This is a genomic window from Thalassotalea castellviae (assembly GCF_031846185.1).
Classification (GTDB): Bacteria; Pseudomonadota; Gammaproteobacteria; order Enterobacterales; family Alteromonadaceae; genus Thalassotalea_H; species Thalassotalea_H castellviae.
Map to the genome: position 1 here is coordinate 345,384 of NZ_JAVRIF010000003.1, position 57,671 is coordinate 403,054.

Consider the following 57,671-nt stretch of genomic DNA (forward strand, 5'->3'; position numbering starts at 1 on the left):
AATTTCAATGCTAGTGGTTGATGAAGCACATTGTATTTCTGAATGGGGTCATAATTTTCGTCCTGATTATTTAAAGTTACCATCCTATCAGCAAGCCTTAAATATTCCGTTAGTGTTATTACTGACAGCGACAGCGACGAAGAAAGTAAAATTTGATATGGCGAATAAATTTGCCATATCGGCAGTTCACATAGTGCAAACAGGCTTTTACCGTAAAAATTTAACCTTATCGGTTATTCCTGTGCTTGAACATGAAAAAAATCAACAATTAATAACCGACATCCAGCAACAAATAGGATGCGGTATTGTGTATGTGACTTTACAGCAAACGGCTGAGCAAGTGGCTGACTTTTTAGTGAAAAATGGTTTGAATGCACAGGCATATCATGCCGGTTTTGATAGTGAAATGCGTGCAGAAATCCAAGATAAATTTATGTCAGGCCACGTGGAAATTATTGTTGCTACTATCGCTTTTGGAATGGGGATTGATAAATCAGATATTCGCTTTGTTATTCATTATGATTTACCAAAATCTATTGAAAACTATAGTCAGGAAATAGGACGAGCAGGGCGAGATGGTTTGCCATCAAATTGTATTACATTAGCAAACTTAGATGGTTTAAATACGGTTGAAAACTTTGTTTATGGTGATACCCCCGAATTAAGTGGTATTGAGCATGTGCTGAGCAATATCAAAGACGAAAAACAAGCTGGTCGCTGGGAATTACAGGGGTTAAGTTTGTCGAATGCCAGTAACATTCGTCAATTACCGATGAAAACACTGTTAGTGCAACTTGAACTTCATCAAGTCATTAAGCCACTGTATGCTTATTTTGCTGATTTTAAATATAAATTTATTACCACTCAAGATGAAATATTAAATGCCTTTGAAGGAGAACGTAAGGCGTTTCTTCAGGCGGTTTTTCAGTATACTCAGTTCAAAAAAGTATGGGGTGAACCTGATTTTGAGCAATTATTTCAACATTATCAATGTGAACGAAGTCGAGTGGTTGCTGCGCTAGAATATCTGCAAGAATTAGGACATATCGTATTAGAAACGAAAAAAATCACTGAAGTTTTTAGCGTTAACGACACCGCTTTATCGACACCATTGTTAGCTAAAAAATTACATGATTACTTTCTCGAAAAAGAGCAAAGTGAAATAAAAAGAATTGCCGCATTGGTTCGTTTTTTTGAATTAGAACAATGCTTGACTCATCATCTATCGTTATACTTTGATGAACAAAGCTCGCCTTCCCATTGTGGTCATTGTTCTGTATGTAGTGGTCAGGTAGCAAAATTGACATATTCTTCCGTAGTAAACATGCCCAGTGATGAAATACTTAAAAAATATTTAGCAGAAGTAACTGAATTATTAAAAGCTAAAAGTCAAAATGACATCTCTGTTGAAACCTTAACTCGATTTTTAACCGGCTTGATGGTGCCGTTATTCTCGCGGACTAAAGTGAAACAGCTTTCCGGATTTGCTTGTTGCCAGCATATACGCTTTCAAGAAGTGAAAAAGAAAATTCAGGCACTTAATATCGCGTAATTGACATTGAAAAAAGATTAAATAGTTAAGCAATATTTAGCTTTCGGCTATTATATTAGATTGAATAAAACAATTTCGACCTTGTTCTTTTGCTAAATATAGTGCTTTATCAGCATTTTTCACCATGGTTGTTTTATCACTTGTTTTTGAAACTTGTTCGAGATGAAAGCCAATAGAACATGTAACGTATTTCCCCGCCTTTCCTTTACCGTGTTTAACTTTTGCATTTTGCCATTGTTCAATGATGGCTTGAGCAAATTCGACACACATGTTTTGGGTAACGTTAGAGATGATGACGATAAACTCTTCGCCGCCATATCTTGCCACGATATCTGCTTCTCGTTTAAATAATAAGGTTAAATTTTTAGCTTGAAGTTTTATTATTTTGTCGCCTTTCACATGACCATATCCATCGTTATAGTCCTTAAAATGGTCAAGGTCGATTAGAAAGACGCAAATAGATTGCTCTGTTCTTTTGTTTAAACACAGTTGTTCAGAAAATCGAGCTTCATAAGTACGTCGATTATAAATTTCAGTTAAGGGATCTGTTTGACTTAATTTTTCGAGGACAATATTCGCTTTTGAAAGTTTTTTAACGCAATTTCAACTTGTTTTACCCCCATTAAGCCGACGATTAATCCCACCAGGACAAAACCAAAATTAACACTATTTTGCGCACCATAAATTGGATAAGCAGTGATTAACAAGGCAAAACCTACAATGACAATGGCCGAAAAAGCAATGCCATATTTAAATGTTAATCTGAAGACAAATAAAGTAAATAAGCTATACATCACAGTTCCTTCATATGGGAACGCAAATTGCTCTATTTGCCAACAAGATAAAATAACCCAGTAGTTAACATAGACAAGGCTTAACATAATGAAGAAGAGGATTTTTTGGTAATGTTTTAAAAATAAGGGATGAAAGCTGAACAACAAAAATAAGCCACATAAAGGTAGCTGCATCAATACTCTCGATTGAATATAAAGGCTTGATAAGCTTTCAGGCAATAATTCAAGATCGGCGATCATAAAAGCAGCCAGTAAAGCTGCGCCAATAATAATAAGCAAGCGTACTTGTTTTAGCGAAAGGTTTGTTTGTTCTATTATTTGATTATATGAGCTTTTCACATGGCCATTTTATGAAAATATTTAACGTTATTAAAGACGAATATTCTTTAAATTTCAATTAAATACTGTGAAATTTTAAGTTTAAATGAATGATTCGCGATTTATTTTTTATATTTTTGTAATAAATTTGCACAATAACAGACTACATGATTAAGAAAGTCATTTGCTAAAGGTGAACATTATGGAAATTATTCAATTAATAGTATCAACCAGTGTTATTGTTGCAGGAATACTACTCGTTGGTTTTCTCAATAAACGTTATGAGTTAGGGCTTGAGGATAATACATCTGGAGGCTGGGCATTTTCAAATTGTGCAAGTTATCCAAAACGTTTGGCAGAAAAAGATCAAATTATTAAGAATTTATCTGAAAGAGTAGCCGTTTTAGAAAAGTTAGTCACAGATCCACAAGAGCAATTAAAGCAAGAGATTGATAGCTTATAAAGTGATGCAATCCCAATATATGTCTTTATAACCCCTGTTTTGTTGCCAAAAAAGCTGAAACACTTTTTTGGCAACATAGAGTTTTTAATGGCTATGACCACATCCGCCCTCGCCATGAACATGGCCATGAGCTAACTCTTCTTCAGTAGCGTCACGTACTTCTAATATTTCCACGTCAAATTTTAAATCAATACCAGCTAACGGGTGATTACCATCGACAGTGATTTCATCTTCTTGTACGTCAACTACAATAACCGTTTGCTCGCCTTCATCCGTAGTTGCTCGAAGTTGAGTACCAACCTCTAAATCTTCAATTTCTGCAAACATTGCTTTAGGAACCGTTTGAACATAATCATCAAAACGCTGACCATATGCTTGCTCGGCGCTGACTTCTACTTCAAATTTGTCACCTGCAACATGATCAACTAAAGCGTTTTCTAGGCCAGGAATTAAATAACCTGTGCCTTGGATAATTGATAACGGGCTATGATCGTATGAACTGTCGATTAATGTGTCTTCGCTATCAGAAACGGCATAATGTAAAACGACAACTTTCTTATCTGTTATTTGCATGGGTTCTCCTAAAGGTAATTATTCTTCATTAAGCGTATAAGGCAGATCAATGATGGAAAGCGAAGACGCAGGATGATCTTTTATACGTAATTGTGTGGATGACGTTATGTCGTTATTTAACACTGCTTGAATATAACATTGGCCATTATCGGCTTGGTAAATACTGGTTATATCCCCGGATTTACGCCAGTTTTCGCCTAACTGTTTTTCGATAACTTGGGTTTTTATTTCTCCCGTATTTTCACCTGAAAGGCTAAATAGGGCTTTTTTATTCTTGCCTAAATACTGCATACGAGCGACAGTTTCCTGTCCTAAATAACAGCCTTTAGTAAAGCTAATTCCTTGTATCGCTTGCATATTTAACATTTGTGGCACGTACTCATTGTCGCTTTGTAATGTTAACGATGGGATCCCTTCAAGGATCTCGAGTAATGTCCATACCTGACTTGAAAATACAGGAAATTCAAAACTGGTCATTAAGGTGTTGATATTTTCTGTTTCATCAATCATTAAGTAACGGGTCACTTTGCCAGCTATATAAACTAATGTGGTTGTATCTTGTTGAATGACCGGCGTTAAGTTATCAGGAATTTGAGTAAACTTCGTTTTTAATTTTTCTGTTGCTTGCTCGCCGACTACTGCGATAAAACTTAGTTGATCAGCGGGCAATATTTCAACTTTGGCAAAAACGCCAAATTTTTTCAATTCAGCCAATGATCCTTCAAGGGTTGATTTAGGTTGAAATAAAAGATGTTGTTGCTGACGATTAAATAAACGAAAACAAGAAAAAACTTTTCCTTTCGCATTACAGTGCGCACCATTTAGCAAACTTTTTTGCTCAAGTTCATTTACATCACAAGTGACTTGTCCTTGTAAATATTTACTTTGCTCTTCACCCATTAATGAAATTGCAGAGTAATCGTCCAATGAAATCAAGTAATTATTGGGTAAATTCTCTAATGAGGGCTTTGTTGTGTCTATTGTGATTGTCATAGCAGCTTAAAAAATATCAAAACATGACATAGTAATAGGGGCGAGAGTGTAAAAATGCAAGCGTTAGACTAAACTATAATTTACACTTTTCTTGTTATCAAATGATGGCGTTCAAGCCGTTGAGTTTGTTACAATAGCAGCAATATTGAGAACCAAGGGTGTACTATGTTAACTGTAGGGTCGGTAGAAAAAGACAAATCAAGATTAAAATGGGCGTGCCGCCGTGGCATGTTAGAGCTTGATGTGCTGTTTATGCCGTTTGTCGATGAAGCTTGGGAACATTTATCAGATGAAAACAAAGCAATCTTTGAGCGTTTATTAGTTTGCCAAGATCCTGAACTTTTCGCTTGGTTTATGGGACATGAGGAATGTAAGGATGCAGAACTCAACTCAATGGTGCAATTTATACTCGGGAGAGTCAAAGTATAATATCCGGTTAGTTAAATCGTCTAATCAACAGGCAATTCAGTACTGCATTGAGGCGATAACTTTATTGTTTGTTTGCTACATTATTCATCAGCTTTATATGCTGGCTATTATTGCATCTCCCCTTAAATCAACGGTGAATATTGCGTTAATTTTATTTATCGTGATTATTGTCATGAAAGGTTATCATCGCTTACCAAAGCATCAAATTAAGTATTTGGTATTGCACAATGATGGTTTAATAGATTGTGATCGCCATAGTCAATTATCGTTACACATGAATAGTCGTATCGGTTGGTTTGGTTGTTGGCTCATTTTAATTGATAGTCGTTCGAAACAGCTTGTTAATCCAATTAAACTTTTTATTTTTAAAGATAGTCTTTCCCCGCGAGATTATTGTCGGTTATCACGAGTTGTTTTATCGAATCATCGTAAAAAATCTACTTCACCTTCATCTCATTAAAACAAAAGGGTGCTTTCTAACCTTAGGTGTGTAAATTATAGATCTTCAGAAGAAAGAATTGTCATATTAATTTCATCACTTAGTTCAGGATAATCTAAAGTATAATGCAAACCTCTGCTTTCTTTACGCTGCATCGCACAATGAATAATTAATTCAGCAACTTGTACTAAATTTCTCAATTCTAATAAATTATTGCTCACTCGGAAGTTTTGATAGTAGTCTTCTATTTCTTGTTGTAGTAATTCAACCCGATGTAATGCGCGTTCTAATCGTTTAGTGGTTCTAACAATACCAACGTAATCCCACATAAACAGTCTCAGCTCATGCCAATTATGTTGAATAACGACTTCTTCATCAGAGTCAGTTACGCGGCTTTCATCCCAATCAGGCAATTCAATGTATTTTTCTGTGTTAGGTAAATGTTTTTCGATATCTTCAGCCGCTGCTTTTGCAAACACTAAACATTCCAATAATGAATTACTGGCCATTCTATTTGCGCCGTGCAACCCAGTATAAGAGACCTCTCCGATAGCATATAAGTTTTCAACATCAGTTTTGCCTTGCTTATTTATCATGACGCCACCACAGGTATAATGCGCTGCAGGTACAATCGGCATTGGCTGCTTAGTCATATCAATGCCTAAAGAAAGGGTTTTTTCATAGATAGTTGGGAAATGTTGCATGATAAATTCAGGTGATTTATGGCTGATATCTAAATACATGCAGTCAGCACCGAGGCGCTTCATTTCGTAATCAATGGCACGGGCAACTATATCGCGAGGCGCGAGCTCTGCGCGTTCATCAAAACTAGGCATAAAACGACTACCATCTGGTCGTCTTAAAATCGCACCTTCACCGCGAAGCGCTTCGGTTAATAGAAATGTACCGGCTTCAGGATGAAATAAACACGTTGGATGAAATTGATTAAACTCCATATTAGCAACACGGCAACCTGCACGCCAAGCCATAGCGATACCGTCACCGCTGGCAACATCAGGGTTTGAAGTATATTGATAAACTTTACTTGCTCCGCCGGTCGCTAAAATGGTTTTTTTAGCAAAGATACGTTCAACTTTTTCACTATTGCGGTTCCAAACATATGCGCCAATACAATGTTTGTTTTTGTCCTCTGAATTTTGACAAACTAAGTCAATGGCGTTGTATCGTTCAAAAACTCTTATTCTGTTATGGTTATTCACGCGATCAACGAGAGTCGTTTGTACCGCTTGCCCGGTAGCGTCTGCGGCATGAAGAATACGGCGATGGCTATGACCACCTTCACGGGTTAGGTGATATTTTACTTTGCCGTTATCATTATCGTTATCTTCTTGATCAAAATTAACCCCTTGTTCGATTAACCATTCTAAACAACTACGAGCATTTTCAGCGGTATACTGTACAATGTCTTCATTACAAAGACCTGCACCAGCAATTAATGTGTCGGAAACATGGGATTCAATACTATCATTTTCATCAAAAACAGCGGCAATTCCTCCTTGTGCATAAAAAGTAGAGCCATCGTTGACTCGGCCTTTACTTAAAATGACAACATCTGCATTTTTTGCTAAATGAAGAGCAAGAGATAAACCCGCTGCGCCACTGCCAATAATTAGCACGTCACAATTGTGTTGTTGATTCATAAATGATTGATTTTCATGTATCCTATTAGATAAATAAATTTTAACGTTTATTCGGCGCAGAGAACAGAAAAAACGGACTATATCGATTAATTTAAGTTTTTTTTTAATTTATTTAGAACTTTTTCACACAAGTCTAGTCCTACTTGATGTGTTTGCTATGAGCCAAATTGAAAAGTTAACGAGTTTTAGGAGTATTGGCTCGGATGAGCGAACAAAATGTCGACCAAGTTTTGGTTGAGCGGGTGCAACGTGGTGATAAAAATGCGTTTAACCTGCTAGTTACAAAGTACCAACATAAGGTGGCAAATTTAGTTTCACGCTATGTTAAAAATCATAGTGATGTTCCAGATATAGTACAAGAAGCATTTATTAAAGCGTATCGCGCTTTACCTAATTTTAGAGGGGATAGTGCTTTTTATACATGGTTATATCGTATTGCGGTTAACTGCGCTAAAAACCATATGGTTGCCAGTGGCAGAAAACCGCCAGGATCAGATGTTGAAATTGAAGATGCAGAGATTTATGATGCTGGTGATGCGCTAAGAGAAAATGCATCACCTGAAAAGTTATTATTAACCAAAGAAATTAAGAGTGTAATTTTTAATACTATTGAGCAGTTACCAGAAGATTTACGTACGGCAATAAATCTTCGAGAGCTTGAAGGATTAAGTTACGAAGAAATAGCTACGATTATGGAATGTCCTGTTGGCACAGTACGTTCACGAATTTTTAGAGCACGTGATGCTGTAGATAAAAAAATCAGGCCATTAATTCAACGCTAATTTTATCGGTTTTTTTAAGGTGTATATATGAGTGAAAGTAAGTTTGAGACAGTTTCATCATTAGTTGATAATTATCAAACCAATGATGATGTTTTTGACGAATTAGTTAAAGACAACCATATGTCCGAAACTTGGCAACGTTACCATATGATTGGTGATGCGATGCGAGACGAATTACCTCATTCGTTAAATACTGATTTATCTACAAGTATTGCTAATGCAATTGCTGAAGAGCCTACCGTTCTTGCGCCAATCGCGAAACCAAGCTTTACAGAATCTGTAAAAGCTAAAGTAGTACAATTTTCTAAACCATTTGGACAAGTTGCTATTGCCGCATCTGCCGCCGGATTAATGGTGATAGGTGTCCAACAAAATGTTGCAGAGACTGATCCTTTAGTTCCTAATCCAATTGTTCAAACTGTTCCTTTTGGTGGCATAGCTGAGCCAGTTAGCTTAAATTATCAACAAAATGATAGAGCTTCCAAGCAACAAGCCATGGTTGAACAACAACGACGTTTTCAGGCTCTATTACAAGATCATAAACAACAACTTAAATTTACAGCATTAGCGGAAAAAGCAGAAAATGCTGAAAAAGAGGTTACCAATCCGGTTAAATGAAGTTATTAATTTGTTTTTTAATGCTGGGGAGCTTAAGTTCTTCAGCATGGTCTGCTGAGACCGAATCTCCTGAAACAGCTGATGTATGGCTAGCTCGTCTTTCTCAATCTTTACAAACCTTAAATTTTAGTACATCTTTTGTGGTGGTTAAAAATAACCATGCGGAACCTTATCATTGGTTTCATGGTGTAACCGATAAAAATGTTGAATTAGAAATATTATCTTTACTTAATGGCCCTCGCCGAGATGTGCTTAGAAAAGATAACACGATTAGTTATATAGAGCCCGAATTACCGCCTTATTCCGTACTTTCCGCCAACCTTACGGGTCCAATTCCTAATATTTTAAGTGGTGATATTCATACGTTATCAACTACTTATAATTTTATACCTGTGGGTAAAAGTCGTATTTTAGGGCGTAGTGCTCAAATTATTCGCATCGTCCCTAAAGAAGCTAATAAGTACGGACATTGGTTATGGTTGGATGAAAAAACAGGGTTGTTATTAAAATTAGCAATTGTGACAGGAAAAGGACAACCACTTGAACAAGTGCAGTTTACTCATTTAGATATTACAGAACAACCTGCTGAGAGTTTGAAACAGCTACAAGACACTGAATTGCCAAACGTTGTTGATATTCCACATGGTTACCAGCAACAAAAATTATCATGGAAAGTAAATTGGCTTCCTGCTGGCTTTGAAAAAATTAATGCTAATCGTCATCGAATTGCTTCGACAAAACAACCAGTAGAATTTATTTTATTTGGTGACGGTTTGGTTGATATTTCAGTTTATGTGACTCAAAGCCAAGAAAAACAGCGTTCTGTAGATTATGTTATGGATGGAGCAACAGTTGCACTGAGTCAAGTAGTAAATGGTATAGAAGTGAGTGTTGTTGGCAAAATACCTTCCTTAACAGCGAAAAAAATAGCAGATTCGGTAACGTTATTAGTTAGGCCTCAACCATGATTAAAGAAGAGGCTCGGGTGACTGCAATAACACAAGATAGCGTGACGGTCGAAAGTATCGTCAAGTCTACCTGTAGTGGTTGTCAGCAATTAGAGTCCTGCGGAAGTGGCCAAATAGCGAAAGCGTTTCCTCAGAAAAAGACGACTTACACCGTCAGATCTGAATTATCGGTAAAAGTCGGGGATCGAGTTATAATTGGTTTGTCAGAAAAACTATTGTTATCAGCAGCTTGGCAAGTATATATCTGGCCTTTAATCGGCCTGTTTATAGGTAGCTTTTTAGGCCAATCTTTACTTGACGCTAACTTGATATCGCATGAATTGTGGGCCTTGCCAATGGCTATTTTGGGTGGCTATTTGGGGTATTTTCTCGCTAAAAGACAACAATTTATTATGCGTGATAAACCCGAGTGGCATCCTACCTTAATAGATGTTTTACCAACAAATAAAAAGGATTGATAGCTTAGTTTCAAAGCTTTTATCAAATCTTAATCATTAAATTAACCTAACTTTCCTCGATTATCGTTATTAATATTCAACAAAAGATAGCCCCAAGAGGCTAAATTAGCTAAAATCTCGCCACTATTGATTTTATAAAACGTTTAACTGAATTTTCATCTATGAAACATATCCGAAATTTTTCTATTATTGCCCATATTGACCATGGTAAGTCGACACTATCTGATCGTTTGATCCAGCATTGTGGCGGGTTACAAGACCGAGAAATGGCAGCACAAGTTCTTGATTCTATGGATATTGAACGTGAACGTGGTATTACCATTAAAGCACAAAGTGTCACGTTAGATTACCTAGCAAAAGATGGTGAAACATATCAGTTAAACTTTATCGACACGCCAGGTCATGTTGATTTCTCTTATGAAGTATCTCGCTCGCTCGCTTCATGTGAGGGAGCATTGCTTGTTGTTGATGCTGGCCAAGGTGTTGAAGCACAAACAGTTGCCAACTGTTATACCGCGATTGAAATGGATCTAGAAGTATTGCCGATTTTAAATAAAATTGACTTACCGCAAGCAGATCCTGACCGAGTTAGTGAAGAAATCGAAGATATTATCGGTATTGACGCGACAGGCGCAGTACAATGTTCGGCTAAAACAGGCATTGGTATTGAAGATGTTTTAGAAACGATTGTTGAAAATATCCCTCCGCCAGAAGGCGACCCTTCGGCTAATCTCCAAGCGTTGATTATTGATTCTTGGTTTGATAATTACCAAGGCGTAGTTTCATTGGTTCGAGTGATGAACGGTGAAGTTAAAAAAGGCGATAAAATGGTGGTGATGTCAACAGGACAAACCCATATTATTGATAAAGTAGGTATTTTCACGCCAAAACAAACAGATACTGGAGTATTAAAAACCGGTGAAGTTGGTTTTATCATTGCAGGTATCAAAGAAATACATGGTGCACCTGTTGGTGATACTATTACCATTGCCAAAAAAGAAGCTGCTGAGCAATTACCTGGCTTTAAAAAAGTACAACCACAAGTCTATGCGGGTATTTTCCCTATTAGCTCAGATGACTATGAAAATTTTAGAGACGCGTTAAATAAATTAAGTCTAAATGATGCATCGTTAGTGTTCGAACCTGAAAACTCATCGGCACTTGGTTTTGGTTTCCGCATTGGTTTCCTGGGTATGCTGCACATGGAAATTATTCAAGAGCGTTTAGCAAGAGAATATGATCTTGATTTAATTACCACTGCACCAACGGTAAATTATGAGATTGCTTGTACTGATGGTGAAATTTTATCCATTGATAATCCTGGTGATTTACCACCGATTAATAATATCGATGAGATCCGCGAGCCAATTGTCCAAGCTAATATTTTAGTACCACAAGAACATTTAGGTAATGTAATTACCTTATGTATCGAAAAACGTGGTGTCCAAAAAGATATTATTTATCATGGCAATCAAGTGGCTGTCACGTACGAGTTACCGATGGCAGAAGTAGTGATGGACTTTTTTGATAAGTTAAAGTCAACCAGTAGAGGTTATGCTTCTCTTGATTATCACTTTGTTCGTTTTGAAGCTGCGGATATGGTACGTGTTGATGTGATGATCAACGGAGATCGCGTTGATGCATTAGCAATGATCACCCACAGAACGAACTCAGTGTCTCGTGGCCGTATGTTAGTTGAAAAATTAAAAGAACTTATTCATCGCCAAATGTTTGATATTGCAATTCAAGCTGCTATTGGCAATAACGTTATCGCACGAACCACGGTAAAACAACTTCGTAAAAATGTAACCGCTAAATGTTACGGTGGTGATATTTCTCGTAAGAAGAAATTATTACAGAAACAAAAAGAAGGTAAAAAACGTATGAAACAAGTAGGTAATGTTGAAGTACCTCAAGAAGCGTTTTTAGCCGTACTTAAATTAGAGAATTAATAGGGAAAGCATGGCTGTTTATTTTTCAATATTTTTAGTAGTTCTTACTTCGGTTTGTGGCGTTATTTGGTTATATGACAGATACGTTTTATTACCACAACGTAAGTTAAAATTAGCAACTGCACAAGCGCAGTGTGAGGGTGAACTTAGTGAAGACGTTAAAGAGAAAATCTTAGCGATTCCTGTTTTTATTGATACTCCGGTACAAATTTTTCCGGTTATTGCGTTTGTCTTAATTTTGCGTTCTTTTTTATATGAACCTTTTCAGATCCCATCAGGCTCAATGATGCCAACGTTACTTGACGGGGATTTCATTTTAGTCAATAAGTTTAATTATGGCTTACGTGATCCGGTAGCGCGTAATAAATTTGTTGAGGTAGGATTACCTGAGCGCGGCGATGTTGTGGTGTTTAAATATCCGATAGATACGAAAGTTGATTATATTAAGCGGGTGATAGGTTTGCCTGGCGATCGAATCATTTATCGCAATAAATCGTTATATATCAAATCTGCCTGCACTGAAGCCAAAACAGAATGTAATGAATTCAAACAAGTAGAAACGACCTTTGTGAGTAACGGTGATTACAGTGATGGCAATGTAGAGTTGACTCGCTATACCTCAGCTATGCCTAATAAAACGCATGATATTTTAGTCAATAATCAAATATTGCCACGTACAGCACATTATTATAAACAGTCAGGTTCACAACGGGATGAATTTGTTGTGCCAGAAGGGCATTATTTTGTGATGGGTGATAACCGCGACAATAGTTTAGATGGCCGATTCTGGGGATTTGTTCCTGAAGAAAACTTAGTCGGTGAAGCAGTTTTTATCTGGATGAGTTTTGATTTCGAACGTGACGATTCGAGTTTCTTACCCCGTTGGGTTCCTACAGGAGTCCGCTTTGAACGCTTAGGTAGTATTCATTAATGATAAATAGTAATGCCCTTGCGATTAATCAATTATCTAAAAAACTTGGCTATCGTTTTCAAGAGCCAACTTTATTGATCCAAGCTTTAACCCATCGAAGTGCTAAAGGGGATCATAATGAAAGGCTTGAATTTTTAGGTGATTCTATTTTGGGCTTTGTTATTGCTGAAACACTTTATGATAAGTTTCCACAAGAAAACGAAGGCGATTTAACTCGAATGCGTTCTAGCCTTGTTAAAGGAGTCACGTTGGCAGAAGTGGCGCGTGGTTTTAATTTAGGCGACTATTTAATTTTAGGGCCTGGTGAACTCAAAAGTGGTGGTCATAGAAGAGACTCTATTCTTGAAGATGCGGTAGAAGCTATTATTGGTGCAATATATATCGATTCAGATATGGCGACGTGTAAGTCGCTTATTTTGTCATGGTTTGAACAACGCCTGAATGCTATTAAACCAGGTCAAGCTCAAAAAGATCCCAAAACCCGTTTACAAGAATATTTGCAAGGACGAAAAATAGCTTTGCCTATATATGAAGTGATTGATACTACGGGGCAATCCCATAACCAAGAATTTACCGTGCGTTGTACTACTTCAGAAATCGATAATGAAGTGATTACCAAAGGCACAAGTCGCCGTAAAGCGGAGCAATCAGCCGCAGAAAAAGTCCTAGAAATTATTTTAGCGAATAATGCCAAAGGTAAACGAACGAGTAAAAAATCATGACACAAAGTACTCATTGCGGACTCATTGCTATTGTAGGTCGCCCTAATGTTGGTAAATCGACTTTATTAAATAGCATGCTAGGTCAAAAAATTAGTATTACTTCGCGCAAACCACAAACAACACGTCATCGTATTTTAGGTATATTAACCGAAGATAATCATCAAGCCGTACTAGTCGATACCCCAGGCTTACATATCGATGAGAAAAAAGCGATTAACCGTTTGATGAATCGTGCGGCAAGTAGTTCTATTGCGGAAGTAGAGCAAATTCTATTTTTAGTGGAAGGCACCCATTGGACTGCGGATGACGAACTTGTTTTAAATAAAGTAAAAAATAGTGGCGCACCGTGCGTTTTAATCATCAATAAAATTGATAATGTGCAAGATAAAGAAGCATTGTTACCGCATTTACAAAAGCTAGGTGAAAAACATAATTTTACTGATATTGTGCCTATCTCGGCGAGTAAAGGGGATAATGTCGATAAAATTCGTGAAATTTGTTTTAAAGCTTTACCTGAAAGTGACTTTTGGTTTTCTGAAGATCACATCACAGATCGCTCAAGTCGATTTATGGCATCTGAAATAATCCGTGAAAAATTAATGCGCTTTACTGGTGATGAATTACCGTATTCAACGACAGTAGAAATAGAGCAATTTAAAGTAGATGAAAAAGGTATTCTACATATTAATGCCTTGATTTTAGTGGAACGTAATAGCCAAAAACGTATGGTCATTGGCAATAAAGGTGAGCGCCTGAAAACCATTGGCCAAGAAGCGCGTAGAGATATGGAGGAAATGTTTGAACAGCAAGTGTTCCTCGAATCTTGGGTGAAAGTAAAATCGGGTTGGGCAGATGATGAAAGAGCTTTACGCAGCTTAGGGTATGGCGATGATTATTCAGGCTAGATTTGAGTTGTTAATGTAAGCAATGAAAGAGCTTGAGCAACATGCCTTTTTATTACATTCACGACCACTTCGTGATAATCAGGTTATCGCTGAATTTCTCACAGAGTTAAACGGAAAAGTATCTGCAATTGTCTATGTGGGTACTTCCCTAAAATCTAACAAAAAAGCATTATTACAACCATTTACTCCTTTAATTATTGTCCTTAAAGGTAAAGGCAATTTAAAAACGCTTAATCGTATAGAAGTTAGTAGTAAGTCATTTTTATTGACCAGTGATCACTTATACAGTGGCTTTTATTTAAACGAATTACAAGTACGTTTACTCGGGGAACATGTCCCTTATGAAAACTTATACGGACTGTATAAACATTGTTTAGTCCAGTTGGCGGAAAAAAAATCGATAGAGCCGATATTAAGGCGGTTTGAGAATTCCTTATTAGAAGAGCTAGGTTTAACTATTGATTTTTCTGTGCTCAATGAGCAAGATGAACAATTTTATTACTTACCAGAGCAAGGTTTTATCCCTGTCGTTGAAAACTTAACTCAACCACGTTATTGCAAAGCGCATTTAGTCGCGATAAATAACCAAGACTTTAGTGATCTGGAAGTAAGAAAAACCCATAAAGTATTAATGCGACAAATTATTAATCATTTACTTGGTGGTAAACCGTTAAATAGTCGCCAATTATTTAAAAAAAGATAGAGAACATTCATGAGTGATATTTTATTAGGTGTAAATGTAGATCATATAGCAACGTTACGACAAGCCAGAGGCACCACTTACCCTGATCCAGTCCATGCTGCGTCTGTAGCAGAGCATGCTGGTGCAGACGGCATCACAATTCATTTACGCGAAGATCGACGTCATATTCAAGACAGAGATGTTTACGTCATGAAAGAAACCTTACAAACACGGATGAATTTAGAGATGGCTGTTACGGATGAAATGCTTGCCATTGCTTGTGAAGTTAAGCCTGTTTTTTGTTGTTTGGTTCCTGAAAAACGTCAAGAACTCACTACAGAAGGGGGCTTAGATGTTGCAGGTCAACAAGCTAAAATTAATCAAGCCGTTCATCAACTTGAACAAGCCGGTGTACAAACCAGTTTATTTATTGATGCCGATATAAAACAAATAGATGCTGCTGTTGCAAGTAAAGCACCTTATATTGAAATTCATACCGGTCATTACGCAGATGCTGTTACTGAAACTGAACAACAACAAGCGTTAACGAGACTTATTGAAGGGATTGAATATGCCCATCAGCAAGGTTTGAAAGTAAACGCTGGTCATGGACTAACCTATTTCAATGTTAAACCAATCGCGGCCATTCCTGAAATTATTGAACTTAATATTGGTCATGCGATTATCGCTCGTGCTGCCATTGACGGTTTAGATAAAGCTGTCAGAGATATGAAACAGTTAATGTTAGAAGCTAGAAGAGCATAACTGTATGTCTGTTGTTGGTATTGGTAACGATATCGTACAAATTAAGCGCCTTGCTGCTATGAATGAGCAGGCGTTAGAGCGTTTGGCATTAAGAATATTAACGCCAAACGAATATCGTTATTACAAAACCTTAAAGTTTCACATTTCTTATTTAGCCAAACGATGGGCAGGAAAAGAAGCCGCAGCGAAAGCCTTAGGTACTGGAATTGCGGAAGGTGTATCGTTTCAGCATTTCGAAATTGCATCACTGGCTAGTGGCCAACCGCAATTGATTTTAACTGAAGTTGCATTGAATAAAGCAAAATCACTTCAAGCAAATTCTTGGCATATTTCTTTATCTGATGAAAAAGACTATGCGACGGCTTTTGTTGTTTTATCAAAGTAAATTTCTTGATTTATCAAACACTCATCAACCAGTAACTATTTTAACCTGCTAAAACCTAAAATTTAAACTATACTGAAATAAATTGTGTATAAAATTTATACGGGTAATGTGTTATGCAGTCACAAAAACTTCCTACCGTTGATCGAAGAAGTGAGGCTCCTGAGCAATCTGTTTGGTGGTCAAAGCTATCTTTAGCACAAAAATTTTCAGCCAGTAGTCTAGGTAAATTTGGTTATGAATTAGCCTTTGTTAGAAATGAGAATGGTAAAAGTATTGCCGTTTTATTATGCAATGGAGGGGTGGCTGTTATTAGTGAAGATGGTGACATTAATACTTCTCCAGATATTAAAATTCGATAATATAGTCATTGTAAATATTACTAGCTTTGACATTTTTTGATTTTTATTTAGTCAAGCTTAATCAGAGTCGTGAATACACCATTTTGGTTTTATGAATAATTTTTTTCTAATAATTTATCTATTTCAGCAAATGCTTCATCCGCTAAACTCGACACTCGTTCAATATGTTCAAACAGTTCAAAAAATTCAGGTTCTAAATCATCAATGCCACTACCGCTTTTCAGTTGGGTTTCTATTTGATGTACTATTTTCCCAAGATCAGGTACACCAGTGTAACAGCATGCTCCATTAAGCTTATGTATAAACTCTTTTAATCGGTCAATATCTTGAGCCGTTAAAGCTTCTGATATGGTTAATTTTGTTTCCGGTAAGCTCTCTACTAAACCTTCAAGCATATCTCTTGCTAATTGTGGTTTTCTACCGGCTTTATTCATGGCATCTGGCCAGTTAATAACGGTTGAATGCTCAAATATTTGTACAATAGGATTTTGATTATCTTTAAGTTTGGCTGGTTTTAATGGTTTTTGTGATACCTCAAGTTCGTCAGCAAAGTTATTTTGAATATGGCTGACATTTGTAGTGTGACGGCCTAACAGGCGAATATCACAGTATTCATAAATAATATGGCGTAACATGCTTTCATCAATAGGTTTAGTCATGTAAGAGTTAAAGCCCTCTTTAAGCAGTTTGTCTTTTTCATCGCTTAGGGCATGAGCAGTCACGGCTATAATGGGAGTTCGATCATTGAAGGTTTGAGACTTTATATGTTTCAACGCGGAAATCCCATCCATGATTGGCATTTGAATATCCATAAAAATGATCGCGAAATTCTCATTCATACATAACTCTAGAGCTTCTTGACCATCTTTTGCGGTAACTACTTCACGTACTTGTTCTCGTAATAAAGCATTAATAAGTTTTAAGTTTGCTTCATTATCATCAACGGCAAGTACTTTAATATCTATTTTATTTTCTAACACTTCAGTCAGTGAGTGAGCAAAATCAAAATGTTGAGGCGTTAGTGCTTTACAAAGTCTTTCCGGGGTTAATGGTTTACTTAAACAGCTACTTGACCCCACAGCCATTAACGCTTCTTGTAAGTTAGGCGAATTACTATTGATGGCTAAATGAATGGATGGGATGTTCTCTTTGATAGAAACAATCAATTGCTTTAATTCATTTAAAGCCGTTGGGGTTATATCATGGGCAATTAATGCAAAGTCGAAGGTATTGCCTTTTGCTAAGGCATTACTAATTTCTTCGAGGCTGATCACCGGAAATACTTTCATATTCCAGCTTTCTAATATTTCACTGGTTGCTATTCTGCTATGAGTGTGTGGTTCAAAATATAGAATAGTTTTGTTTGCCAATGACGCAGGGTATAAAAAAGCATCATCTGGAATAGGATTAATTTCACATTGAAAGGTAAACCAAAAGGTTGAGCCATTTTTTTCATCACTGATAAAATTAATTTCTCCCTTCATTTCTTTTACGAGCCGTTGTGAAATCACTAACCCTAGGCCTGTACCACCATATAAACGTGTCACGCTTTGATCTGCTTGCCCAAAAGCTTCAAATATAGACGCTTGTTGAGAGGTATTCATACCAATCCCGGTATCATTGACCGTTACTTTTAACGTGGCTTTATTTTCATCAACATCGGCTTTATCGATATCAATATTAACACAACCTTTATCGGTAAATTTAATTGCGTTGCTCGCTAAATTAATGATGACTTGTTTAATGCGCATAGCATCGCCAATTAACGAATCAGGTATTTGCGGTGCAATTCTTAAAGAAAGTTCTATATTCTTTTTATGCGCACCAGGCGCTAATAATGTAATGGTTTCTTCTACCGTTTCTCGCATTGAAAAAGGAATTTTTTCAATGACCATTTTACCTGCATCTAGCTTTGAAAAATCAAGAATATCATTGATGATTGCTAATAAATTCGCGGCAGAACGTTCAATCGTTTGTAAATAATCGCGTTGGGTATCTGATAATGGGGTTTTTAACACTTGTCGAGTAAAACCGATCACGCCATTTAACGGCGTTCTTAATTCATGACTCATGTTCGCTAGAAACTCAGATTTTACTTTATTGGCTTCTTGCGCCTTTCGCTTGGCAATATCTAACTCAACGTTTTGAATTTCAAATTGCTCAAGGCTTTCTCTTAAATCAATGGTGGCTTGATCGATACTTTGTTGCATCTCATCATGATAATCTCCTAAAGATTCCGCCATGGCATTCACACCATTTTTAAGAAAATTTAATTCACCAATTAGTTGGCCAGTAACACGGCTTTCCAGCTTACCTTCTCGTATGCGGTCAACCGCTTGCACCATAGAAGTAATAGGGCGTGTAAAGCTTTTAATAAGTCTTGTTGAGAAAAAGGCACTGATCAAAACGCCAAATAACGCTATTGCATAAGCCATCATGATCTGACTTTGCTGAGCAAGTTTGATGTGATTCTTATTGATTTGCATGGCAATGTAACCAACGATAACTTGAGCCGATGAAGTAGTAGAGATCACTTCATCATCACTTTTTTCATCAATAATGGGAGTGCGAAAAATAATGTAATCGTCCGTAAATACAGAAGAAGTGGTTAACGGAATTTGTTCGCCAGCATCAATACGCATCAGTTCAGTATCACCATTGTAGGCACTAGCAACAAGTACCTGATTATCTTTCGAAAAAATGGTTATACTTTTAATAATCGAAGATTGGGTACGATGGGTAAAACCCACTAAATGTCTTAATTTTTCTCTGTCAGTATTAATAACGGCTTCTGTGGTTGCTATCGCTAGAGGTTCAATAATACTTCGAGCACGATCACTTAGGTGGGTATTAAGCTCAACATAACGGCTATAAGAAAAATAACTAGCAATACTAAAACCAATGATAGTAGTCGGTACTATTGTTAGTAAAATAACCCAGTCTTTTAGGCTTAATTTATACATTTAATGTGAGACTCTTAATGCCAAGATTTCGTGAAGATTTTTAGTATAATTGGCATTATAATGGCACATCAGCAAGTAAATTTATAGCGCTTAACAATAGGTCTCAATTTTTGTGGCAAATTTCTTTAAAGTAACCCCGAAAACCCAAAAACTGGGTCAACAATGCACCGTAAATATTTCTCGTTTAGATGCTAATGGATGTGGAGTTGCTCACTATCAACAAAAAAACATTTTTATTGATGGCGCATTGCCTTCAGAAACCGTGGTGGCTAAAGTCATTGAACAAAAAAGTAAATACTATCGCGGTAAGCTGGTTGAAATAGTCACAGCGGCAGAACATCGGGTAAAACCGAGATGTCAGCACTTTGCTCGTTGTGGTGGTTGCGATATACAGCATTTGGCATCTGAAGAGCAATTGTCATTTAAACAGCAAAAAATTACCGAACTCTTTGCCCGAAATGAAGTTATTCAAGGGAGGCAGTCAAACAATCAATCGTTGAAAATAAAGCGTGAACTGCCATGGCAGACACCGATAACCGATCAAGAATGGCATTATCGCCGTAAAGCTCGTATTGGTGTGCAATATAATAAAAAAGGCCAAGCAACTATTGGTTTTAGACAAAAGGCCAGTAATCAATTAGTGGCGATTAAAACATGCCCTGTGTTAGTTGAGCCATTCGATTCGCTATTTTATTCACTAAATGTACTTATTGCAGCCGTATCAGGTAAAAACCCCATTGGACATATTGAAATCATTGCTTCTAATGTTAATACGTTGATAATTAGACAATTAGTAAAAATGTCAGTACAAGATCGAGCGCTTTGGTTGGTCTTTGCTCAACAACATCAATGCCAAATTATGGTGGATGATGGGCAGTCAATTTTACCGCTAACCACTTGTGAAGAATTAAGTTATCAAATTGATACTGATATCAACATCACATTTAATCCGGATAATTTTATTCAGGTAAACCATCAAATAAACACTAAAATGGTTGCTATGGCCATGGCATGGTTAGCCTTAACACCGCAAGATACTGTCCTTGATTTATTTTGTGGGTTAGGCAATTTTAGTTTACCACTGGCGAAAAGAGTTAACAGGGTTGTAGGTGTCGAAGGTGTTGATGAAATGGTTGTGCAAGCACAACAAAACGCTCAAGCAAATCAATTAACGAATTGTCAATTTTATCAAGCAGATCTCAATAATGATTGGCAGTCTTACCCTTGGAAAAATGAAACCTATACCAAAGTGTTGATCGATCCTGCCCGTGCTGGCGCTTATAAAGCGATAGCTCAACTGGTAAAATTAAAAATACCGCAGTTGTTGTATGTAAGTTGTGATCCCGCAACGTTAGCAAAAGATAGTCAACTTTTATTAAGCCAAGGCTATAAAATTGAAAAAATTTCTTTAATCGATATGTTTTCACACACAAAGCATATTGAGACTATGGTATTGTTTGTTCGTTAACTTTTTCTTTATTTCTACAATAGTAAAAACACAGGATGTCGCATGGTTTCGGTTCGAAAATCTCATCAAATGACCCAAACAAGTTTTGAGCAATGGTTATTATCACTTGAAATCAGCAAAGAGAAATGTCAAATACTAGAAAACATCTGGTCTGAAAATAAAGTTCATCATGAAATAGATGAGCAATGTCAGACAAAATCGCTAGAAATGGTTGAAATTCTTGCAAGCCTTAACCTCGATAAAGACTCGTTAGCTGCCGCTTTTTTGATCCCATTAATTGAATATGACTACATCTCGTTAACTGATGTAGAAGAGCAATATTCCGATTCTGTTTTTCTATTATGCAAAGGCGTTGCACAAATGGAGGCAATTAAAGCTTTACGACAAAGTCAGTCAAATAAAGTCTCTGTAAATCAGGTAGATAACATTCGTAAAATGTTACTTGCTATGGTTGAAGATGTGCGTGCTGTGGTGATTAAATTAGCTGAACGTTTATGTCAATTACGACTTGTAAAAAATACCGATGAAGAGTCCCGCGTTATTGTCGCCAAAGAAACCGCTAATATTTACGCACCATTAGCGAATAGATTAGGTATTGGCCAGTTAAAGTGGGAATTAGAAGATATCTCATTCCGTTATTTACATCCAAGTGTTTACAAAAAAATAGCCAAATTATTGGATGAAAAACGTTTAGATCGTGAACAGTACATGGTTGATTTTGTGAGTAATCTGTCTCAGCAATTAGCGGATTTAAATATTCAGGGGGAAGTCTATGGTCGCCCTAAACATATTTATAGTATCTGGAAAAAAATGCAGCAAAAATCACTGGATTTTGAGCAATTATATGACGTGAGAGCGGTTCGTATCGTTGTTGAAAAACTACAAGACTGTTATGGCGCATTAGGAATTGTTCATACTAATTGGCAGCATTTACCGAAAGAGTTTGATGATTATGTTGCCACACCAAAACCTAACGGTTATCAGTCGATACATACAGTGGTTTTGGGACCAGAAGGTAAATCTGTTGAAGTACAAATTAGAACGAAGCAAATGCATGATGATGCCGAATTAGGTGTCGCGGCACATTGGCGATATAAAGAAGGCTCGGCGCACGGAAAAACCAGCGGTTTTGATGAAAAAGTCAGTTGGCTTCGTAAAATTTTACAATGGCAAGAAGATGTTACTGAAAGTGGCGAACTTATTGAAGAGCTTCGCAGCCAAGTGTTTGAAGACCGAATTTATGTGTTTACACCCAATGGTGATGTTGTTGACTTACCTAATGGATCAACGCCACTGGATTTTGCCTACTACATTCACTCAAATGTTGGCCATTGTTGTATTGGCGCTAAAGTATTTGGTCGGATAGTACCTTTTACGTATCGCCTTAAAACCGGTGATAAAATTGAAATATTAACCAGTAAAACGCCTAATCCAAGTCGTGATTGGTTAAACCCTAATTTACATTATATTCATGCGCCTAGAGCACGAGCAAAAGTGCAACACTTTTTTAAACTTCAAGATCGAGATAAACATCTTGCGCAAGGCAAAGACTTACTCGAACAAGAGTTATTGAAGCATGATTTAATGCAGGTTGATTTATTGTCAACCAGTAAACGTTTCAATATTAAAACCGTCGATGATTTATATGTAGCCATTGGCTCTGGTCATGCGCGATTGCAGCAAGTGGTTAATCATCTTCTTTTAGAAAATGAAAAGTCTCAACCTCCTGTTGAGTTAGATCCACAAAGTTTAGTCAAGCCACAGTACCATCAAGCTAAAAGCGCCGTTGATGCAAATGGTATAACGGTTTCAGGAGTCGGGAATTTACTCACGCATATGGCAAAATGTTGTCATCCGGTACCGGGTGATGAAATTATGGGCTTTATTACCCAAGGACGTGGGATCTCAGTTCATCAAGCAGATTGTGAACAATTAGCTAATTCACTTACACAACAGCCAGAGCGTGAGATTGAAGTGCAATGGGGGGAAAACCCAACACAACATTATCAAGTGACGGTGAAGCTTGTTTGCGTAGATAGACAAGGGTTAGTGAGAGACATCTCGACGATTATCGCCAATGAAAGGGTAAGCATTATGGGGATGGAAAGTCGTTCAGATCATAGTAACCAAACTGTTATTATGTCGTTAACCATAGAAATAGCGAATAATGAAATGCTCACCCGCTTGATCAGTAAGCTATTACAACTTGACGATATTATTGAAGCGAAACGATTATAGCTATTTGAATATCATCAGTGAATGAGAAAATTTTTACATGTTAAATGACAAACCTTCCATCGAAAAACTTCGCTGGATCATGGCCGAACTTCGTGATCCTGAAACTGGTTGTCCATGGGACCTTAAACAAACTTTTGCCACTATTGTTCCTCATACGATTGAAGAAGCTTATGAAGTAGCTGATGCTGTGACAGAGGCGGTTGAACAGAATGATTTTAGTGAATTAGAAAAAGAGTTAGGTGACTTACTCTTTCAAGTGATTTTTTATAGCCAATTGGGTAATGAACAAAAAAAGTTTGATTTCGACAGTGTATTAGCGGCAATTTGTGAAAAGTTAATCCGTCGTCATCCTCATGTTTTTGCGAATGAGCAGTTAACTACTGAGGATGAAATAAAACAAAATTGGGAGAATGAAAAAGCTAAAGAGCGTCAGAGCCGAAATCAAAATGCTAACATCAGTATTTTAGCTGACATTCCTAAAAATTTACCGGCGCTTTCGCAAGCGGCTAAAATTCAAAAACGTTGCTCTCATGTCGGTTTTGACTGGCATGATATTCACGATGTTTTCGCTAAAATAGAAGAAGAAGTGAATGAAGTTAAAGAAGAGCTTGTTGGTGATCAGCAAGGCTTAGCAGAAGAATTAGGCGACTTAATGTTTGCGGTAGTGAATTTGTGTCGGCATGCAAAACAAGATCCCGAACACTTGTTAAGAAAAGCAAATCAAAAATTCACTAAGCGCTTTCATGGTGTGGAAAGACAAGTGGCAAACTCAGGTAAAACGTTCGAACAGCATCAACTTGCTACATTGGAACAATTTTGGCAAAACGTAAAAAAATCAGAAAAATAATTATCTAGGATATATAAAAGATCACACAATGGTGTTTTATAGAGAGCGTCTTGCTATGGTTAGACCAGTTGACAACCACTTACAGTCGTAGTTAGATGGGTAACATCAGCGACTATCAAACGAGTTTTTTGTGATCCATTCTTTATTTATCTTTATTCGTCGATATGTCAATCGACTTATTAACATCCCATTGCCACAACTCATCAGTGGACCAGAGGAATTAGGTCAAGCGGCTAAAATATTAAAAGATGTAAACAGAAACAATACCTTTATTGTTACTGATAGCACTCTTGTTAGTTTAGGGATCGTGAAAAAATTGACTGATTATCTAGATAAAGCTCAGCTACATTATGTGGTTTTTGAAGAGGTAACTCCTGATCCAACTATTGCGGTAATTGAACATGGGGTCAATTTATATCAGCAAAATCAATGTGACAGTGTGATTGTTCTCGGTGGTGGTTCTGTCATTGATTGTGGTAAAGCAATAGCCGCTTCGGTGGTTAAAAATAAAAATATTCAAAGGTTATCGGGATTATTTAAGGTGCGTAAAAAACTACCGCCATTTATTGCTATTCCAACTACTGCAGGTACTGGCTCCGAAGCGACCTTAGTTGCCGTGATAACAGACCCGAGTAAAAAACAAAAATTTACTGTGATAGATCCATGCTTGGTTCCTCATTACGCGATTATCGATCCGCTATTGATGGTTGGCTTACCGGCAAAGATTACGGCTGAAACCGGTATCGACGCGTTAACACATGCCGTTGAATCATATATTGGTTTACATGGGACGACGCAAACTAAATCATACAGTTTAGAGGCGATACAACGCATTTTTACCTATCTGCCCCAAGCGTATCAACAAGGTGGAAACTTAACCGCTCGAGCAGAAATGTCATTGGCAAGTTATTATGCTGGCGTAGCATTTACTCGCACTTCCATTGGTTATGTGCATGCTATTGCGCATCAGTTAGGCGGTTTTTATCATATACCTCATGGCTTAGCTAACGCGGTATTATTACCTCATGTGTTAAGTTTTTCATGTGAAAAAGCGTATCAACAATATGCACAGATAGCTTATCATTTAGGGATAGCTAAACAGCATGAAAATGAAACCGAAGCTGCTCAATTGTTTATTCAAGCGGTTAAAACATTAAATAATACCTTGAATATTCAAAAGACATTTTCTGAACTTAAAAAGCAAGATATTCCATTATTAGCCAAGCGTGCGATTAAAGAAGCATATTGTGAATATCCTGTCCCTAAGCAAATGACTACCACTGAATGTGAACAAATATTATTTAAGTTATTAGACGAATAAAAAAAGCACCGTAAAGGTGCTTTTAAAAACGTCATTTTATGACTCAAAAAATAATAATTGTTTTACTCTTCGGGCAATTCAGCGTTGTGATAAACGTTTTGTACATCATCGCAATCATCTAACATAGCAATGAATTTTTCAAAGTTAGCAGTATCTTCTTCGCCGGTAATCTCGGTATATGTTTGCGGAACCCAAGTGATTTCTTCAACTTCAAGATCATATTCTGGCATGCTGTTGGCAAATTCTGTTTTGATCTTAAAAAATTCGGTATGTGGGGCGTGAACAGTAATAATGCCGTCTTCTAATTCAACATCAGTTACATCGATATCAGCCATCATCAAGTTTTCTAATACTGACTCGTCATCTTCGCCTTTAAAAGCAAACACTGCTTGATGATCAAACATATGTGAAACAGTGCCGGTAGAACCAATTTTAGAATTTGTTTTTGTAAAACATTGACGAACATCTTTTATGGTACGGTTACCATTGTCAGTTAAACAATCGATGATCACCATACAGTTACCAGGCCCAAAACCTTCATAACGAGCTTCAGCATAATCTTCTCCACCCGCACCTGATGCTTTTTTTATTGCATTTTCAATAACATGAGTAGGTACTTGGTCTTTTTTCGCTTTATCGATCAAACCACGTAACGCTAAGTTTCCTTCAGGATCTAATCCGCCATTTTTAGCGCAAACATAAATTGCTTTTCCGTATTTAGAATAGACTTTAGTTTTAGCGCCAGCGGTTTTGGCCATTGATAATTTACGGTTTTGGTAAGCTCTGCCCATCTTAAATTTTTCTCATGTTCTCTAAAAATTAACTTGGCTAGATTCTAACAGTGTATTAATTGGCTTTCTAGTGCTGTAAAAGAGATAGGATAAATTAATGAATTGTTAATTGTTGCTTCATCGGGGGATTATTCTTGTGAAGGTGTAGGGTGTAACATTGAGGCTTCACTGTTACACCCAATCACGTTTCTCATAAACATTCTCTATTTAGTGTTTTGCTGTCGGTTTGCACCTAGAGTATTCATTTGCAGTTTTTCAATATTCCATTGCGATAAAGATAAATGACTGACTTGGTAACAAAATAGAAATATGCGTTCAAATTGTATTTTTAAGTCTTTCATGATTGTTCCTTAATCTGCTGCCACAGTATCTAAACCAGCGGAAGTAGTCATGCTTGTTGATGATTTAAAATAAGCAAGGTTATCTAAAATAATAGAATTTTCAGATAAAGACTTTGCTGTTAGTAAATCTTCATAAGCACTGTAGCTTTCATTGTTTAAATGTTTGGCGATACTACGGTTGCTATATGCTAATGCTTTTAATAATTTACCATGACGACCACGAGTAGCGTTGACAGATAAAGAATCGATTGCTTTAGTACAAGACTCTTCGGCTTTATCAAATTTATACGTTTTGATTTGTGCTGCACATAAGTTCATTGCATGGTTAAAATCGATGGTTTTTTTCATCTCAATGTCTTTCATACCATTTGCATAATCGCCAGCGACAATTTTATCTGCGCCAGTTGTATGTTTAACTACAGCAACTTTAAATTTTTCTGCGCTGTCTAATGCAAATGTTGTACTGCTACACAATAGTAACAATGAGGGTAATGTTTTTGAAACGAGTGTATTAAGTTTCATGATTTTGTCCTTTTCATTAAAGTTAGAAGTTAATGTCAATGTTGTTGACGGTTGTTACTTTAAGAAAAAGGTTGATGGCTGACAAACGACAAAATTACAGCCATCAATTGAAATTAATTCACTTATAAAGAAAACTCTTGTTTTATCCAAGTGGCAAAGCTATCAAGCTCACTTCCTTCGTTGATACTTTCATGCCTAATTAAAAAGTATTTATCATTGGTGACGAGTTCATGATCAAATAATTTCACTAATAATTGTTCACTAAACCATGATTTACTCATAGGTAAAGGAACCAGTGCGATTCCCATGCCTTGCTGTGCCGCTCTAGCAACACCAAACATGCTGTCAAATTGAATAATTTGCTTTGGATCGAAATCTTCTATGTCTACTCTGTCAGCCCACTGATGCCAAGACCAAGGGCGAGATTGATGAAGAATTAACGGCACTTCTTTTAAAGCGTCGTAGCCTAAACTTGACCATTTTTTATATAAACTTTTATTGCACGCAGGAGCATAGCGAATCGGAAATAGCTCATGAACAATACTGCCATTAGGCTTACCATTAGCTAATACTATCGAAAGCTCGGCTGGAATATTGGTTTGATTTGCCGATTTGACGGTTTCCAATTGTAAGTTGATGGTTGGATTTTCTTCCGTCCAAACACTCAATTTTGGAATAAACAATTCACTGGCAAAAAATTCCGGTAATGTGATAGTGATGGTTTTGTTTTCTTCTGTGGCCGTAAACCTACCTATGGTAGCTTCTAACTCTTGAATTATAGGTTGTACGGCATTGTAAAATTTCTTACCTGAGGTGGTTAATTTTATCGCGCGAGTTTGTCGCTCAAATAGGGTAAAGCCTATTTGTTCTTCTAATTGTTTGATCTGGTGACTAACAGCCGAAGGTGTTAAAAATAGCTGTGAAGCTGCATGTTTGAAACTTAAACATTTGGCTGCGATACAAAAAGATCGCAGTCCGCGGATAGGTGTTTGAATAGCCATTAATGAATACTTTTGATGATCCCAATCCACCTACAGCAAATGTTAGACCAGTAATGCCAGTCTTTAATTTTTTTGTACTCATTACGGTTTGTCTGGGTTATATACGTTTTTTATCTATATTATAAAAATAGCTGGTGCAAATATAACCATAAATTTTGGATTGCTTGCCCTGTTTTGGTGCTATGTATTGTATTGGTGCAAAACGATGGTGCAGTGTTGTAAAATGAAAAGTTGTTTTTTATTCACTATTGTTAAATGTATAAATGACAGGTAGAAAAAAAGGGTGCGAAAAACGCACCCTTAACATCAAACAAATGTTTAAAAATTTAGAAATCTGGGGAGATTCCGAAAACAAGTTCATCATATGGTAACCCGATGTCTTGGACAAACGAGATAAAATCACCTGATAGATTAATTTAATTAACTTGTCCATAAATAAACCATAAATCCTAACATTCACGCTGCCTTGCCTATACACATTAATAAAATTCTTTTATTAACTTTAAGAAGGATTCAAAGTTTATTGGCCGACTGTATAAATAGCCTTGCACAGAATTGCAGGCATTATTTTTAAGAAATTTTAATTGTTCTACCGTTTCTACGCCTTCAGCGGTAACACCTAAATTGAGATTATGTGCCATAGCAATCACGGCTCTAACTATGGCTTTATCATTATCGTCAACCACGATATCTTTAACAAAGGATTGATCTATCTTGACAAAATCTAAAGGAAGCCTTTTAAGATAAGCTAATGAGCTATAGCCAGTACCAAAATCATCAACAGATACGCTCATGCCTATTGCTCTTATTTTACTTAATAATTTTTCAGCTATTGCATAATCATTGACTAAAACGCCTTCAGTAACTTCAAACTCTAATAGGTCAGGTTCAATGTTATATTCTTTTATACAATTATGAATAAAAGAAAATAAATTTTCTTCAATGACTTGAGAGGGAGATAAATTGATAGAAATTTTTATGTTATAGCCATGTTTATTCAATTGTTTGACTAATTCACAAGCTGATTTAATGACCCAATGACCAATCGCGTTTATTAATTCGCTTTTTTCTGCTTCCGGAATAAATTGAATTGGAGAAATAAGACCTTTTTCTGGATGATTCCATCTTATTAACGCTTCAGCTTTATAAATAGAGTTTTGTTCTAAGTTAACAATTGGTTGTAAATACAATTCAAATTGGTGGTACTTGATGGCATCTCTAAGCTCTTTTTCTAATTCAATAATATGCAATGAAGCATCTTGCAATGATTGAGAATAAAATTGTATGGAATTCTTGTTATTATTATCTTTGCCGCTATATGCACTTAAATCGACAAATTTCATGAGTTCTTCAACGCTATTGGCATCTTTTGGATAATTCGCCGCACCTACACTTACACTAATTGAATAGGGTTCACCTTTTGTACTGATAAAGGGTTTGTATGTACAAGCAAATATTTTATCAAGTCTTTTTTTACAGTCGTGTTCATTTTCAATATCAGACAAAATAATGGCAAACTCATCACCACCAATACGGGCTAAATAGTCGTTATTATTTAACGTTGCAGTGATCCTTTCACTTAACTCGATCAATAATTTATCGCCATCATCATGTCCATAATATTCATTATGAGAACGAAAATTATTGATATCTAAATACAATAAGTAAAAAGGCTTGTGTTCATTGGTCTGTCGTTCAAGTTTTTGCCAAAAAGAAAAACGGTTAGGTAATTCAGTGAGCATATCTTGGAGTGCAAGCTGTTCATTTTTTTGCACTAAATGCTTAATGTTGGTGACGTCATTGGTGAAAATTATCCAGTTATTGACTTCATTAAGCTCAGTTTTTACGGGATATAAGGCTATTTTTAACCATTTTAATGTCGAAGGAGGTGATATCCAACAAAGTTCGCCATCCCATCCTGATTTGGTGTTCATAATACGGTCAAACTCAGGCAATTGGCTTTTCATTAAGTTAAAAATAATATCAATGGGCTTTTCATCATGTTCGAGGGCTTGACGTCGTTGTTCAAATAATGAATAAGTTGATGAGTTTTCGATAAGTGTTTGTAATGAACTATCGGTAATAATAACGGAAAAACCTGCATTTTCTATCGCTTTCGTTAATGCAATTAATATATCTCCTTGCTGCTCCGGTTTTTTCAGAATGGTAAGTAAACGAGAATGTAAATATTCATTTTGCTCGATTAGCCGATCGTTGGATAATAATAATTCTCGGGCAGATTGTAAGGTATTTTGTTTGCTCTTAAATTCTTCAGCTAAGCTCGTTATCAATAATATATTTTTATCGTTGTGTCTTATTGCTGTGGCTTCAAGGTGTAGTTCTTTTTGATTGTCGGTTACTTCGGTCCAAAAACCTGATTTAAGGGTATTGTTGCGATTACCTTGCCATACTTGTTGTGCATCAATTAAAAAGTCTTGTAAAAATGGCGTGTGATCATCAATAAAAATGGTGTCTTGTTGATGTAATAATGGAAATAAATCAAAAGCCCACTGGCTATTTCCGGCGATACGTTGCACTTCTCCTGTATCACAGTTGGTAACTTCAAAAATTACCTGTTGCAAAGAATTAAGTACGCTGAGTAAAGTTGCATGCATGTTATTACTCCTGAAGCGTAAGCTCGGCAATTGCTTGGAACATTTCTTCTACTTTACTGCCAGTTTTAGCGCTGGTATTAAAGTGAGCGTTAAATAACGATTGATATTGTTTTGTTTTACTATCTTCTAAATGCCAGTTTGCTTGTAAATCACTTTTATTAATGGCGAGAATTGCCGGGACATTATTGGCTTTTCTCGCTAACGCATGGATTTCAAGCCCCTCGATTAAAGAGGTATTTCTCGTTTGATCTACTACGATGATATAAGCAGCAGCTCCCCGTAAATACTTATCTTGAAAAACATTGTAGCGGTCATATCCCTCAACATCCCATAACATTAATTGAACTTCTTGTTGAGCCACATTGACAACTTTTTTATCAACTTTCACGCCAATAGATGTCAGGTATTTTTCATTAAAAATACCTTCAACGTATTGCTTAACCAAACTGGTTTTACCGACGCTAGATGCCCCTAAAAGGCATATCTTTTTTTGAATCAAAATCCATCTCTTTATTAAGTTGTTATTAATGTTGTTATCTAATTATGCCAATTAACTGTGATAAACCTATCAACCCATTAACCATTGCATTAGTTAGTTGTATGCTCAACATAGATAATATTAAACATAACCTTTCTCGCGGTGTTTTTCACATCTTTTATGTTGATTTGTCCAATACCTGTGACATACATTTGTTCTCTTTTTAACCCTAGTTTAGTTAAAGCTAAGGCGGTATTTTCAGCTCGTTTTAAGCTAAGTGCATTATTTGTAATGACATTACCCGTATTATCACTACAGCCCATAATGATCAAACCCACACTTTTGTTAAGTTGGCTAGCTAACAAACTTAGCTGAGTAACTTGTTGTTTTAGCAACTGTAAATCGTCTGTCATTGACGCATTGACTTGAGCATCACCGCTATCAAAACTTAATTGGATACTGGCTATTTTACCGACTAACGCTTTGAATACTTGCTGATTAATGCTAACTGATTCGGCAAGTGGACGACTGTTTGTAAGTGTTAATTCTTTCTCGTTTAATTCGTTTGGTTTTAATCCTATTTCAACCAGTTTAGACGTTAATTGTTGATGATTAGTGTAATCTAACTGTCCGTATAAGTTTAGTTGGTCATTCTGCCAATCAAAAGTAATTTGAGGGTATTTCTGTAGGACTTCTTCGATACGTATTTTTATTAACTCTGGTGACAATGAGTAATATCTTCGCTCTTTTAATGTTACATTTTCGAAAGGTATTTTCTGTAATTCAAACCATTTCTGTACAGATAAAGCACTAGGATCACGCATTAAGTCTAAAGAGATCAGCTGTTTTGAGTGTACCTCAAGGTTTTTCACCACAATACCAGCTTCATGATCAATCGCTATAATCTGCTGATGTAACTTATCAAGTTTGTACCAATTAAGTGATTTAAAGCCGATAAATAAAATGGATATAGCCATAATAAACCAAGCAAACCATGGTTTTCTTCTGTTTGAGGTTTGTTCCGGTTTTTCTTCGGTTAATAAGCAGTCATTTAATTGTGTATCGACATTTTCAAAAGGAGCATTATCGCCATTAAATTGCTGAAATTCTTGTTGATATAAGTGGTGAACTTCTTCAAGGGTAAGTTGCAATTGTTCATTAAGTGATTGCGGAGGTGTTCCTGAAACTGCCGCGACAATGATGGCACTAGGCCCAGGTTTAATTAATAAATTGAAATTATCAGTACTTACCGTCTGTAACTGTTCTTTGACGCCATTATCATCAAGTTGAAATGAGTCGCCTACAAAATCATTAATGGCGGTAAGCATTGAAGAAATTAACTCAGCATCGTTTTGACTTTGTTGATCTAAGTTAACCGCTTTTAAGAGCAAACCTGTTTCCTGATGGATCAGAAAAATGTGTTCAACACGATAATTATAAGTTTGCGAAACGACATATTGTGTAAAACTAACACCTGCCTGCCAAGCTTTAAAACGCCATGTTAAGCCTTTTATTGTAAAACTGTGTTCAATTAATTGGTTTGTTCTCTCGATAAAATTAGACAGAAAAGCACCGACAGATTTTCGCACTAAGCTGCCCATCAGAGGATAAAGTGAACTGATTAAACGATCGCTATGATGCGTTACTGAGTGCTCTACAGAGTTTTCTACAATGGGTAAGAGTACTTTTTTTATTGAATCGTCTTTTTTCTGTCTGTCATGAAAAGCTTCTGTTAGCACATTTGAAACTATGCTTCGAGCATCTTTATTTACGGCGTCGGTGATCCGCTGATTATCTTGACCTAGAATGATGTGTCTAAGCTGTTCTAGCTCTTGTTGTGACTCTTGGTCTGACACTGAAGTATCTTTTGGCATTATAACTGGTCATCTTCCAAGTTAGTTGCCATAGTCGCAAGCAACTTGGCCAATGTTTTTCTATCTGTTTTTGAAGACGTTAATTCATTTGAGACTTCTTCTAAATGTGTTTTCAATTGGCTAATTTGTTGATCAAAATTATTGGAAAGGGTAGAGCTTTCATTATCAAGCGATTGATTTAAATCTTTAAAATCTTGTTGAGTAGCACTAGCAAACATTTCATGTTCAGAATATAAACTGTCTAAGGATTTTTGTAGATTCGCCTCGTTATCATCGTGAGATTTATCAATGAAAGCGATTCGTTCATCGATTTCTAATTGTTTAGTTTCAACTGTTTTTTGAAATGAAGAGATTTTATTTGCTAATCGTTGTTCAAGCGAGTTGATTGATTTCTCCATTTCGCTTTTCAATGCCGCTAGTTGCGCCATAAGCTTTTGCTCTGCCGCGCCAAAAACAATGGTCCTTAATTGAGTTAGTTCATCCATAGAAGCGCTATCATTATTCGAAGCGGTAGCAGCATGTTTTTTATTCGCCATAGTAATATCCCTTTCAAGCCATTTTATTATTAAAATAAGTGTAACAGTTATCTTAAATATTGCCTGAAAGTAGAGAAATTATTTCCTATAAACCAATAGTTTGAATTGATTTCACTGGTAACCTTGCTAGATTTTTTACTTGATTTAATTAAGTGATGTAAATTGTTTGTTAGCGATTATAGTTTGAAAAATAAAGCCTTAAGACAATAAAATGTCTTTTTTCAGCGTAGATTAGGATTAAATTTTGTTTAAATTCTGGTTGACCACTTAGTTAACAATCAGCTGGTAATTTTTATTATCAATTTTGTTAAAAAATAGTTACATTTCGTTAAATTTTTATGATAGCTTATCGGAAAAAGGAGCTATTAAACTTTATAAATCATAAGATTAATATAGTAATTTTGATCTTGATTTTGGTCATAAAGATAACGGATTTATCACACACGAATTTTAAAGATAAACCTGAAATAGCTGGATAAAAGAATGCAATATAAATTAATGTTAATGGTAGTGTTCGGTGTACTTCTTAATAGTGGTAATACTAAAAATGCAGAGGCCGCTTTAATACAATCAGATTATCTAACTTTAGGAGATAATTTAGCGGTATACGATGAAGACACTGATTTAACATGGTTGGATTTGTCGGTAACGGATGGAAAAGCTTATGAAAGCGCCTTAATTCCTCATCATGAAAAGGGATTCAATTATGCGAAATCAAGCCATGTTACTCAATTATTCTTAAACTTTTTTGGCGAGACAGTGTCGTATAATTCTCCTGGTTACAGTACAGGTAATAATTTATTAGCTCAAGAATTCTCAACTCTATTTGGGCTCACCAGCGCTAGCTCATCTTTTGGCTTTTTCTTTGATAACGAAAATAAATTTTCATTATTTGGCGTGACGTTAGGAGGAGGGAAGTTATATGCCCCAGATTTTCCTGTCGATTATAATAAGTATTATGATATTGGTAATTCAGGAGTTGGCACTTATTTAGTAAAACAAGGTCGTATTAGTTTTGATGAACCGGTAATAACTGCATTTTCGCCGAGAGTTGCTGTGCCAGAGCCTGCGAGTTTGCTTATTTTTATTTTTGGGAGTTTAGGATTGTTCGTTAATCGACGAATGTCATCACATAGTGACTGATATAGATTCACTTTTCAGTCATGTTACTAACTAAATAGGTCACTTAATCTAAAAGGTATACTGATTTAATAGATAGATAAACCGAGTTCGTTAGCAAATCCTGATATTAAATTCATACCAACAACGGAGTTGCCAAATTTATTCAAAGGTGGACTCCATGAGCAAATAACACCATAGTTTGGAATGATGGCTATTATCCCTCCACCGACACCGCTTTTGGCCGGTAAACCAACTGAAAATGCAAACTCACCTGATTGATCATACATACCGCTGGTCGACAAAATAGCGTTAATTCTATGTGAATCTTGCCGAGTACATATTTGTTCATTTGTTCTAGGATCAACGCCTTTATTCGCTAAAAATAACAAACTTTGTGCTAACTGATGGCAATTCATTGAAATTGAACATTGAGTAAAATAGTGACTAAGTACTTCTGGCACTTCAGCTTCAATATTACCAAAACTTTTCATCAGATAAGTTAAAGCGGCATTTCGATTACCGTGAATTAATTCAGATTGATAAACGTTTTGGTCGATATATATATTTTCATCATTGGCTAAATGACGCATAAAACTTAGGAAAGCAAGTTTACTCGATGAATAATGGCTGGCTAGAACATCCGCTACTAATAAAGCGCCGGCATTGATCACAGGATTTCTCGGAATACCTTTTTCCCATTCTAGCTGGATAATTGAGTTAAACGGCTGACCTGATGGTTCCATTCTGACACGTTGCCATAATGAATCACCTAATCGGTTCATTGCCATGACTAAACCAAACACTTTTGAAATGCTTTGTATGGAAAACGGCGCTTGGATATCGCCCGCGCCAACTAATTTACCATCAAGGGTGGCGACAGAAATTGCCATTAATTCAGGGGAGACAGTTGCTAAGGCAGGAATGTAATCTGCAACTTTACCTTCTCGATAAAGACCTTGTTGTGAAGCTATTAATTTATCGAGCGTTTTTGCTAAATTTTTTGGTATTGAGGTCATTTATATCACTGCAATTTTACGATTTGTTTACCGGTGAAATTACCTGATATTTGTTTCTCTAACGCTCTAGAAATACATACATCATTAAAGTCGACAATGAATTGCTCAGGCGGAATTATTTTACCATCAGCAACATTTTCGAGTAATAATTTACTCATAAAACTCATATGTTGTTGTGCGCACAGGCTGTTAGCTAACCATGCCCCACCTAAAGACACAATACTGATATTAGGAGCTTTTCTAAACATTAATTCTGGCGCAAGTACTGGCAAGGTTTTTAAACACGCAATTCGGCCACAAAATCGCATTAATTCAATATTTCTCACGGTTGTTTCGCCGCCGATAGAATCGATTACAGCGTCAAATCCTTGTGGGCCTAAAGTTGCTCTAATGTTTTCACAAAGTTTTTTGTCATGATAATCAAAAACAGCATCGGCGCCTAATTTTTTCACTAATTTATGGTTGTGTTTCGATGCCGTCGTAAAAACATCTGCTCCACGTTGTTTGGCAAATTGAATAGCAAACTGACCTACCGCACCCGCTCCAGCCTCGATAAAAATAGTATCGCCTTCAGAAATTTGTATTTTATTTAAGGCGATAAGCGCAGACATCCCGGCACAGGGGAGGGTAGCCGCCGTACTTGAGGGGACACCATCTGGAATTACCGATACAGAATAGTTTGGCACTTTAGCATATTCACTTAACACCCCTTGTTGAGCAAGACTTGAATGCCACATAATGCGGTCACCAATGCTTGGGAATAACCCTTTGTTTGCTTGTACGACAATACCAACGGCATCTAAACCAATAGTATGTGGGTATTGCCATTTACAAAAACCTGCTTTAGCAAATTGGGCATCTAATGGATTTAAGCCCACATATTCAATTTTTACCAAAACTTCATTTTCATCGCACTGCGGCAATGCTAATTCAGCTGTTGATAATTGCATTTGCTCATTGGGTTTTTCCAAGACAATAGCTTTCATTGTCTTGGGTAACTCGCCAAGTTGTATTGATTCGTTCAACGCCATTTTAATTCTAATGTTCGGTTATTAACTGTTGACTCCAATGGCCATTAAATGCCTGATAAGTACTTACTTTGGCAATTAATGACGAGATGGATGTATCAATGTTATTTTTTTCCGCTATTAAAACATCCTGCCGCGCATCTAACAACTCTAGATAAGGAATTTGTCCTTCTTGATACATGGCTTGAGCCTGTAAAAAAGCATTGTTTGCATGCTTAAATCTAGCCTGTGCATACGAATGTTGATTGGTTTGCTTGATTAAAAACTGAAGAGACAGTTCACTCTCGTTAATCGCTTTAAGTACTACTTGTTGGTAGGCACTATATGCCGCTTCACTTAAAAACTGTTGTGCGTCTTTTTGAGCAATTAATGCCGGATAACTTAGTAACGACCACTCTAATTGAGGAGTCACTTGCCATTGTTGTTGAGTGTCAACTAAACGTGTGTTGTTCAAGCCTAATACACCGGCAAAACCACTTATACTAATATTTGGTAAAAGTGCTTTACTGGCTGCGACACTGAGTGAATAAGCTTGGCTAAAATTAAATAATGCTTGGTTGATATCAGGGCGTAGCGCAATTGCATTATTAGGATCTGCAATTTCAACCGCAAGATCACTCGATAAAAAGCCCGTTTTTTCAGTCAACATCATTTCATTGGTGAATTGCCCCGTTAAGAGCGCAAGTGTTGATAAGTCACGATATTGAGCGTATTTAATTGCTGGCAAAAGAGCTTGCTGTTGACTAAGTTGAGCTTTAGTTCGATTAAGATCAAGTTCATTGGCAACACCTTCATCAACCCGCGCTTTTAGTACATCAATACTTTGTTTTAATGCTTCAATTTGTTGACTGATTATTAACTCATTTTCTAAATTACCTTGATAGCTTATATAGCCTTTTACTACCGATGAGACTATTTCTACTTTTAATAACCTTAACTGTTCTGCTTTACTCATTGCTGAGGCGTTGGCAGCATCGACTAAAGCTGTGACTCGACCAAATAAGTCTATTTGCCAATCAACGCCAATATTCGCACTAGATTGACTTGTGATAGTTTCTGCTAAACTACTCCTTTCTGCTGAAACAGTAATATTTCCCTGTGGTAAATATTCTGCTTTTTGCGCGCCAAGTCGTGCAAGCATACTCTTTAGCTGTAACTGACTGGTTTTTAAGTCATGATTTTTGACTAAAGCCAGGTTTACTAACTGATTGAGTTGTGGTGAATCAAACTGGTGCCACCAATTTGACTCATCCATTCCAGATAAACTACTTGCGACATCGGCACGTTCAATAAAGCTCTCTAGCAATTGTTGATGCTGCTCTTCATTGATTTTACTGGCACAGCCCGATAAAAAGAGTGAACTGATTGTAAAACTGATAATGGCAAACTTATGTTTTATTGGGCGTTTTATTAAGCTAATCATGATTATTCCTCGCCCTTAACAGCTTTATTTTTGCTCAGGAAAATATAGAAAACCGGCGTAAATAATAAGCCAAAAATGGTGACACCAATCATGCCTGAAAATACGGCATTACCCATTGCATGACGCATTTCTGAACCAGCCCCTGTGGCAAGTACCAGTGGAATAACGCCAGCCGTAAAAGCAATAGACGTCATTAAAATAGGGCGTAAACGTAAGCGACATGCTTCAATGATTGCATCTAAATGTGATAAACCATGATCATGCTGATCTTTTGCAAATTCGACCATTAAAATCGCATTTTTTGACGCTAAAGCAACAAGTACGATTAATGCTATTTGAGTAAAAATATTATTATCATCACCCACTAACCATACTCCTAGTAAAGCAGAAAATATTGTCATAGGAACAATTAGAATTATCGCTAAAGGTAAGCGTAAACTCTCATATTGTGCGGCTAATACCATAAAGACTAATAACACCACCAATGGAAATACATATACCATCGTATTACCGGCTAGTATTTGCTGGTATGTAACTTCTGTCCATTCATATGAAATTCCTTGTTCTAACGTTTCAGCCAAAATTGCTTCAATAGCTTTTTGCGCTTGATCGGAACTCGTGCCGGGAGTAGGACTGCCATTTAATTCAGCGCTCGGGTAACCGTTATAATGCATGACTCGATCCGGGCCTGTGCTAGGCGTGACCGTTAGAACCGATCCTAGCGGCACCATTTGTCCTTGTCGGTTACGTACTTTTAAGTTAAGTATTTGCGCAGGATCTTGACGGAAATCTGCATCGGCTTGCGCGTTAACCTGATAGGTTCTGCCAAATAAATTAAAGTCATTGACATAAATTGAGCCTAAATAAATTTGTAATGCATCGAAAACCTCATCTAGTGGGATCCCTTGAATCAATGCCTGTTCACGGTCAATATCAATATCCATTTGAGGTACTTGAATGCGAAAGCTTGAATATAACCCCATTAAGGCAGGATCTTTTTGTGCTTTTGCTATCACCGCTTGTAAGTTATTAAACAGGACTTCAAAGCCTTTATTTTCACGATCTTCGATCTGCAGTTTGAATCCTCCTGTTGTACCTAACCCTTGAATAGGAGGCGGCGGAAACACAGCAACGAAGGCTTCATCAATGGCCATAAACTTTTGATTTAATTGTGCAGCAATAGCCATGGCAGACTGACTTGGATCGGTTCTTTTATCGAAAGATTCGAGTGGCGTAAAGACAATCGCGCTATTAGGACTAGTAGTAAAACCGTTAACGGATAAACCAGGAAAAGCTACCGCATTCGCGACTCCGGGAATTTCAAGAGCAATTTTTTGCATTTCTTTTACCACAAGTTCTGTTCTATCTAAACTTGCAGCGTCTGGTAATTGAGCGATTGATACTAAATACTGTTTGTCTTGTGCAGGAATAAAACCACCGGGAACTTGGTTAAATAAAGTAATGGTGCCGCCAAGCAGTACAAAATAAATAATACCCACCACCGCACTCATTCTTATCAGTTTTTGAACCAGCTTCTGATAACCTTGCGCACCTTTATCAAAAAGTCGATTGAAAGGGCTAAATAACCATTTGCCAAATAATGCATTAAGTAAGCGAGTTAATTTATCTGGCTTGCTATCGTGCGATTGTAGTAATAATGCTGATAACGCTGGCGATAAAGTCAATGAATTAAATGCCGAAATAAAAGTTGAAATCGTGATTGTTAACGCAAACTGTTTATAAAATTGCCCTGATAAACCGCTAATAAAAGCCGTTGGAATAAATACCGCGCCTAACACTAATGCTATCGCGATAATTGGCCCAGTGACTTCTGTCATGGCAACTCGCGTAGCTTCTAATGGGGTTAGCTCTTTTTCGATATTACGCTCGACGTTTTCCACAACCACTATGGCATCATCAACGACAATTCCGATAGCGAGTACTAAGCCAAACAACGACAGAGTATTAATGGAAACCCCTAGCCATTGCATTACAGCAAACGTACCAATAAGTGAAATAGGCACGGCAATTAATGGAATGATAGACGCGCGCCAAGTTTGTAAAAATAAAATAACGACAATTACTACTAACACTATCGCTTCAAGTAAGGTTGTTATCACGGCATCAATTGATCCCCGTACAAAAACGGTTGGATCATAAACAATGTCGTATTCAACGCCTGCGGGGAAGTTCTTTGATAAATTAGCCATGGTTTCGCGAACTTGATCTGATAACTCAATAGCATTTGCACCTGGTCTTTGAAACACAGGAATTGCAAGTGCTGGTTTACCATCAAGCATGGCGCGTAATGAATAATTGTTTTGACCTAATTCAACTCGTGCAACATCCTTTAGGCGAGTTATTTGTCCTTGCTCACCCAACTTGATGATCACTTGTTCAAATTCTTCAATATTACTTAATCGACCTTTTACATTTAATAAAATTTGAAATTGACTATCGTTACTCGCTGGCTGAGCTCCTAAACTACCTGCTGCAACTTGTTGGTTTTGTTCGCGTAAAGCTGTAATAACATCATTCGCTGTTAATTCATGAGAAGCTAAATCATCAGGATTTAACCAAATGCGCATAGCATATTGGCCACCACCAAATAATTTAAGATCACCGACGCCATCTAAACGAGTGATTTGGTCTTTAATATACAAATCAGCATAGTTGGTAAGGTAAGTCGTGTCATGGGTATTTTCAGGTGAAAATAAATGAACAACCATGGTGAGATCAGGTGACGATTTCTCTGCAACAACACCTAAACGTTGTACTTCTTGGGGTAAGCGTGGCAGGGCGCTATTGACTCTATTTTGTACCTGAACTTGCGCTCGGTCTAAATCAGTGCCTAAGGCAAAAGTGACCGTTAACGTCATGCGGCCATCGCTAGTGGCTTGTGAAAACATATACAGCATGTTTTCTGTGCCATTAATTTCTTGTTCTAAAGGTGTTGCAACTGTTTGGCTGATAACGGTTGGGTTAGCGCCAGGGTAACTCGCGGTGACAACAACAGTAGGTGGCACAACTTCAGGGTATTCGCTAACAGGTAATTGAAATAAAGATAAACCACCAGCAATAAGTATGATCAGCGATAGCATCGCGGCAAAAATAGGCCGTTGAATAAAAAAATGGGAAAATTTCATGCGTGAACCTTAGTATTTTGCAAGTAAGTTTTCGGCTTGGTCTTTACGTAATGTAAAGGCAATACCACTGCTATCAATTTCAACACTGTTAGGTTGAATTGGCATACCAGGACCTACACGAGCAGGACCATTGACCGCAATAATGTCACCTTTTGTAAGGCCAGAGGTTATCGCGCGTAACTTACCGTAACGTTCACCTAGTTCAACGAGCTTATATTGCAATATATTGTTTTCGCCCACCGTTAGAACGAAGCGATTTTTTAAATCGGTACCAATCGCTTTACTTGGAATAATGATTTGCTCAGTAACAGCGTTAGCGGCTAATTTTATACGGGCAAATGAACCGGCACGTAACTGATTGTCAGCATTTTCAAAAACGGCGCGTAGACGTAATGTTCCGGTTGAAGCATTGATTTGATTATCAATAAAATTGATATAGCCTTCATATGGAAAAGTGGTTTGTCCGACTTTTTGCATGATGACTTGTTGCTTGCTGTCAGCAGTGATATTACTGAAAGATTGATTCCATGTGCGCTCATCTATATCAAAATAAGCGTACATTTTCTTATTTGAAACGATAGATGTCAGCACGCTTTGTCCAGCTATTACGTTATTACCTTTTGTGATATTCGCGTTAGAAATAACACCATTGATGGGTGAACGAATAGCGCTAAATTCTAAATCGAGCATTGCTGCATCAAGTTGTGCTTGTAAGGCTAATACTTGTGCTTCACGTTGGCTTAACGTCGATTTTCGTAATTCCACTTCTTCTGTTGAGATGGCTTTCCTTTCTGATAATCTTACGGCACGTTGGGCTTCACTTTTTGCTTGCTCTAGCGCTGCTTTAGCACTTAATACTTGAGCTTCTAAGCTGGTAACTACCGCTTTAAAAGGTCTGTTATCAAGTTGAATGAGTAAATCACCTTCATTAACCACATCGCCTTCTTTAAAAGCAATGTTATTAATTACGCCTGAAACTCTCGGCATCAACGCGACTTCTTCTGGAGATTCAACTCGTGTTGTGTAAGTGTGCCAATTTTGTACGGGTTTAATTAATACTTCAGCCACATCAATAGGCTGCAATGGTCGCTTTGCAGGTGCTGCAGTCGATTCATCACTACAACCAGAAAGTACTATTGTTAACCCAACAACAGAATACATAAGAATATTTTTTAACATTTGAGACTCCTTGAATAATGAAGCCATGATACGGAACTAGTATGTTGATAAAAAGCCTAGTTATTTACACTTATTAGTGCCAAAATTGCACCAATAGTGTTTTTGGAAAGAAATTATGGATACAACAAGTCGACTATTATTATTATTAGATGTAGTTGAAAGAGGTTCTTTTGCAAAGGCTGCGCTGGCACGTAACATAGATAGATCTGTAATTTCTAAACAAATAAGCCGTTTAGAAGAAGAGCTTGGGGTAAGGTTACTAAATAGAACAACACGATCCTTCTCGTTAACAGCCGCCGGAGCTGAAATGATTAAAAAAGCGACGCAACTGCGTGAGCTTTTAGGAGAAACGGTTCGGTTAGCGGAAAATTACCATCAAGAGCCCAGAGGGGTTTTAAAAATAACGGCATCTACCACGATAGGACGACGCTTTATACAACCTGTGATAAATGATTTTCAAAAGCGTTTTCCACAAGTTGAAGTGGAATTGCATTTAAATGAACTACTTGTTGATATTGTATCCGAAGGTTTTGATCTAGCTTTTCGAATTGGAGAGCCAAAAGACTCCTCGTTAATCGCACGAAAAATTGCACGTAACCGATTATTACTGTTAGCATCTCCTGCATTTATAGATACTTATGGTATGCCAAGCACAATTGAAGAATTGGCAAAATTACCTTCTGCTAGTTATTCAAGCCAGTCAGTTAAAGTAGAAAGTATTCATTATTACGATGAGCAAAACAAACAATGCGAACAAAAAACCTTTAGTACATTTAGAGCGAATAATGGTGAAGTATTGCTGATGAAAGCCTTATCTGGAACTGCTTATGTTTTAGCTCCTGCTTTTATTATTGAAAATGAAATAAAAGATGGCTTATTAATTCCGCTATTGCCAAAATTGAAGTTAATGAATTTTAGTGACATGTATGCCGTTTACCCTCACCGTGATTTACCGGTAAGAACTCGTTTGTTCTTTGATGCTGTTAAAGATTATCTTGGTTATCAAACTCCGCTGTGGGAAAAAGCTATTCCAGACTTTGAGAAACTTTATCAAGGTTAAGACCAAACTCCTTTATACTTAACGGCATTAGTACTCTTTTTACTTTATGCACGAAACTAAGGGGAGGCAGTATTTTATGTTAATTTTTAGTATTTTTAACGAGGTGATACATAGGTTTTCAACAGCAAAATTTATTAATAGCGTTAGCTGAAGTTCTTCCCCAATATCCTCTGGGTATCAGTGAATATGATTTGTTATTAGTTTTACAAAAACAGCCATATCAGATATTTTCAAATGATGGGATGCAAGATCCTCTCATTTTATTTCAACGTCATTTTATTTTGTTTAATGCTTTATATCAGTTAAAAGATAGATGGCATCAAGAACAAAGCGCGTGTTTAGATATTGTTGTTACCCACATTAGGTATTTACCTTTTATAGCAGGACAAGAAGGTTTGATACAAGCGGATAATTTACGCGCGTATTATCTTGATTGGCAAAATTTCACTGATACTAAAAAAGAGGACGTTGAAGAACTTATCGAAAGCTTTTGGCAACTTATGGATGGTGAACATTCATCCTCAACCCTAAGTCAAACAAGTATTGAAAATGCGTTTAAATGTTTATTAATCAAAGATAGCGATGATTTTAAGCAAGTAAAAATACAATATCGTAAATTACTGCATCAACACCATCCCGATAAAGGCGGTGATACGCAAAAATCACAAGAAATTAAAGCTGCCTACGCAATACTCAAGGCTTATTTCAATAACCATTGATTGCAATATAAATGGTGCATTGATGGTAAACATTTATATATTGGTAGTAGCACACCTTTTTATATTAATTCACCATAGACTTTTTTAATGTAAACGATGTTTTATATATTTTATTGTAATACCTTGCTGCATCTTCTTGGCTACTGGAATCGAACCACTTCATGTGTGCGTCAAAGTATTCGCGAGTCTTACTCGTTGTTTTAATTACAGCATTAAAGGCCTTGACCATCTTTGCTCCTATCTTTGATTTTGAGCATAAAATGTTGCCAAGCATATAATTAGGGGCTTCTTTTAGTGGAAAACTCTCAATAACTGTATTGTCTTCCTCTGAGTAAAAACCAAACACGTTAGGGTATTCAATTGATATATCAAATCGTGCTTTTTCGATCATATTTACTATGCCTCTATTCGCTTTACTCGCATGACGTTTCCAGAAAAAATGAGCGTTTTCGGGAGAATTAATTAATGAATCTATTTCAACGCCATAACTTCGACCGCCAACAATGCCAAATTTAATTCCAGCGACTGTATTGATAATATCGTAAATAGAGACAGTCTTTTGTTGAGTCACTAACTGCCTGACTTTTTGGAAATAGGGGGAATTTTTATTGATGTATAATCGCAAGCCTGGGAAAACAGTTTGAGGTATTTGGGTACTATAACTAAATTCATTTCTTTCTTTTGTGGTGAGCTTATTCCCAATGCAGACATTTTCTTGATGTTTGATCAGAGTAAAACCGCGTTTAACAGGAACGTGTAATTTTTTAAAAAAATACTGTGAATTTAAGTGAGCTGCTAAAAGATTAAAAGTACTGGTGTCTATATCAAGTACTTTGTTTTTCGCAGTGACATTATTTTGTGGTGCATCAGTAACCCAAACTATTTCAGTAGCAAGCGATTGGCTAGTAATAAAAAGAGAATAAAATGAAAAGGTCACCATTATTTTATGTAACGATAAACAAGGTAAATTTTTAATTCATTTCCCATCCAATAAACTCTGTTAATTATTAATGTATAACACTTTTTTAAACTAATAAGAAATAGATAGTCAAACTCAATGGTTAATATAGCTTGCTGCTTAATTATTCATCGTAATGAAAATATTTATCTTAACTGAATTTATTTACATCAAAAAAGTGCTTAATTACTATCAAAAAAATTGCACTGAAAGTTGTATATATGTTCAATAATTTTACACTTTTAAATTGTTATTATATTTTTTCTTTTTATCTATTTGAAAAATAAGTGTTTATTTATGTGGCATGCTCTCTGCCTAATGTTGGCTGATGTATTGAAATATACAATAAAACATGGATTAATTATTTTTTAAATAAAGGTTACATATGAAATTATCTCACATTATTTTTGGTTGTTCACTGACTGCCCTGACCGCTGTTTCAAATGCTGGCGTAATTTATTCAGAAGGTTTTGAAGGGAATGACAATACATGGTCTGCATATCATAGCCCTGTTATCAATACTCCTTCTGGTGCCATTACCGCTAGCGATGGCAATAACTATGGTCTAATTGATACATCAGTCGGGGGAGCAACTGGAGCATATACTTTTTTTAGTGGCTCTAGTTCAGTCTTTGGTAATGGTTTTAGCACCAGTCTTGATGTGTTTATTGATCCTACTGTATGGGCAATTGGTGATGGTTTTGATTATTCATCAGCAGTAAATAACCAAAGTGGCGTTCATAATAGAGATTTTATATTTAACGCTGGTCAAACAACAAATAATGGTTTTGTGATTAATGCTTCTAACAACAGTGGTTTTGACTTTAATGAAGGGTCATTAATAAACAGTGATTATTATGAAGTAACTACTGCGGGTTGGTACACACTAGAGCACGTTTTTTATAATCAAGGTGGGGTGCTAGCCGTTGATTTTAATATTTTAGATGGCGTTGGTGCACTGCTTCACACTGAAACACGTTCTACAGCAGCAGATGATATTGCCACTGTTATCGGTGGTAATAGATATGGCTGGGTAACATATACTGATATGTCATTAGCTATTGATAATTCAACGTTAAGTATTACTGAAGTACCTGAGCCTTCTACATTGGCTATTTTTGCGTTAGGTATCTTAGGTTTAGCATCACGTCGATTTAAGAAATAACTATTCTTAACCAGTTTATAATATTTAAAAAACACCAATGATGATTGGTGTTTTTTTTTGAATTATAAAAAACTTCAACCTAAATTGAAGCTAGGTTCTGAGCAGAGGCTATTTGAGATTTAAACGGTCAAACCAACTTAGTGACTGATCACAAACTGGCTATGCTTTTTGTTGAGCTTAATTGCCTATGAGTTTGAGACCAAAAATGACTAGAAATTTGATTAATGGCATTAGACTCTGCATTAAAAAGTATTGCAAAACCAATACCTGAATTTGGTGAGTAACCTATATCCGCTCTAAAACCTTCTACCCAACCAGAGTGATATATTAATTCAGTGTTGGCTAATTGATATATTCGCCAACCATAACCATAATGCGCATCAGTTAAATATTCACGCCAAAATCTTCTTCGTAAATCTCTTTTGGTTTTGACTCGTGGAGTTGTGACTTCTTTGATAAGTTTCTCTGATATAACTTTTGGGTTATGTCCTAAATTTGCAATTAACCATTGAGCTAAATCAGAAATGCTCGAATTAACGCCCGCCGCAGGAGCAACGTTATAAAAATCAGGTTCGACATTAACTTTGCGCCAAGTATATTTCTTTAATTTTTTGCCATGTTTATCTTTATGTTTGGATAAGGTAGTTTTTCTGAGTACGTGTGGTTTAGCTGAGTTTTGTTGTTGGCTGAACTCTTCAATACCTACAGAACTATCATTCATTTTAAGTGGTTTAAAAATTCTTTCTTCCAGTAACGTTGAGTAGCTTTTATTCTGACTCGTTTCAATAGCAGGTTGTAACAATCCATAAAGTATATTTTGATACCCATAGCACTTCTCAGGCTGGCAAATAGGGGCTATTCGATTAAAACGACCAATAATTTTATCCATACTCCAGTTTTCGTGGAGTAAGTTGTCATAAGCATTTGGCATCAATCCACTTGAATGACTTAATAAATGTTTAAGTTGAATTTTTTCTGCAGCCCCTTTTTTTGCTAATGAAAAATGTGGAACATATTTAGTAATAGGATCGGATAAATTGATTACTTGCTCTTGTGCTAGCATCGTTGTAATCGTTGATGCAAAGGTCTTTGAAACCGACGCCAAACGAAATATAGTATGTTTATCAATAGGTTGAGATTTTTCTTTGTCAATATAACCAAATGTTTCTAGGGCTATAATTTTGTTGTTTTTTACAATGACATAAGCAGCACCCGGAATACTATATTTTTGGAGTTGTTGAGCAACATACGTTGAAAATTCATTATTTACCTCAACAAGTGGCTTAGCCTGTGAAAGCGAACTGAAAAAAATAAGGAAAAAAATACAATAAACTCGAGCAAACACGGCTATGTCCCCTTTTAAAAAGGAGGTGATTCTATCGATTAAGTTGCTAGATAAAAAGGGAAACATATATTTTTTAAGTAATGTATTTATTTCTCTTGAGAATAGATTAAACAAGAACTGATGATTAAGGGCACTATCATACACCTAAAACTCCTATTTTTATGCGATTTCACACAAAATATCGATAACTATTATTTAATATAATAGCTAAAAAACTCAAACGAAATATGCCGAATTAAAGGGAGAAAATATCATTAAAGTCGAAGTGAGAGAAAGCAAGGTTTTTTAATTAAGTTTTTGTTATTTAATGATATTAATGTTAGTGGTAAATAGTTTTTTTGTATTCTTTCAGTGAACAGGAACGTTGCATTTAAGTAGAACATCATATAGTTTAGCAATCGAATAATAAAAGGATTAATTATGAATTTAAGTAAATTGTATAAAGGAACTATATTTTCAAGTGTTATCTTATTAAGTGGTTGTGGAGGTTCTGATAACTCATCAGAAACAACTATCAATCCAGTTAATACCCCTCCTACTATTGAAGTCTCTGATGTCAGTGTTAATGAAAAAGACAATGTCAGCATTACAGCTATAGCTACAGATGATGGTTCTATAGCAAGTTATGCGTGGCAAGTATTAAGTGAACATATAATAGAACTTAACGGTGAGGATAGCGAAACGCTTACTTTTGTTGCTCCCGAAGTTATGTCTGAAACAGTTATTGAGCTTTTGATTACGGTGACTGATGATAAAGGAGTTTCAACAAAGTCTAATGTTAATGTAAATGTAAATCAGTTAACTATATCATTTACTATTAATGGCTTAGCCACCGATTCACCAATAATGAATGGCGAAGTGACTGTAAAAATTTCAGGCTCTGATACTACATTTCAATCAACGACTGATGAACAGGGGTATTACTCCGTACCAGTTAAATTAGATGACTCACAAGCTAGTGCAATGCTTTCAATCGAAGTACACGGAGTGGGAAACCAAGAATCAGCTGGTTTAATTTCGCTGCTTGGAAGCGTAAATCAACTTAAAGAAAATGCCGGTGTTGATGATGTTTTAACTGTTAGCGAAAACTTTGCAACAACGGTAAACAATTTTACCACTGCGCTATATGCTTTGATGAAAGGTGCGAATGAAAGCAATGAAATAATATCTCAAATACAATTCGAAGATTTAAAGCAAAAAGTAAATACATCAGAACTTTTGACACTAGCAACAGCAATTAAAGTGGCGATTGATAAATCAGATCAAAATGCTGAATTTGCTTTACCTACAGAGGTCATCAATACACTTGAACTCGTTGAAAATATAAAACTTACAAAAGAGTATGTGAGCAAAATTAGTGAATTTTCTGCGTTTTCTGAAGCGAGACAAGAAATATTTAATGACGATTCTTTTTCAATATCTACAGGAAATAACACACCAAGCAGTTATTACCTTCTAGGTTCTAATTCAGATCACTTGAATAGGGATGGTTCATTTATATTTAATGATGATGGATCAGGTATAAGCCATTTTACACGTATAGGCAAAGATAGTAACGAATCGAACTTTAATTGGGAGGTAGACAAAAATGAAATTATTATTACATTTGATGCTCCTTATACTACTTACGTTGATTGGAGATTTGATTCTTTTTTCCCTGTAGAACTGCACTATCAAATTTCATCTTATAGGATTAGACGTTTGTCTAGCAGTGAAGGGAGCGACATTTTACAAATTACGACAAATCAACGAAAACACTATCCAAATAATGAGTATGAAGATACATATTTTTCAGAAGTAAAACTTCAGACGGCTTTAAAAAATACACTCCCAATTAATATTGATGATTTAAAGGTGGCCTATTTAAGACTGCCGACAAAAATAACGAGAGAAGAGGATCCTGATTCATTTAAGGAAATTAAAGCTGACAAATTTAACTTTAATAGTGATGGAACAGGTACAAGTCAAGTACTCGAAAAATCCTTTCAATGGGAAAATATTGACGGTCAAATTGTTATTACACCAGATAATATTGATGATTATAGATTGATAGTTAAACAACTCAATAATAGTAATGTGAATGCAAATACTTACCTTGTAGAAAGTGTTAATTATGATGAAGAAAACTTAAAAACATCTATATTTGCTAAAACTATTGGTCATGGAGCTATGCTCAATGAAAATATGAATTGGCAAGCAGTAACCGCTCCAGGAATTTATCGTTCAACAAATTCCCTTTTTAATGAACCGCTAAGTTACTTTTGGTTTGAACTTAATGAGGACGGGAGTTTATATCAAATTAATACTCATGATAGCGATGAAAATGGCGAATTATCAGCTTACGAAATTCAGCTAGCTACGGGTGAATGGCATATAAATACTGATGGTAGCTTAACGATAATTACGTGGATGAGCAATGTCACAGGAAGTTATGATCCTAACTGTAACGCTCTTAGTGTGGAGTGCTATACCAATAGAGAACAAACGTGGAATTTAATTGAGATAAAAGGTCAGCAACATGTTTTATTCAACCATTCCCATGATTTAAATATACCTAGTTACGATCATGAAACTAGTACTTGGAGTAATATTGAAATAGATGAACAATCTTGGACAAATACTTCAATTTATAAGATTCAGCAGCGGCCTGCTAATATAGATGCTAAATTTATAGACTGAACTTTAAAATTTACAATAAGTTTTTAAAGGCAGTGCTTAGAATAAAAAATCACAATAGTGTCAAAAAACACCTTTGTAACAACTGGCCGTTTAATTCGAAAAAACCTTAACTGCGATGTTAGGTTTTTTTTTTACAGTAGAAAATGGTGCCGACTGCCGGAGTCGAACTGCCAACCCTGCTTAGCTACTGATTCATCAGTAGGCCAGTTCCATATACAATAGATACAAAAAAGCCCTAACCGAAGTTAGGGCTTATCTGATAAATGGTGCCGACTGCCGGAGTCGAACTGCCAACCCTGCTTAGCTACTGATTCATCAGTAGGCCAGTTTCATATACAATAGATACAAAAAAGCCCTAACCGAAGTTAGGGCTTGAATGAATGGTGCCGACTGCCGGAGTCGAACTGCCAACCCTGCTTAGCGACTGATTCATCAGTAGGCCAGTTCCATATAAAATAGATACAAAGAAGCCCTAACCGAAGTTAGGGCTTATCTGATAAATGGTGCCGACTGCCGGAGTCGAACTGGCGACCTACTGATTACAAGTCAGTTGCTCTACCAACTGAGCTAAGTCGGCACACAAAGCTTTGTGTGCGATAAATTTATTCTATTGAATTATTTATCTTGGCACCGAACGAATGTTTGTTGAATAACAGAACACTTGTTCTAAATGATGGTGCCTCGACCCGGAATCGAACCAGGGACACGAGGATTTTCAATCCTCTGCTCTACCGACTGAGCTATCGAGGCAAATTTAACGGCAAGGAGGATAATGAAAATACGCACAGATAGCAACTGAAATTTTCTTTTAGGTGAGTATATTTCCTTATTTAAACGATTATTGTCATCCTATTTTCAATCTTTGCAATGGTTAGCAATGAATTATGGTTTTTTCTAAGCTAGAACTTTGTGTTATTTATTCTCAGTTGCGCAATAAAATTTAATCATATAGTATCGTCGAGACTTGTCGGAGTGCCACTTACATTTTTGTAATGGCTGAGATCGCGAAAGCGGGATCCGTAGAACCTGATTCAGACTAATATCTGCGAAGGAAACAAGGGAATAAACACTAACTATTTTCAGTTAGTTTTACAAAGCTCCTGTATATCTACACTCCGTCTTTTGTGCTCAATTTTTGAGCGAACTTACGAAAGGCTGAACCATGACTAAATTAACTCGCCGCGCACGTCGCGAACAAGCAGAGCAGTTTTTAACAAATTGCTTTAATCAACGTTTTCCAAATTCTAAAAAAATCTACGTTAAAGGTAATTTGTACTCCATTAAAGTGGGGATGCGTGAAATCTCACTAGCCGATTCTTTCGTTGGCGGTACACAAGAGAATCCAAAACTAGAGCCTAATCAACCTATTTGTGTTTATGACACATCTGGTCCTTATACTGATGAAGATACACAAATTGATGTTCACAAAGGTTTAGCAAAGTTACGCGCCACTTGGATTGAAGCTAGGGAAGATACTGAAGTATTAACGGGGGCATCCTCTGGTTATAGCCAAAAACGTTTAGCCGACGAAGGCTTAGATCATATTCGCTTTGAAAACCTTCCTAAAGTACGCCGAGCATTACCGGGAAAAAATGTTACACAAATGCATTACGCTCGCCAAGGTATCATTACGCCAGAAATGGAATACATTGCTATTCGTGAAAACCTAAAGCGACAACAATTACATGACGAAATGTTAACTCAGCAGCACGCGGGTCAAAGTTTTGGGGCAGTGGTAGGCAGTGAACAAATGCCTAATGAAATAACCCCTGAATTTGTTAGAGATGAAGTGGCGAGAGGGCGAGCTATTATTCCTTCAAATATCAATCATCCTGAAGCCGAGCCAATGATCATAGGTCGTAATTTTTTGATTAAAGTTAACGCTAATATAGGTAATTCAGCGGTTACTTCTTCGATTGAAGAAGAAGTAGAAAAGCTCGTTTGGTCGACAAAATGGGGGGCTGATACCGTGATGGATTTATCTACAGGTCGATATATCCATGAAACGCGCGAGTGGATTATTCGTAATTCGCCAGTGCCCATTGGTACGGTACCAATTTATCAAGCGCTGGAAAAAGTTAACGGCGTAGCTGAAGACTTAACTTGGGAGATTTTTCGCGATACCTTAATTGAACAAGCGGAGCAAGGTGTTGATTATTTTACGATTCATGCCGGCGTATTACTGAGATATGTGCCTATGACCGCTAAACGCGTCACAGGTATTGTCTCACGTGGCGGCTCGATCATGGCGAAATGGTGTTTATCACATCATAAAGAAAATTTCCTCTATACCCATTTTGAAGATATTTGTGAAATTTGTAAAAAATATGATGTTTCATTTTCATTAGGTGATGGTTTAAGACCAGGTTCCGTTGCGGATGCAAACGATGAAGCCCAATTTAGTGAGTTAAAAACCTTAGGAGAATTAACTAAAATTGCTTGGAAGCATGATGTGCAAACTATTATAGAAGGGCCTGGGCATGTACCTTTGCATATGATCAAAGAAAATATGGAGCAACAATTAGCGTATTGTGGTGAAGCGCCATTTTATACTTTAGGCCCTTTAACCACTGATATAGCTCCGGGATATGACCATATTACATCAGGCATAGGGGCGGCCAATATTGGATGGTATGGTTGTGCAATGTTATGTTATGTAACGCCAAAAGAGCACTTAGGTTTACCAAATAAAGAAGACGTAAAAGAAGGGTTAATTACCTATAAAATAGCCGCACATGCTGGGGATCTTGCGAAAGGACACCCCGGTGCGCAAATTCGAGATAACGCCTTATCTAAAGCGCGATTTGAGTTTCGTTGGCATGATCAATTTAATTTAGGATTAGATCCTGATCGCGCTCGAGAATATCACGACGAAACACTGCCGCAAGAGTCAGGAAAAGTTGCTCATTTTTGTTCTATGTGTGGTCCAAAATTCTGTTCAATGAAAATAAGCCAAGAAGTGCGAGACTACGCAGCTGACATTGAAGATCAATCTATCACGATCAAATTACTTGATGAAGAACTCATAACCAGTAATGCCGAGCTTGAGCAAGCTGTGCAAGGCATGGCTGAAAAATCAGCAGAATTTAAGGCATCAGGTAGTGAAATATATCAACCCGCGAAATAATTTTCGGTTTTGAATACGCTGAAACCTTCGTCGAAATGATCATTTAGGAAAAATACTTTATGGAAATAGCGGTAGTTGGGGCTGGTTTAATGGGGCGCCTGACTGCTTTGTCTTTAACAAGACAAGGCTATCAAGTGTGCCTGTTTGACAAGGACAACAAACAAGCTAAACAAAGTGCAGCCTATGCTGCTGGTGGTTTATTAACGCCATTAGGCGAGTCAATGAGTTGTGAGCCTAATATAGTAGAAATGGGCTTTACTTCGTTAACAATGTGGCCTGAGTTATTAGCCACATTAGATGAAAAAGTTTATTTTCAACAACAAGGGGCGATCATGGTGAGCCATGAGCATGACAGTGGTGATTACCAGCGTTTTGTTCAACATATTGCGCGAAACTATGACCAACATATCGTAAAGTCATTAAACCGATTGCAACTTGCCGAGCTAGAACCTGAATTAGCCCCTTATTTTAATCAAGGTTTGTTTTTACCCAGCGAAGGGCAAATTGACAATCGTATGTTACTAATCGCATTGCAAAAACAACTTGAATTAGAGCAAGTTAATTGGTTGACCGAGGCTCAGGTATCACAAATAAATAACCAAACAAGCCATTGTCAATTGACCGTCAATGAGCAAATTCAATACTTCGATTTAGTGATTGATTGTCGAGGGGTGGGCGCTAGAGCTAGTTTTGATGTAAAACAACCCGCTTTTCCTATTGAGGATTTACGTGCGGTAAGAGGTGAATTGTTTCACCTGTTTGCTCCTGAGGTGCATTTAACTCGACCTATCAGATTAATGCATCCAAGATATCAACTTTATATCGCGCCCAAACCTGATCAGGTTTATCTGGTAGGTGCCACCGAAATTGAAAGTGATGATTTATCTCCCATGACAGTACGTTCGGCGCTGGAATTACTCAGCGCAGCTTATAGCGTTAATAGTGGTTTTGCAGAAGCTAATATTCTTCAACACATCAGTCAATTAAGGCCGGCATTTAGCGACAATCAACCAAAAGTTTTAGTTGATCAACGCTTAATTCAAGTTAATGGCTTGTATCGTCACGGCTTTCTCATTGCCCCTGTAATACTTAAACAACTGCTATTAACCGTTTCTCAATTAAACAAAAGCACAATTACAGGAACATCAAAATGAACGTGCGTATTAACGGCGAGGTACACATGCTTCAAAACATCGCTAAGAGTAAAAAATCAAAGGTAAATTTAACTGATGCGCTAGAGCAGTATTTAACATCAAAACAGCAAACAATGAGTTTTGCCGTTGCTGTTAATAGTGATTTTATTAGTAAAGGTCAATACTCATCTACGTTACTAAATGATGGCGACTCCATTGATGTACTGTTCCCTATTTACGGAGGTTAACAATGAATTTAACCATATACGGTGAGCAACTTAACAGCCGGCTTTTAATTGGCAGTGCGCTTTATCCGTCGCCAGATATTATGAAAAAGGCAATTTTAGCAAGTGGTGCTCAAGTGGTAACTTTGTCGCTAAAACGACAAAACCCTCAAGCGCAATCAGGGCAACAGATTTGGCAATATATTCAAGATATTGTAAAGCTAAATAATGGCTTTTTATTACCGAATACTGCTGGTTGTAAAACGGCTAAAGAGGCATTTACTTTGGCACAAATGAGCCGTGAATTATTCCAAACGTCTTGGTTAAAACTTGAAGTCATTGGTGATGACTATAATTTACAACCAGATCCGCTTGAACTATTAAAAGCCACTGAAATGCTGATAAATGATGGTTTTAACGTATTACCTTATTGCACTGACGATTTAGTCTTATGTCAGCGCCTGTATGATTTAGGCTGTGAAGTCATTATGCCTTGGGCATCACCTATAGGTACAGGAAAAGGGTTAATGAACCCATATAATCTGGCAACCATTCGTGCACGCTTACCTAAAGCAACATTAATTTTAGATGCCGGGATTGGCAAGCCCTCAGACGCTTGTTTAGCGATGGAAATGGGCTATGACGGTATCTTATTAAACAGTGCTGTTGCTCTGGCTGACGATCCTATTTTAATGGCTAAAGCATTTTCTGATGCACTTTTATCAGGCGAACAAGCCTTTCGAGCGGGCATAATGCAGCAAAGACAGACAGCCCAGCCCAGTACACCAACATTAGATACGCCTTTTTGGCAACAAAGTGAACCGGATCGAACATGAATAAAATAGAGACCAAACCTGTTGTCTGGACAATTGCTGGCAGCGATTGTTCAGGAGGAGCAGGAGTGCAAGCTGATATTAAAACTATGCATAACTTAGGAGTCGATGTTGGCTCAGTGATCACTGCGGTCACTGCTCAAAATCGTTTTGGTGTCGAAGCTATCAACCCACTGTCTGAAAAGGTTATTTTGTCGCAAATAATGGCCTTGGAACAAGTGCAACCGGCAACCGTAATTAAAATCGGTTTACTCGCCAATAATCAACTAGTTGAATTAGTTGTTGAGCAGATCAAACGCTTCAATAAAGAGTGGCCAAGCAAACCTTATATTATTTACGACCCCCTAGCTATTGCCTCTAACGGCTCAGACTTAACAGAAGATGATACTTTACCGACAATCAAAGCAAAGCTATTACCACTTGTTCATTTATTGACACCTAACGGTAAAGAAATGCAAAAAATTACTGGGGTGTTTGCATTTTCCTGGCAGTGTATGGTCGCTGCGGCGCAAAAGATTCTTTCGCTTGGTGTTAGTGCCACAATTATTAAAGGTGGCCATCTAGAAATAGCTAAAAATAAATGTATCGATTATGGTACAGACGGACAGCAAAGTTACTGGTTAAGTAGCAATAAAATATCAAGTCATAACACCCATGGTACAGGGTGTACTTTTGCCTCGGCCATTGCCGCTTTAATAGCACAAAACTACGCGCTAAAGGATGCATTTATCATCGCTAAAGCCTACCTTAATCAAGGATTAAAGGCGGTCGGAGAGAAAAAAAGTCATTTTGATGCAATATGGCAAGGTCAATGGCCAAGTTATATAAATGACTATCCTGAGGTATTGGTAAATGAATCTAGTTTGGCTCAAGCTATTGATTGGCATGAAAAAAAAACCTCAGAGAAGCCAAGACCATCAGCTACAAGCTTTGACTATGGGTTTGCAGCGCTCGATTCTAAGCAATTGGGATTATATCCTGTAGTGGACTCACTCGAATGGTTAGAACGGTTATTAAAATTAGGCATTAAACTGATTCAATACCGTAACAAAGCGCTTGTTGGAGAGGCATTAGAGCAATCAATCATGCAAGCAATTGCTTTAGGCAAACGATATAAAGCCATGTTGTTTATTAATGATTATTGGCATTTAGCGATAAAATATAACGCTTATGGCGTGCATTTAGGGCAGGAAGATATCCAAGCGGCTGATTTAAAAGCGATTAAACAAGCAGGTCTTCGTTTAGGTATAAGTAGTCACGGACATTACGAGTTAATTAAAGTCAAACAATATCAGCCTTCTTATCTTGCTATTGGCGCTATATTTCCGACAAAAACTAAGGATATGACTGGACAAATTCAAGGCGTACAAACATTATCTGACTTAGTAAAATTAACGCCTGATATTCCAACGGTTGCGATTGGTGGTATCACCTTAGCACGTGCTAAAACGGTGTTAAATACATCAGTAAACTCAATCGCCGTTGTTACTGCCATTACTGAAGCATTAGAGCCTGAGCTTGCCGTCAAAAAATTTCAACAAATGATCAAAGACAGAAATAATGAATATATTTAGAAAATTAAAGAAAAATAATGAAGCGGTATTGTGCATGTCGAATCGCTTGTATCAGAATTTGAAATCTAGAAATGATAAGAAGATACATCAAGTGGATATTCACCGATAATTCATGAAATAACCCACCTAAGCATTCAACCCTTGCAATTCGCCGTGTAATTGAAAATGCTGGTATTGAAGATTTTCGTTTACATGG

The 57,671-nt window shown here is 36.7% G+C and carries 52 protein-coding genes, 2 tRNA genes and 1 riboswitch (2 of these 55 cut by a window edge); of the genes, 31 read left to right on the forward strand and 23 right to left on the reverse strand.

Annotated elements, in window-relative coordinates; all coding sequences use genetic code 11:
- Nucleotides 1-1,552, forward strand: the 3' portion of a protein-coding gene (locus RM573_RS07880; RefSeq protein ID WP_311579795.1) for a RecQ family ATP-dependent DNA helicase. Its footprint begins 392 nt before the window's first position; 1,552 of the gene's 1,944 nt are visible here — the last part of the coding sequence; its start codon lies beyond the left edge, outside the window; it ends in the stop codon at nt 1,550-1,552.
- A 36-nt stretch (nt 1,553-1,588) separates the two neighbouring features.
- Here RM573_RS07880 and RM573_RS07885 read toward each other — a convergent pair whose 3' ends face one another.
- Together RM573_RS07885 and RM573_RS07890 are read right to left on the reverse strand one after the other, a co-directional pair.
- On the reverse strand, nt 1,589-2,125 hold the full coding sequence (locus tag RM573_RS07885; RefSeq protein WP_311580352.1) for a GGDEF domain-containing protein: 537 nt from the start codon (nt 2,123-2,125) through the stop codon (nt 1,589-1,591).
- Entirely contained in the window at nt 2,107-2,685 is a 579-nt protein-coding gene (locus RM573_RS07890; protein WP_311579798.1) for a hypothetical protein, read from the reverse strand. The genes RM573_RS07885 and RM573_RS07890 overlap by 19 nt, the downstream gene beginning before the upstream one ends.
- Before the next feature lie 181 nt (nt 2,686-2,866).
- On the opposite strand from RM573_RS07890, the gene RM573_RS07895 reads away from it, so the two are divergent.
- Entirely contained in the window at nt 2,867-3,127 is a 261-nt protein-coding gene (locus RM573_RS07895) for a hypothetical protein (protein ID WP_311579801.1), read from the forward strand.
- Between the two features lie 84 nt (nt 3,128-3,211).
- Here the strand turns inward: RM573_RS07895 and RM573_RS07900 are convergent, their stop codons facing one another.
- Both RM573_RS07900 and ygfZ read right to left on the reverse strand, forming a co-directional pair.
- Complete coding sequence (locus RM573_RS07900) at nt 3,212-3,700, reverse strand: FKBP-type peptidyl-prolyl cis-trans isomerase (protein ID WP_311579804.1); 489 nt, start codon at nt 3,698-3,700, stop codon at nt 3,212-3,214.
- An 18-nt stretch (nt 3,701-3,718) separates the two neighbouring features.
- Nucleotides 3,719-4,693, reverse strand: a complete 975-nt coding sequence (gene ygfZ, locus RM573_RS07905) for a tRNA-modifying protein YgfZ (RefSeq protein ID WP_311579808.1) — start codon at nt 4,691-4,693, stop codon at nt 3,719-3,721.
- Between the two features lie 165 nt (nt 4,694-4,858).
- On the opposite strand from ygfZ, the gene RM573_RS07910 reads away from it, so the two are divergent.
- Together RM573_RS07910 and RM573_RS07915 are read left to right on the forward strand one after the other, a co-directional pair.
- The gene (locus RM573_RS07910) at nt 4,859-5,122 is read left to right on the forward strand and encodes an FAD assembly factor SdhE (RefSeq protein WP_303453082.1); all 264 of its coding nucleotides are present in this window, start codon (nt 4,859-4,861) and stop codon (nt 5,120-5,122) included.
- The gene (locus RM573_RS07915) at nt 5,070-5,582 is read left to right on the forward strand and encodes a protein YgfX (RefSeq protein ID WP_311579813.1); all 513 of its coding nucleotides are present in this window, start codon (nt 5,070-5,072) and stop codon (nt 5,580-5,582) included. Before RM573_RS07910 ends, RM573_RS07915 begins: the two co-directional genes overlap by 53 nt.
- Nucleotides 5,583-5,617: 35 nt before the next feature.
- On the opposite strand, the gene nadB is transcribed toward RM573_RS07915, so the two are convergent.
- On the reverse strand, nt 5,618-7,222 hold the full coding sequence (nadB, locus tag RM573_RS07920; protein ID WP_311579816.1) for an L-aspartate oxidase: 1,605 nt from the start codon (nt 7,220-7,222) through the stop codon (nt 5,618-5,620).
- A gap of 203 nt (nt 7,223-7,425) precedes the next feature.
- Between nadB and rpoE the strand changes: the two genes are divergently transcribed.
- The 12 genes from rpoE (at nt 7,426) to RM573_RS07980 (ending at nt 16,749) form a co-directional block, all read left to right on the forward strand.
- On the forward strand, nt 7,426-8,004 hold the full coding sequence (rpoE, locus tag RM573_RS07925) for an RNA polymerase sigma factor RpoE (protein ID WP_311579819.1): 579 nt from the start codon (nt 7,426-7,428) through the stop codon (nt 8,002-8,004).
- Nucleotides 8,005-8,031: 27 nt separating this feature from the next.
- The gene (locus RM573_RS07930; RefSeq protein WP_311579822.1) at nt 8,032-8,622 is read left to right on the forward strand and encodes a sigma-E factor negative regulatory protein; all 591 of its coding nucleotides are present in this window, start codon (nt 8,032-8,034) and stop codon (nt 8,620-8,622) included.
- Entirely contained in the window at nt 8,619-9,590 is a 972-nt protein-coding gene (locus tag RM573_RS07935) for a MucB/RseB C-terminal domain-containing protein (protein WP_311579825.1), read from the forward strand. The genes RM573_RS07930 and RM573_RS07935 overlap by 4 nt, the downstream gene beginning before the upstream one ends.
- Nucleotides 9,587-10,048: a SoxR reducing system RseC family protein gene (locus RM573_RS07940; protein WP_311579829.1), complete on the forward strand. Its 462-nt coding sequence runs from the start codon at nt 9,587-9,589 to the stop codon at nt 10,046-10,048. Before RM573_RS07935 ends, RM573_RS07940 begins: the two co-directional genes overlap by 4 nt.
- A 161-nt stretch (nt 10,049-10,209) precedes the next feature.
- Nucleotides 10,210-12,000 carry a translation elongation factor 4 gene (gene lepA / locus RM573_RS07945; protein ID WP_311579832.1) on the forward strand — a complete coding sequence of 597 codons (1,791 nt, stop codon included), beginning with the start codon at nt 10,210-10,212 and terminating at the stop codon, nt 11,998-12,000.
- 10 nt (nt 12,001-12,010) lie between these two features.
- Nucleotides 12,011-12,931 (forward strand): signal peptidase I, encoded by a 921-nt coding sequence (gene lepB / locus RM573_RS07950; RefSeq protein WP_311579836.1) that lies wholly within the window; start codon nt 12,011-12,013, stop codon nt 12,929-12,931.
- Nucleotides 12,931-13,653: a ribonuclease III gene (gene rnc, locus RM573_RS07955; RefSeq protein WP_311579839.1), complete on the forward strand. Its 723-nt coding sequence runs from the start codon at nt 12,931-12,933 to the stop codon at nt 13,651-13,653. The genes lepB and rnc overlap by 1 nt, the downstream gene beginning before the upstream one ends.
- Nucleotides 13,650-14,558 (forward strand): GTPase Era, encoded by a 909-nt coding sequence (gene era, locus RM573_RS07960; RefSeq protein ID WP_311579842.1) that lies wholly within the window; start codon nt 13,650-13,652, stop codon nt 14,556-14,558. Before rnc ends, era begins: the two co-directional genes overlap by 4 nt.
- A gap of 22 nt (nt 14,559-14,580) precedes the next feature.
- A complete protein-coding gene (gene recO, locus RM573_RS07965) occupies nt 14,581-15,261 on the forward strand; it encodes a DNA repair protein RecO (protein ID WP_311579845.1) in 681 nt (226 codons plus the stop codon).
- Nucleotides 15,262-15,270: 9 nt separating this feature from the next.
- The gene (gene pdxJ, locus RM573_RS07970) at nt 15,271-16,005 is read left to right on the forward strand and encodes a pyridoxine 5'-phosphate synthase (RefSeq protein ID WP_311579849.1); all 735 of its coding nucleotides are present in this window, start codon (nt 15,271-15,273) and stop codon (nt 16,003-16,005) included.
- A 4-nt stretch (nt 16,006-16,009) separates the two neighbouring features.
- Entirely contained in the window at nt 16,010-16,390 is a 381-nt protein-coding gene (acpS, locus tag RM573_RS07975; RefSeq protein WP_311579852.1) for a holo-ACP synthase, read from the forward strand.
- 113 nt (nt 16,391-16,503) lie between these two features.
- Entirely contained in the window at nt 16,504-16,749 is a 246-nt protein-coding gene (locus RM573_RS07980) for a hypothetical protein (RefSeq protein WP_311579855.1), read from the forward strand.
- Between the two features lie 89 nt (nt 16,750-16,838).
- Here the strand turns inward: RM573_RS07980 and barA are convergent, their stop codons facing one another.
- Nucleotides 16,839-19,712 carry a two-component sensor histidine kinase BarA gene (gene barA / locus RM573_RS07985; protein ID WP_311579858.1) on the reverse strand — a complete coding sequence of 958 codons (2,874 nt, stop codon included), beginning with the start codon at nt 19,710-19,712 and terminating at the stop codon, nt 16,839-16,841.
- Nucleotides 19,713-19,824: 112 nt separating this feature from the next.
- On the opposite strand from barA, the gene rlmD reads away from it, so the two are divergent.
- The 4 genes from rlmD (at nt 19,825) to RM573_RS08005 (ending at nt 25,586) form a co-directional block, all read left to right on the forward strand.
- Nucleotides 19,825-21,180: a 23S rRNA (uracil(1939)-C(5))-methyltransferase RlmD gene (gene rlmD / locus RM573_RS07990; RefSeq protein WP_311579862.1), complete on the forward strand. Its 1,356-nt coding sequence runs from the start codon at nt 19,825-19,827 to the stop codon at nt 21,178-21,180.
- Nucleotides 21,181-21,222: 42 nt separating this feature from the next.
- Nucleotides 21,223-23,418, forward strand: coding sequence for a GTP diphosphokinase (relA, locus tag RM573_RS07995; RefSeq protein ID WP_311579864.1), 2,196 nt, complete (start codon nt 21,223-21,225; stop codon nt 23,416-23,418).
- Nucleotides 23,419-23,455: 37 nt separating this feature from the next.
- Nucleotides 23,456-24,265: a nucleoside triphosphate pyrophosphohydrolase gene (gene mazG / locus RM573_RS08000; RefSeq protein ID WP_311579866.1), complete on the forward strand. Its 810-nt coding sequence runs from the start codon at nt 23,456-23,458 to the stop codon at nt 24,263-24,265.
- A gap of 130 nt (nt 24,266-24,395) precedes the next feature.
- Nucleotides 24,396-25,586 carry an iron-containing alcohol dehydrogenase gene (locus tag RM573_RS08005; protein ID WP_311579869.1) on the forward strand — a complete coding sequence of 397 codons (1,191 nt, stop codon included), beginning with the start codon at nt 24,396-24,398 and terminating at the stop codon, nt 25,584-25,586.
- Nucleotides 25,587-25,648: 62 nt separating this feature from the next.
- Here the strand turns inward: RM573_RS08005 and RM573_RS08010 are convergent, their stop codons facing one another.
- The 8 genes from RM573_RS08010 to RM573_RS08045 all read right to left on the reverse strand — a co-directional run bounded on the left by RM573_RS08010 (nt 25,649) and on the right by RM573_RS08045 (nt 33,744).
- Complete coding sequence (locus RM573_RS08010) at nt 25,649-26,377, reverse strand: YebC/PmpR family DNA-binding transcriptional regulator (RefSeq protein WP_311579872.1); 729 nt, start codon at nt 26,375-26,377, stop codon at nt 25,649-25,651.
- Between the two features lie 203 nt (nt 26,378-26,580).
- On the reverse strand, nt 26,581-26,718 hold the full coding sequence (locus RM573_RS08015) for a hypothetical protein (protein WP_311579875.1): 138 nt from the start codon (nt 26,716-26,718) through the stop codon (nt 26,581-26,583).
- A gap of 9 nt (nt 26,719-26,727) precedes the next feature.
- Nucleotides 26,728-27,240 (reverse strand): hypothetical protein, encoded by a 513-nt coding sequence (locus RM573_RS08020; RefSeq protein ID WP_311579878.1) that lies wholly within the window; start codon nt 27,238-27,240, stop codon nt 26,728-26,730.
- Between the two features lie 122 nt (nt 27,241-27,362).
- Nucleotides 27,363-28,235 (reverse strand): LysR family transcriptional regulator, encoded by an 873-nt coding sequence (locus tag RM573_RS08025; protein ID WP_311580355.1) that lies wholly within the window; start codon nt 28,233-28,235, stop codon nt 27,363-27,365.
- A gap of 485 nt (nt 28,236-28,720) precedes the next feature.
- The gene (locus tag RM573_RS08030) at nt 28,721-30,856 is read right to left on the reverse strand and encodes a putative bifunctional diguanylate cyclase/phosphodiesterase (RefSeq protein WP_311579881.1); all 2,136 of its coding nucleotides are present in this window, start codon (nt 30,854-30,856) and stop codon (nt 28,721-28,723) included.
- A 4-nt stretch (nt 30,857-30,860) separates the two neighbouring features.
- A complete protein-coding gene (locus tag RM573_RS08035) occupies nt 30,861-31,355 on the reverse strand; it encodes a Rab family GTPase (RefSeq protein WP_311579884.1) in 495 nt (164 codons plus the stop codon).
- Between the two features lie 89 nt (nt 31,356-31,444).
- Complete coding sequence (locus tag RM573_RS08040) at nt 31,445-33,208, reverse strand: OmpA family protein (RefSeq protein ID WP_311579887.1); 1,764 nt, start codon at nt 33,206-33,208, stop codon at nt 31,445-31,447.
- Nucleotides 33,208-33,744, reverse strand: a complete 537-nt coding sequence (locus tag RM573_RS08045; RefSeq protein ID WP_311579889.1) for a hypothetical protein — start codon at nt 33,742-33,744, stop codon at nt 33,208-33,210. The genes RM573_RS08040 and RM573_RS08045 overlap by 1 nt, the downstream gene beginning before the upstream one ends.
- A gap of 483 nt (nt 33,745-34,227) precedes the next feature.
- Here RM573_RS08045 and RM573_RS08050 point away from each other — a divergent pair, with 483 nt between their 5' ends.
- Nucleotides 34,228-34,887 (forward strand): PEP-CTERM sorting domain-containing protein, encoded by a 660-nt coding sequence (locus RM573_RS08050; protein WP_311579892.1) that lies wholly within the window; start codon nt 34,228-34,230, stop codon nt 34,885-34,887.
- Nucleotides 34,888-34,952: 65 nt separating this feature from the next.
- On the opposite strand, the gene RM573_RS08055 is transcribed toward RM573_RS08050, so the two are convergent.
- Genes RM573_RS08055 through RM573_RS08075 form a run of 5 tightly spaced genes read right to left on the reverse strand, consistent with a single transcriptional unit; the run spans nt 34,953 to nt 42,658 of the window.
- Nucleotides 34,953-35,882: a glutaminase gene (locus RM573_RS08055; RefSeq protein WP_311579896.1), complete on the reverse strand. Its 930-nt coding sequence runs from the start codon at nt 35,880-35,882 to the stop codon at nt 34,953-34,955.
- Nucleotides 35,883-35,887: 5 nt separating this feature from the next.
- The gene (locus RM573_RS08060; protein WP_311579899.1) at nt 35,888-36,913 is read right to left on the reverse strand and encodes a zinc-binding dehydrogenase; all 1,026 of its coding nucleotides are present in this window, start codon (nt 36,911-36,913) and stop codon (nt 35,888-35,890) included.
- A gap of 7 nt (nt 36,914-36,920) precedes the next feature.
- Entirely contained in the window at nt 36,921-38,333 is a 1,413-nt protein-coding gene (locus tag RM573_RS08065; RefSeq protein ID WP_311579904.1) for a TolC family protein, read from the reverse strand.
- 2 nt (nt 38,334-38,335) lie between these two features.
- Nucleotides 38,336-41,479 carry an efflux RND transporter permease subunit gene (locus RM573_RS08070; protein WP_311579907.1) on the reverse strand — a complete coding sequence of 1,048 codons (3,144 nt, stop codon included), beginning with the start codon at nt 41,477-41,479 and terminating at the stop codon, nt 38,336-38,338.
- A gap of 9 nt (nt 41,480-41,488) precedes the next feature.
- Nucleotides 41,489-42,658, reverse strand: a complete 1,170-nt coding sequence (locus RM573_RS08075) for an efflux RND transporter periplasmic adaptor subunit (RefSeq protein ID WP_311579910.1) — start codon at nt 42,656-42,658, stop codon at nt 41,489-41,491.
- Nucleotides 42,659-42,773: 115 nt separating this feature from the next.
- Here RM573_RS08075 and RM573_RS08080 point away from each other — a divergent pair, with 115 nt between their 5' ends.
- Both RM573_RS08080 and RM573_RS08085 read left to right on the forward strand, forming a co-directional pair.
- Entirely contained in the window at nt 42,774-43,718 is a 945-nt protein-coding gene (locus RM573_RS08080; protein WP_311579913.1) for a LysR family transcriptional regulator, read from the forward strand.
- A gap of 137 nt (nt 43,719-43,855) precedes the next feature.
- Nucleotides 43,856-44,437: a DNA-J related domain-containing protein gene (locus RM573_RS08085; protein ID WP_311580357.1), complete on the forward strand. Its 582-nt coding sequence runs from the start codon at nt 43,856-43,858 to the stop codon at nt 44,435-44,437.
- A 64-nt stretch (nt 44,438-44,501) separates the two neighbouring features.
- On the opposite strand, the gene RM573_RS08090 is transcribed toward RM573_RS08085, so the two are convergent.
- The gene (locus RM573_RS08090; protein WP_311579916.1) at nt 44,502-45,377 is read right to left on the reverse strand and encodes a hypothetical protein; all 876 of its coding nucleotides are present in this window, start codon (nt 45,375-45,377) and stop codon (nt 44,502-44,504) included.
- A 403-nt stretch (nt 45,378-45,780) separates the two neighbouring features.
- Between RM573_RS08090 and RM573_RS08095 the strand changes: the two genes are divergently transcribed.
- A complete protein-coding gene (locus RM573_RS08095; RefSeq protein WP_311579919.1) occupies nt 45,781-46,560 on the forward strand; it encodes a PEP-CTERM sorting domain-containing protein in 780 nt (259 codons plus the stop codon).
- Between the two features lie 148 nt (nt 46,561-46,708).
- On the opposite strand, the gene RM573_RS08100 is transcribed toward RM573_RS08095, so the two are convergent.
- Nucleotides 46,709-47,905 carry a serine hydrolase domain-containing protein gene (locus tag RM573_RS08100; protein ID WP_311579922.1) on the reverse strand — a complete coding sequence of 399 codons (1,197 nt, stop codon included), beginning with the start codon at nt 47,903-47,905 and terminating at the stop codon, nt 46,709-46,711.
- Nucleotides 47,906-48,325: 420 nt separating this feature from the next.
- Here RM573_RS08100 and RM573_RS08105 point away from each other — a divergent pair, with 420 nt between their 5' ends.
- Nucleotides 48,326-50,584: a PKD domain-containing protein gene (locus RM573_RS08105; protein ID WP_311579925.1), complete on the forward strand. Its 2,259-nt coding sequence runs from the start codon at nt 48,326-48,328 to the stop codon at nt 50,582-50,584.
- A 501-nt stretch (nt 50,585-51,085) separates the two neighbouring features.
- On the opposite strand, the gene RM573_RS08110 is transcribed toward RM573_RS08105, so the two are convergent.
- Nucleotides 51,086-51,161 (reverse strand) — tRNA-Thr (locus RM573_RS08110).
- Between the two features lie 97 nt (nt 51,162-51,258).
- Nucleotides 51,259-51,334, reverse strand: a tRNA-Phe gene (locus RM573_RS08115).
- A gap of 208 nt (nt 51,335-51,542) precedes the next feature.
- Nucleotides 51,543-51,655: riboswitch (TPP riboswitch) on the forward strand.
- 91 nt (nt 51,656-51,746) lie between these two features.
- Between RM573_RS08115 and thiC the strand changes: the two genes are divergently transcribed.
- From thiC to RM573_RS17515, 6 genes are all read left to right on the forward strand, one after another.
- Nucleotides 51,747-53,711 (forward strand): phosphomethylpyrimidine synthase ThiC, encoded by a 1,965-nt coding sequence (thiC, locus tag RM573_RS08120; RefSeq protein ID WP_311579928.1) that lies wholly within the window; start codon nt 51,747-51,749, stop codon nt 53,709-53,711.
- 59 nt (nt 53,712-53,770) lie between these two features.
- On the forward strand, nt 53,771-54,865 hold the full coding sequence (gene thiO, locus RM573_RS08125; protein WP_311579931.1) for a glycine oxidase ThiO: 1,095 nt from the start codon (nt 53,771-53,773) through the stop codon (nt 54,863-54,865).
- Nucleotides 54,862-55,092: a sulfur carrier protein ThiS gene (thiS, locus tag RM573_RS08130; RefSeq protein ID WP_311579934.1), complete on the forward strand. Its 231-nt coding sequence runs from the start codon at nt 54,862-54,864 to the stop codon at nt 55,090-55,092. The genes thiO and thiS overlap by 4 nt, the downstream gene beginning before the upstream one ends.
- A 2-nt stretch (nt 55,093-55,094) precedes the next feature.
- The gene (locus tag RM573_RS08135) at nt 55,095-55,904 is read left to right on the forward strand and encodes a thiazole synthase (protein WP_311579937.1); all 810 of its coding nucleotides are present in this window, start codon (nt 55,095-55,097) and stop codon (nt 55,902-55,904) included.
- Nucleotides 55,901-57,475 (forward strand): thiamine phosphate synthase, encoded by a 1,575-nt coding sequence (thiE, locus tag RM573_RS08140; protein ID WP_311579940.1) that lies wholly within the window; start codon nt 55,901-55,903, stop codon nt 57,473-57,475. Before RM573_RS08135 ends, thiE begins: the two co-directional genes overlap by 4 nt.
- A gap of 146 nt (nt 57,476-57,621) precedes the next feature.
- Nucleotides 57,622-57,671 carry the beginning of a tyrosine-type recombinase/integrase gene (locus tag RM573_RS17515; protein ID WP_432280229.1) on the forward strand. It continues 169 nt past the right edge of the window, so the window shows 50 of its 219 coding nt (coding positions 1-50); the start codon lies at nt 57,622-57,624; its stop codon lies off the right edge, out of view.

Bases quoted from the DNA above. Each gene is read 5' to 3' on its own strand.
- RM573_RS07895 (WP_311579801.1), top strand. From the start codon at position 2,867: ATGGAAATTATTCAATTAATAGTATCAACCAGTGTTATTGTTGCAGGA.
- RM573_RS07900 (WP_311579804.1), bottom strand. From the start codon at position 3,700: ATGCAAATAACAGATAAGAAAGTTGTCGTTTTACATTATGCCGTTTCT.
- ygfZ (WP_311579808.1), bottom strand. From the start codon at position 4,693: ATGACAATCACAATAGACACAACAAAGCCCTCATTAGAGAATTTACCC.
- RM573_RS07910 (WP_303453082.1), top strand. From the start codon at position 4,859: ATGTTAACTGTAGGGTCGGTAGAAAAAGACAAATCAAGATTAAAATGG.
- RM573_RS07915 (WP_311579813.1), top strand. From the start codon at position 5,070: ATGCAGAACTCAACTCAATGGTGCAATTTATACTCGGGAGAGTCAAAG.
- nadB (WP_311579816.1), bottom strand. From the start codon at position 7,222: ATGAATCAACAACACAATTGTGACGTGCTAATTATTGGCAGTGGCGCA.
- rpoE (WP_311579819.1), top strand. From the start codon at position 7,426: ATGAGCGAACAAAATGTCGACCAAGTTTTGGTTGAGCGGGTGCAACGT.
- RM573_RS07930 (WP_311579822.1), top strand. From the start codon at position 8,032: ATGAGTGAAAGTAAGTTTGAGACAGTTTCATCATTAGTTGATAATTAT.
- RM573_RS07935 (WP_311579825.1), top strand. From the start codon at position 8,619: ATGAAGTTATTAATTTGTTTTTTAATGCTGGGGAGCTTAAGTTCTTCA.
- RM573_RS07940 (WP_311579829.1), top strand. From the start codon at position 9,587: ATGATTAAAGAAGAGGCTCGGGTGACTGCAATAACACAAGATAGCGTG.
- lepA (WP_311579832.1), top strand. From the start codon at position 10,210: ATGAAACATATCCGAAATTTTTCTATTATTGCCCATATTGACCATGGT.
- lepB (WP_311579836.1), top strand. From the start codon at position 12,011: ATGGCTGTTTATTTTTCAATATTTTTAGTAGTTCTTACTTCGGTTTGT.
- rnc (WP_311579839.1), top strand. From the start codon at position 12,931: ATGATAAATAGTAATGCCCTTGCGATTAATCAATTATCTAAAAAACTT.
- era (WP_311579842.1), top strand. From the start codon at position 13,650: ATGACACAAAGTACTCATTGCGGACTCATTGCTATTGTAGGTCGCCCT.
- recO (WP_311579845.1), top strand. From the start codon at position 14,581: ATGAAAGAGCTTGAGCAACATGCCTTTTTATTACATTCACGACCACTT.
- pdxJ (WP_311579849.1), top strand. From the start codon at position 15,271: ATGAGTGATATTTTATTAGGTGTAAATGTAGATCATATAGCAACGTTA.
- acpS (WP_311579852.1), top strand. From the start codon at position 16,010: ATGTCTGTTGTTGGTATTGGTAACGATATCGTACAAATTAAGCGCCTT.
- RM573_RS07980 (WP_311579855.1), top strand. From the start codon at position 16,504: ATGCAGTCACAAAAACTTCCTACCGTTGATCGAAGAAGTGAGGCTCCT.
- barA (WP_311579858.1), bottom strand. From the start codon at position 19,712: ATGTATAAATTAAGCCTAAAAGACTGGGTTATTTTACTAACAATAGTA.
- relA (WP_311579864.1), top strand. From the start codon at position 21,223: ATGGTTTCGGTTCGAAAATCTCATCAAATGACCCAAACAAGTTTTGAG.
- mazG (WP_311579866.1), top strand. From the start codon at position 23,456: ATGTTAAATGACAAACCTTCCATCGAAAAACTTCGCTGGATCATGGCC.
- RM573_RS08010 (WP_311579872.1), bottom strand. From the start codon at position 26,377: ATGGGCAGAGCTTACCAAAACCGTAAATTATCAATGGCCAAAACCGCT.
- RM573_RS08015 (WP_311579875.1), bottom strand. From the start codon at position 26,718: ATGAAAGACTTAAAAATACAATTTGAACGCATATTTCTATTTTGTTAC.
- RM573_RS08020 (WP_311579878.1), bottom strand. From the start codon at position 27,240: ATGAAACTTAATACACTCGTTTCAAAAACATTACCCTCATTGTTACTA.
- RM573_RS08030 (WP_311579881.1), bottom strand. From the start codon at position 30,856: ATGCATGCAACTTTACTCAGCGTACTTAATTCTTTGCAACAGGTAATT.
- RM573_RS08040 (WP_311579887.1), bottom strand. From the start codon at position 33,208: ATGCCAAAAGATACTTCAGTGTCAGACCAAGAGTCACAACAAGAGCTA.
- RM573_RS08045 (WP_311579889.1), bottom strand. From the start codon at position 33,744: ATGGCGAATAAAAAACATGCTGCTACCGCTTCGAATAATGATAGCGCT.
- RM573_RS08050 (WP_311579892.1), top strand. From the start codon at position 34,228: ATGCAATATAAATTAATGTTAATGGTAGTGTTCGGTGTACTTCTTAAT.
- RM573_RS08055 (WP_311579896.1), bottom strand. From the start codon at position 35,882: ATGACCTCAATACCAAAAAATTTAGCAAAAACGCTCGATAAATTAATA.
- RM573_RS08060 (WP_311579899.1), bottom strand. From the start codon at position 36,913: ATGGCGTTGAACGAATCAATACAACTTGGCGAGTTACCCAAGACAATG.
- RM573_RS08065 (WP_311579904.1), bottom strand. From the start codon at position 38,333: ATGATTAGCTTAATAAAACGCCCAATAAAACATAAGTTTGCCATTATC.
- RM573_RS08070 (WP_311579907.1), bottom strand. From the start codon at position 41,479: ATGAAATTTTCCCATTTTTTTATTCAACGGCCTATTTTTGCCGCGATG.
- RM573_RS08075 (WP_311579910.1), bottom strand. From the start codon at position 42,658: ATGTTAAAAAATATTCTTATGTATTCTGTTGTTGGGTTAACAATAGTA.
- RM573_RS08080 (WP_311579913.1), top strand. From the start codon at position 42,774: ATGGATACAACAAGTCGACTATTATTATTATTAGATGTAGTTGAAAGA.
- RM573_RS08090 (WP_311579916.1), bottom strand. From the start codon at position 45,377: ATGGTGACCTTTTCATTTTATTCTCTTTTTATTACTAGCCAATCGCTT.
- RM573_RS08095 (WP_311579919.1), top strand. From the start codon at position 45,781: ATGAAATTATCTCACATTATTTTTGGTTGTTCACTGACTGCCCTGACC.
- RM573_RS08105 (WP_311579925.1), top strand. From the start codon at position 48,326: ATGAATTTAAGTAAATTGTATAAAGGAACTATATTTTCAAGTGTTATC.
- thiC (WP_311579928.1), top strand. From the start codon at position 51,747: ATGACTAAATTAACTCGCCGCGCACGTCGCGAACAAGCAGAGCAGTTT.
- thiO (WP_311579931.1), top strand. From the start codon at position 53,771: ATGGAAATAGCGGTAGTTGGGGCTGGTTTAATGGGGCGCCTGACTGCT.
- thiS (WP_311579934.1), top strand. From the start codon at position 54,862: ATGAACGTGCGTATTAACGGCGAGGTACACATGCTTCAAAACATCGCT.
- RM573_RS08135 (WP_311579937.1), top strand. From the start codon at position 55,095: ATGAATTTAACCATATACGGTGAGCAACTTAACAGCCGGCTTTTAATT.
- thiE (WP_311579940.1), top strand. From the start codon at position 55,901: ATGAATAAAATAGAGACCAAACCTGTTGTCTGGACAATTGCTGGCAGC.